General features: G+C 50.5%; 57 protein-coding genes, 1 tRNA gene and 1 rRNA gene (1 of these 59 running past the window's edge). 51 read left to right on the top strand and 8 right to left on the bottom strand.

The window, feature by feature from the left end; translation table 11 throughout:
* On the top strand, positions 1 to 23 hold the 3' portion of the coding sequence (locus tag ACNQKP_RS00295; protein ID WP_417862056.1) for a DUF1254 domain-containing protein. Its footprint begins 1,381 nt before the window's first position; 23 of the gene's 1,404 nt are visible here — the last part of the coding sequence; its start codon lies beyond the left edge, outside the window; it ends in the stop codon at positions 21 to 23.
* Positions 24 to 33: 10 nt separating this feature from the next.
* Here ACNQKP_RS00295 and ACNQKP_RS00290 read toward each other — a convergent pair whose 3' ends face one another.
* The 3 genes from ACNQKP_RS00290 to ACNQKP_RS00280 form a co-directional block, all read right to left on the bottom strand.
* The gene (locus tag ACNQKP_RS00290) at positions 34 to 159 is read right to left on the bottom strand and encodes a hypothetical protein (protein WP_417862055.1); all 126 of its coding nucleotides are present in this window, start codon (positions 157 to 159) and stop codon (positions 34 to 36) included.
* Positions 160 to 318: 159 nt separating this feature from the next.
* A complete protein-coding gene (locus ACNQKP_RS00285; RefSeq protein ID WP_417862053.1) occupies positions 319 to 1,365 on the bottom strand; it encodes a hypothetical protein in 1,047 nt (348 codons plus the stop codon).
* Between the two features lie 164 nt (positions 1,366 to 1,529).
* Positions 1,530 to 3,641 carry a PQQ-dependent sugar dehydrogenase gene (locus ACNQKP_RS00280; protein WP_417862051.1) on the bottom strand — a complete coding sequence of 704 codons (2,112 nt, stop codon included), beginning with the start codon at positions 3,639 to 3,641 and terminating at the stop codon, positions 1,530 to 1,532.
* A gap of 141 nt (positions 3,642 to 3,782) precedes the next feature.
* Between ACNQKP_RS00280 and ACNQKP_RS00275 the strand changes: the two genes are divergently transcribed.
* Positions 3,783 to 4,427 (top strand): hypothetical protein, encoded by a 645-nt coding sequence (locus tag ACNQKP_RS00275; protein ID WP_417862050.1) that lies wholly within the window; start codon positions 3,783 to 3,785, stop codon positions 4,425 to 4,427.
* Positions 4,428 to 4,430: 3 nt separating this feature from the next.
* Here the strand turns inward: ACNQKP_RS00275 and ACNQKP_RS00270 are convergent, their stop codons facing one another.
* Entirely contained in the window at positions 4,431 to 5,741 is a 1,311-nt protein-coding gene (locus ACNQKP_RS00270) for a D-alanyl-D-alanine carboxypeptidase (RefSeq protein WP_417862049.1), read from the bottom strand.
* A gap of 271 nt (positions 5,742 to 6,012) precedes the next feature.
* Here ACNQKP_RS00270 and ACNQKP_RS00265 point away from each other — a divergent pair, with 271 nt between their 5' ends.
* Genes ACNQKP_RS00265 through ACNQKP_RS00250 form a run of 4 tightly spaced genes read left to right on the top strand, consistent with a single transcriptional unit; the run spans position 6,013 to position 10,391 of the window.
* Entirely contained in the window at positions 6,013 to 6,696 is a 684-nt protein-coding gene (locus ACNQKP_RS00265; protein WP_417862048.1) for a DUF4956 domain-containing protein, read from the top strand.
* A gap of 1 nt (position 6,697) precedes the next feature.
* Positions 6,698 to 8,449 carry a DUF3616 domain-containing protein gene (locus ACNQKP_RS00260; protein ID WP_417862047.1) on the top strand — a complete coding sequence of 584 codons (1,752 nt, stop codon included), beginning with the start codon at positions 6,698 to 6,700 and terminating at the stop codon, positions 8,447 to 8,449.
* The gene (locus tag ACNQKP_RS00255; RefSeq protein ID WP_417862046.1) at positions 8,449 to 9,609 is read left to right on the top strand and encodes a hypothetical protein; all 1,161 of its coding nucleotides are present in this window, start codon (positions 8,449 to 8,451) and stop codon (positions 9,607 to 9,609) included. Before ACNQKP_RS00260 ends, ACNQKP_RS00255 begins: the two co-directional genes overlap by 1 nt.
* On the top strand, positions 9,606 to 10,391 hold the full coding sequence (locus tag ACNQKP_RS00250; protein ID WP_417862045.1) for a VTC domain-containing protein: 786 nt from the start codon (positions 9,606 to 9,608) through the stop codon (positions 10,389 to 10,391). Before ACNQKP_RS00255 ends, ACNQKP_RS00250 begins: the two co-directional genes overlap by 4 nt.
* A 240-nt stretch (positions 10,392 to 10,631) precedes the next feature.
* Here the strand turns inward: ACNQKP_RS00250 and ACNQKP_RS00245 are convergent, their stop codons facing one another.
* The 3 genes from ACNQKP_RS00245 to ACNQKP_RS00235 are packed head-to-tail and all read right to left on the bottom strand — an operon-like array spanning position 10,632 to position 12,900.
* A complete protein-coding gene (locus tag ACNQKP_RS00245; protein ID WP_417862044.1) occupies positions 10,632 to 11,372 on the bottom strand; it encodes an amino acid ABC transporter ATP-binding protein in 741 nt (246 codons plus the stop codon).
* Positions 11,369 to 12,112: an amino acid ABC transporter permease gene (locus ACNQKP_RS00240; RefSeq protein ID WP_417862042.1), complete on the bottom strand. Its 744-nt coding sequence runs from the start codon at positions 12,110 to 12,112 to the stop codon at positions 11,369 to 11,371. Before ACNQKP_RS00240 ends, ACNQKP_RS00245 begins: the two co-directional genes overlap by 4 nt.
* On the bottom strand, positions 12,112 to 12,900 hold the full coding sequence (locus tag ACNQKP_RS00235) for a basic amino acid ABC transporter substrate-binding protein (protein ID WP_417862040.1): 789 nt from the start codon (positions 12,898 to 12,900) through the stop codon (positions 12,112 to 12,114). The genes ACNQKP_RS00240 and ACNQKP_RS00235 overlap by 1 nt, the downstream gene beginning before the upstream one ends.
* Before the next feature lie 84 nt (positions 12,901 to 12,984).
* On the opposite strand from ACNQKP_RS00235, the gene ACNQKP_RS00230 reads away from it, so the two are divergent.
* From ACNQKP_RS00230 to ACNQKP_RS00025, 42 genes are all read left to right on the top strand, one after another.
* Positions 12,985 to 13,407 (top strand): hypothetical protein, encoded by a 423-nt coding sequence (locus tag ACNQKP_RS00230; protein ID WP_417862038.1) that lies wholly within the window; start codon positions 12,985 to 12,987, stop codon positions 13,405 to 13,407.
* 116 nt (positions 13,408 to 13,523) lie between these two features.
* Complete coding sequence (locus tag ACNQKP_RS00225; RefSeq protein ID WP_232468711.1) at positions 13,524 to 13,991, top strand: KdsC family phosphatase; 468 nt, start codon at positions 13,524 to 13,526, stop codon at positions 13,989 to 13,991.
* Between the two features lie 3 nt (positions 13,992 to 13,994).
* A complete protein-coding gene (locus ACNQKP_RS00220; RefSeq protein WP_015089971.1) occupies positions 13,995 to 14,717 on the top strand; it encodes an outer membrane beta-barrel domain-containing protein in 723 nt (240 codons plus the stop codon).
* A gap of 13 nt (positions 14,718 to 14,730) precedes the next feature.
* Positions 14,731 to 15,531 carry an outer membrane beta-barrel domain-containing protein gene (locus tag ACNQKP_RS00215; protein ID WP_015089972.1) on the top strand — a complete coding sequence of 267 codons (801 nt, stop codon included), beginning with the start codon at positions 14,731 to 14,733 and terminating at the stop codon, positions 15,529 to 15,531.
* Positions 15,528 to 17,117, top strand: coding sequence for a tetratricopeptide repeat protein (locus ACNQKP_RS00210; RefSeq protein ID WP_417862035.1), 1,590 nt, complete (start codon positions 15,528 to 15,530; stop codon positions 17,115 to 17,117). The genes ACNQKP_RS00215 and ACNQKP_RS00210 overlap by 4 nt, the downstream gene beginning before the upstream one ends.
* Positions 17,118 to 17,120: 3 nt before the next feature.
* Complete coding sequence (locus ACNQKP_RS00205) at positions 17,121 to 20,321, top strand: tetratricopeptide repeat protein (RefSeq protein WP_417862033.1); 3,201 nt, start codon at positions 17,121 to 17,123, stop codon at positions 20,319 to 20,321.
* Positions 20,321 to 21,166 (top strand): tetratricopeptide repeat protein, encoded by an 846-nt coding sequence (locus tag ACNQKP_RS00200; RefSeq protein ID WP_417862031.1) that lies wholly within the window; start codon positions 20,321 to 20,323, stop codon positions 21,164 to 21,166. The genes ACNQKP_RS00205 and ACNQKP_RS00200 overlap by 1 nt, the downstream gene beginning before the upstream one ends.
* Positions 21,167 to 21,209: 43 nt before the next feature.
* Complete coding sequence (locus ACNQKP_RS00195; RefSeq protein WP_050792897.1) at positions 21,210 to 21,497, top strand: hypothetical protein; 288 nt, start codon at positions 21,210 to 21,212, stop codon at positions 21,495 to 21,497.
* Positions 21,494 to 23,617: an AgmX/PglI C-terminal domain-containing protein gene (locus ACNQKP_RS00190; protein ID WP_417862029.1), complete on the top strand. Its 2,124-nt coding sequence runs from the start codon at positions 21,494 to 21,496 to the stop codon at positions 23,615 to 23,617. The genes ACNQKP_RS00195 and ACNQKP_RS00190 overlap by 4 nt, the downstream gene beginning before the upstream one ends.
* A gap of 28 nt (positions 23,618 to 23,645) precedes the next feature.
* Positions 23,646 to 24,311: a MotA/TolQ/ExbB proton channel family protein gene (locus ACNQKP_RS00185; protein ID WP_011163385.1), complete on the top strand. Its 666-nt coding sequence runs from the start codon at positions 23,646 to 23,648 to the stop codon at positions 24,309 to 24,311.
* Between the two features lie 12 nt (positions 24,312 to 24,323).
* Complete coding sequence (locus tag ACNQKP_RS00180) at positions 24,324 to 24,800, top strand: ExbD/TolR family protein (protein ID WP_417862028.1); 477 nt, start codon at positions 24,324 to 24,326, stop codon at positions 24,798 to 24,800.
* Positions 24,800 to 25,390 (top strand): ExbD/TolR family protein, encoded by a 591-nt coding sequence (locus ACNQKP_RS00175; protein ID WP_417862026.1) that lies wholly within the window; start codon positions 24,800 to 24,802, stop codon positions 25,388 to 25,390. Before ACNQKP_RS00180 ends, ACNQKP_RS00175 begins: the two co-directional genes overlap by 1 nt.
* A gap of 144 nt (positions 25,391 to 25,534) precedes the next feature.
* On the top strand, positions 25,535 to 26,524 hold the full coding sequence (lptC, locus tag ACNQKP_RS00170) for an LPS export ABC transporter periplasmic protein LptC (RefSeq protein ID WP_417862024.1): 990 nt from the start codon (positions 25,535 to 25,537) through the stop codon (positions 26,522 to 26,524).
* Positions 26,521 to 27,243 carry an LPS export ABC transporter ATP-binding protein gene (gene lptB, locus ACNQKP_RS00165; protein ID WP_011163389.1) on the top strand — a complete coding sequence of 241 codons (723 nt, stop codon included), beginning with the start codon at positions 26,521 to 26,523 and terminating at the stop codon, positions 27,241 to 27,243. Before lptC ends, lptB begins: the two co-directional genes overlap by 4 nt.
* A gap of 42 nt (positions 27,244 to 27,285) precedes the next feature.
* Complete coding sequence (gene rpoN, locus ACNQKP_RS00160; RefSeq protein WP_011163390.1) at positions 27,286 to 28,722, top strand: RNA polymerase factor sigma-54; 1,437 nt, start codon at positions 27,286 to 27,288, stop codon at positions 28,720 to 28,722.
* Positions 28,723 to 29,120: 398 nt separating this feature from the next.
* Positions 29,121 to 29,876, top strand: coding sequence for a substrate-binding periplasmic protein (locus ACNQKP_RS00155; RefSeq protein ID WP_417864076.1), 756 nt, complete (start codon positions 29,121 to 29,123; stop codon positions 29,874 to 29,876).
* Positions 29,877 to 29,938: 62 nt separating this feature from the next.
* Complete coding sequence (locus ACNQKP_RS00150) at positions 29,939 to 30,436, top strand: adenine phosphoribosyltransferase (RefSeq protein ID WP_417862023.1); 498 nt, start codon at positions 29,939 to 29,941, stop codon at positions 30,434 to 30,436.
* A 16-nt stretch (positions 30,437 to 30,452) separates the two neighbouring features.
* Positions 30,453 to 31,004, top strand: coding sequence for a 5'-nucleosidase (locus tag ACNQKP_RS00145; RefSeq protein WP_417864074.1), 552 nt, complete (start codon positions 30,453 to 30,455; stop codon positions 31,002 to 31,004).
* Positions 31,005 to 31,090: 86 nt separating this feature from the next.
* Positions 31,091 to 31,570 (top strand): hypothetical protein, encoded by a 480-nt coding sequence (locus tag ACNQKP_RS00140; RefSeq protein WP_417862021.1) that lies wholly within the window; start codon positions 31,091 to 31,093, stop codon positions 31,568 to 31,570.
* A 94-nt stretch (positions 31,571 to 31,664) separates the two neighbouring features.
* Positions 31,665 to 32,015, top strand: coding sequence for a ribosome hibernation-promoting factor, HPF/YfiA family (gene hpf, locus ACNQKP_RS00135; protein ID WP_417862020.1), 351 nt, complete (start codon positions 31,665 to 31,667; stop codon positions 32,013 to 32,015).
* Positions 32,016 to 32,080: 65 nt separating this feature from the next.
* Positions 32,081 to 32,698 (top strand): hypothetical protein, encoded by a 618-nt coding sequence (locus tag ACNQKP_RS00130; protein ID WP_417862018.1) that lies wholly within the window; start codon positions 32,081 to 32,083, stop codon positions 32,696 to 32,698.
* 125 nt (positions 32,699 to 32,823) lie between these two features.
* Positions 32,824 to 33,987 carry a methionine adenosyltransferase gene (gene metK / locus ACNQKP_RS00125; RefSeq protein WP_088566102.1) on the top strand — a complete coding sequence of 388 codons (1,164 nt, stop codon included), beginning with the start codon at positions 32,824 to 32,826 and terminating at the stop codon, positions 33,985 to 33,987.
* Positions 33,988 to 34,060: 73 nt separating this feature from the next.
* Complete coding sequence (lepA, locus tag ACNQKP_RS00120; protein ID WP_038451587.1) at positions 34,061 to 35,860, top strand: translation elongation factor 4; 1,800 nt, start codon at positions 34,061 to 34,063, stop codon at positions 35,858 to 35,860.
* 10 nt (positions 35,861 to 35,870) lie between these two features.
* Complete coding sequence (gene lepB, locus ACNQKP_RS00115; RefSeq protein ID WP_417862017.1) at positions 35,871 to 36,659, top strand: signal peptidase I; 789 nt, start codon at positions 35,871 to 35,873, stop codon at positions 36,657 to 36,659.
* Positions 36,660 to 37,367: a signal peptidase I gene (gene lepB / locus ACNQKP_RS00110; RefSeq protein WP_417862016.1), complete on the top strand. Its 708-nt coding sequence runs from the start codon at positions 36,660 to 36,662 to the stop codon at positions 37,365 to 37,367.
* A gap of 76 nt (positions 37,368 to 37,443) precedes the next feature.
* Positions 37,444 to 38,118 carry a signal peptidase I gene (gene lepB, locus ACNQKP_RS00105; RefSeq protein WP_417862015.1) on the top strand — a complete coding sequence of 225 codons (675 nt, stop codon included), beginning with the start codon at positions 37,444 to 37,446 and terminating at the stop codon, positions 38,116 to 38,118.
* A gap of 35 nt (positions 38,119 to 38,153) precedes the next feature.
* Entirely contained in the window at positions 38,154 to 39,056 is a 903-nt protein-coding gene (locus ACNQKP_RS00100) for an aspartate carbamoyltransferase catalytic subunit (protein WP_417862013.1), read from the top strand.
* Entirely contained in the window at positions 39,056 to 40,120 is a 1,065-nt protein-coding gene (gene carA / locus ACNQKP_RS00095) for a glutamine-hydrolyzing carbamoyl-phosphate synthase small subunit (RefSeq protein ID WP_417862011.1), read from the top strand. Before ACNQKP_RS00100 ends, carA begins: the two co-directional genes overlap by 1 nt.
* Positions 40,117 to 40,785 carry a hypothetical protein gene (locus ACNQKP_RS00090; protein WP_011163404.1) on the top strand — a complete coding sequence of 223 codons (669 nt, stop codon included), beginning with the start codon at positions 40,117 to 40,119 and terminating at the stop codon, positions 40,783 to 40,785. The genes carA and ACNQKP_RS00090 overlap by 4 nt, the downstream gene beginning before the upstream one ends.
* Positions 40,786 to 40,800: 15 nt before the next feature.
* Positions 40,801 to 43,995: a carbamoyl-phosphate synthase large subunit gene (carB, locus tag ACNQKP_RS00085; RefSeq protein WP_374027992.1), complete on the top strand. Its 3,195-nt coding sequence runs from the start codon at positions 40,801 to 40,803 to the stop codon at positions 43,993 to 43,995.
* A complete protein-coding gene (gene phnD, locus ACNQKP_RS00080; RefSeq protein WP_011163406.1) occupies positions 43,992 to 44,882 on the top strand; it encodes a phosphate/phosphite/phosphonate ABC transporter substrate-binding protein in 891 nt (296 codons plus the stop codon). The genes carB and phnD overlap by 4 nt, the downstream gene beginning before the upstream one ends.
* 6 nt (positions 44,883 to 44,888) lie before the next feature.
* Entirely contained in the window at positions 44,889 to 45,632 is a 744-nt protein-coding gene (locus ACNQKP_RS00075) for an ABC transporter ATP-binding protein (RefSeq protein ID WP_417862007.1), read from the top strand.
* A complete protein-coding gene (locus ACNQKP_RS00070; RefSeq protein WP_417862005.1) occupies positions 45,625 to 46,395 on the top strand; it encodes an ABC transporter permease in 771 nt (256 codons plus the stop codon). The genes ACNQKP_RS00075 and ACNQKP_RS00070 overlap by 8 nt, the downstream gene beginning before the upstream one ends.
* Entirely contained in the window at positions 46,388 to 47,176 is a 789-nt protein-coding gene (locus ACNQKP_RS00065) for a prepilin peptidase (protein WP_417862004.1), read from the top strand. Before ACNQKP_RS00070 ends, ACNQKP_RS00065 begins: the two co-directional genes overlap by 8 nt.
* A gap of 170 nt (positions 47,177 to 47,346) precedes the next feature.
* A complete protein-coding gene (gene pilM / locus ACNQKP_RS00060; RefSeq protein WP_088566091.1) occupies positions 47,347 to 48,402 on the top strand; it encodes a type IV pilus assembly protein PilM in 1,056 nt (351 codons plus the stop codon).
* Positions 48,399 to 49,010, top strand: a complete 612-nt coding sequence (locus ACNQKP_RS00055) for a PilN domain-containing protein (protein ID WP_088566090.1) — start codon at positions 48,399 to 48,401, stop codon at positions 49,008 to 49,010. Before pilM ends, ACNQKP_RS00055 begins: the two co-directional genes overlap by 4 nt.
* Entirely contained in the window at positions 49,003 to 49,596 is a 594-nt protein-coding gene (locus ACNQKP_RS00050) for a type 4a pilus biogenesis protein PilO (RefSeq protein ID WP_088566089.1), read from the top strand. The genes ACNQKP_RS00055 and ACNQKP_RS00050 overlap by 8 nt, the downstream gene beginning before the upstream one ends.
* Complete coding sequence (locus ACNQKP_RS00045; RefSeq protein WP_417862002.1) at positions 49,593 to 50,276, top strand: pilus assembly protein PilP; 684 nt, start codon at positions 49,593 to 49,595, stop codon at positions 50,274 to 50,276. The genes ACNQKP_RS00050 and ACNQKP_RS00045 overlap by 4 nt, the downstream gene beginning before the upstream one ends.
* 23 nt (positions 50,277 to 50,299) lie before the next feature.
* Positions 50,300 to 52,480, top strand: a complete 2,181-nt coding sequence (gene pilQ, locus ACNQKP_RS00040) for a type IV pilus secretin PilQ (RefSeq protein WP_417862000.1) — start codon at positions 50,300 to 50,302, stop codon at positions 52,478 to 52,480.
* 12 nt (positions 52,481 to 52,492) lie between these two features.
* Positions 52,493 to 53,098 (top strand): hypothetical protein, encoded by a 606-nt coding sequence (locus ACNQKP_RS00035; protein WP_417861999.1) that lies wholly within the window; start codon positions 52,493 to 52,495, stop codon positions 53,096 to 53,098.
* Positions 53,099 to 53,204: 106 nt separating this feature from the next.
* The gene (locus ACNQKP_RS00030; protein WP_417861998.1) at positions 53,205 to 53,444 is read left to right on the top strand and encodes a hypothetical protein; all 240 of its coding nucleotides are present in this window, start codon (positions 53,205 to 53,207) and stop codon (positions 53,442 to 53,444) included.
* A gap of 35 nt (positions 53,445 to 53,479) precedes the next feature.
* Positions 53,480 to 54,793: a replication-associated recombination protein A gene (locus ACNQKP_RS00025; RefSeq protein ID WP_417861997.1), complete on the top strand. Its 1,314-nt coding sequence runs from the start codon at positions 53,480 to 53,482 to the stop codon at positions 54,791 to 54,793.
* A gap of 129 nt (positions 54,794 to 54,922) precedes the next feature.
* Here ACNQKP_RS00025 and ACNQKP_RS00020 read toward each other — a convergent pair whose 3' ends face one another.
* The gene (locus ACNQKP_RS00020; RefSeq protein ID WP_417861995.1) at positions 54,923 to 55,228 is read right to left on the bottom strand and encodes a cupin domain-containing protein; all 306 of its coding nucleotides are present in this window, start codon (positions 55,226 to 55,228) and stop codon (positions 54,923 to 54,925) included.
* Positions 55,229 to 55,453: 225 nt separating this feature from the next.
* On the opposite strand from ACNQKP_RS00020, the gene ACNQKP_RS00015 reads away from it, so the two are divergent.
* The 3 genes from ACNQKP_RS00015 to ACNQKP_RS00005 all read left to right on the top strand — a co-directional run.
* The gene (locus ACNQKP_RS00015) at positions 55,454 to 55,969 is read left to right on the top strand and encodes a hypothetical protein (protein WP_015090011.1); all 516 of its coding nucleotides are present in this window, start codon (positions 55,454 to 55,456) and stop codon (positions 55,967 to 55,969) included.
* Between the two features lie 155 nt (positions 55,970 to 56,124).
* Positions 56,125 to 56,200 (top strand) — tRNA-Ala (locus tag ACNQKP_RS00010).
* Positions 56,201 to 56,470: 270 nt separating this feature from the next.
* Positions 56,471 to 56,579, top strand: a 16S ribosomal RNA gene (locus ACNQKP_RS00005); the annotation flags it as partial.

Here is a 56,579-nt window from a genome sequence, read left to right as displayed (position 1 = left end):
AATCCATGGCTTTGAATCAGTAAATAGGATCAACTAATGACGATTGCTAAGGGGCGCCTCGGGGGCCCCTTTTTTATTTTCAGAACTGCTGCCGGCCTTGGCCACCGAGAAGGCGATCAGAAGCATCATCGCAATGGAATAGAGTAAGTTGAGTTTCATTTGAAACCTCCGCAGCCCTATTGAGCCACCGCTGCTTGCGGGGTTTAATCATCGCGAGGTCCAGAGTGGTGAAAAACATCTGCTGTGGATGCAAAAGAAAAAGTCCGCATTCCGGCGGGCTTTTAATTCACAAATAGGATTGTGCTAAATGGCGGCTGTCTATTTGGTTACAACAGCGGCGCTGCGCACTTGCTGGATGTACGTGATGATCTGCCCTTCGGCAGCAGCGCGAACGTCAGCTTGTTTTTTGGCTTTTGCGATTTGACCGTTCATCAGCACTTTCTGAATTGTGTCGTCCACTTCGATGGCATGGCCGGCGTCTTTCAGGATTTTACGGGTATCCAGTACGGCTTTCAGATAACGGGTCATTTCGTTGACCTCAACGTCATTGTACTTGCTCAAATCCAAAGTCCACTTCATGCCCAATAGACCCAACTTCACTTTATTCTTCAGGCCCTTGTCGATATTGCTCGCTTTAGCCACCAGCATGGTCAGGATGAAGTTTTGTCGGGCTTGTAGGATCTGAATAAGTTTGCTTTCAAATGCCAGCAGGTCATAAGAAGACGCCTTCAGGTCGTTCAGGGAAATACGGCCTGCATCCAGATCGGCTTTTTGTTTCAAAGCACGCTCGATCAAAGACAGCATGGACATGTGTTCGATCCCTTTCGGGTCGACACGGTTTTTTTGTTTGTCATTCACTTCGTGCAGGGTTGTGACCAATGCCAGGAAGTTCATGTCGCGATTGTCGTCAGAAGTCGGCGAGATAAAGTCTTCTGTCGGGGCATATTCATGAATTTCACGGATGAATTCACGAGCGGCCGAAGACGCCAGCTCTTCACGGCGGTGATCGTTGTCCAGACCCTGCATGGACCACAATTGGAATTCATAAGCCCAGAAGTACTTTACACCCAGGCTTAGCTTTTTCGCCATTTCCTTGGATTCATTCAGCTGTTGCAGGAATTCTTTGCGCAGAAGAGCGGCGTTACCCTGTCTAAGGGCATCGTAAAGCTCGGCGGTTTTGTTATCCAAAGATTCTGATTTTTTATCCAGCTCGCCGGTTTTTTCTTCCATGCGCTTGGTGGTTTCATTCATTTCCACTGTGGACTTGTGCATGTCATCCAGATTCTTTTTCATTTCACAGGCAGTAGTCAGGCTTCCCACGCAGGCAAGCATCAGCAGGGCTTTCAAATGTGAATCGCGAAGCATAGTTCCTCCAGAACGGTCAGTATCCGGAGGGGAAGAGCATAAAGGATGCCATCAGAACTAGAGCTTGGAATCTAATACCGAGATTTATACGGCTTTGTCTTGAAAGCTTGTAATGCAAGAACTGTCTTCCTTTTTGACAGGAAGGCAGTTCTTACAAAACCGATTTAGCGAGAGATGTAGTACACACCGTCTTCCGGTGCCGGGCAGGCTTGTTTGTACAGACGGCTGTGGGAAGGCACCATATAGATGCGGCTCCATTTATAGCCGTCAGCAGATATCACCGTGGCCGGGCGAGGGTCCAAATACACGATGTCACCTTGAGCAACCTGCCCACACACGGTGGCGCTGGTAGATGGCTTGGCGCGGATGTTTCGTTTGTCGACCATCTTGAACTGGCTGTAGCGGCTGTCAATATCCGTCGGCAAAGAATTCACCCAAGACGCGATGATCTTGTTCACTCGTTCGCCTTCAGCAGTGCCAAAGATCTGCTCTTTGTCGGCCGGAGGCATCGGCGTGTAACCTTCCACGCGGGCAACGCTGCCATACAGTTTGCTGCGCTCAAGGTTCCCCGGCAGGATCCATTCATTTTTCACCAGGAAATCCAGATTGCTGAAGCGGTCCCTGCCGAAGTCCTGCGCCTGCATGTTGCCGTGACAACCCAGACAGTGTTTTTGAATCAGCTCGGTTTGAACTTTGCGATAGCCTTCTTCCAGCACAGGACTTTCTTTGATAGCGGATCTCCACGCCAGAAGCTGCACTTGCGGATCGTTGGCGGCAGCGGCGTTCTTATCACAGGGCTCCTGATGATTGGCGCTTGCGGATCTAGCCAGGCGCACAATACTGCGGGTTTCGCGGTCTTCGACAATCCACAGGGATCCATCCGAAGCTTCGGTGAAGGCCACAGGGGCTCCTTTAGGACGGATGCCTTGGACAGCGTCCCACTTGGAAATGATCTCGGTATAGGAACCGTGACGGGCCATTCCGCCATGAGGAGTAAAGGCCTTGCGCGTGCTGCAGGCACCTTTTTGATTGAATCCAAAAGTGGAGCTGGATTCTTTCGCCAGTGGCAGCCCGTTGCTGTCCACGCTGTAGGCGACAATACGATGCCCGGTGGGTTGATAGCCGTGCCACGTAACCAGCAACTTGTCGCCGAAAAGATCACCGAACATCTCGCCCTTATAGTAAGCCATGTGCAAAGGGGCCACGTGAGGCGGCATCAACAACCACGGCGCTTGATAGTCACCGATACCGGAAGGATTGGTTTGGGAGCAGTCCACGGGTTTCTTAAATTGTTTGTGCAAAGGAAGGCTTTTATTTTCAGGGAATAGCCACTCGGGTGAAGTCGCGTGGAAGTTATAGCAATAGGGCCAGCCATAGTGGCGACCGACGCCGTTATCCAGATCCACGACGTTGATTTCTTCGTAAGGTTCTTCCAGTTCGGCAAAGTCCCGGCTGTTTTCACCCTGAATCAGATATCCTCTGTCTGAAATCGCCATGGCCATCGAGTTGCGCAAACCCAGTGCGGTGATTTCATAGTTTTTGACTCCACCCGCAGGAAGGTTTTTCAGAAGTTGGGCTGGGATGCGATAGATGGCGCCATTGCCTTGAGCTTGATCTTCAGGGCAGGATTTGTAGACGCCAGTTCCCTGAACCACGCAGTGATCGCTGGGGGAGCCGGAGTTGATGTAAAGGTCCCCGTTGCGCGGATCAAACACGAACTGCGAAAGCGGGTGCATGTAGCCCTCTTTGCGTGCCAGATTTCCGACAACCATCGTCCAATCAGTGACCTGATTGTTTTTCAAATGAAATTTCGAAATGCGCGTGCGTTCACCGATATAGTAAAAACCATCCGGTCCCAGTGCCAGTCCATGCGGAGTTTCCAGATTCAATTTCAAAGTTTTGATTTCATAAGGGGCCGAACCCGAACGAGTCAGCAGGAACAGACGGCCGTTTTGCGGGCTCCATCCGCCCATGTCGACGACCAGAAAATCCTGGGTGCCGGCGATCTGCAAAATGGTGCGTGGTTTGATAAAGCTTTTGTCGTTGCTGCGATCCACGGCGCGATCCCGTGGCATCACCATCCCCAGGCAAGTACCAGGCATGGTTTCCACCTGCAGGCGCGGGAAACCGTCACAAGAGGTGTCTAATGGGTCGTAAAGATAGCCGCTTTTATCCAGCACCATGCGCGCAGCCGCTGTTTTGCGGTCCGCAGTTTTTTGCAGAGACGTACACTGAACCAAGGAAAAAGCCAGAACCAGCCAGAATAAAACGCGCATGATATCCCCATGAAGAAGTCCTTATTCAATTATGGGGGCTTTTATGCCCTTATCAAATGCAAATTTTCCATAATCATTCCTTTGTTGGGGTTGGTTTTCCCGATATGCCGGGGTCCGGTGTCATCATAATAGGGAGGCCTCATGGATGGAGCCAAACTTCTTGTCAGTCTTGTTACCTTGTTGATTGTGAACCCGACCCTGGCCAGCACGGATCGCATGGATTGGGGAACCGGCAGTTCCAGTTTAAAAATGCCCAGGGTGAAGGACCGGGAAAAACTCAGCTTGCTGCTGCCATCTTTCGTGGTTCACGGAATCAAGCCTACGATGACCGCGTCCGTGGAAATGCCCCGTAAACTGGACGGCAATGGAGCGGCGGTGATCACGCCGGGAGTTGGGTTGGAATATCAAACAGCCAGCGGCGTCACCTTTCTGGCGGCGATGGTGAAGGACTGTTACGACAATTTGGCTGGAACTTTTCAGATTGGTCGCAATTATGAACTGAGCGACAGGGTCAGTGCGGGATGGTCCATGGGAGTTTACGCCCGACAGACGCCGATGGCCTGCGAAGAAACGAGCTTCGGTCCGTATTCTTACCGGGAGTGCTATGAGCTGGACAGCTACAAATGGAAATTCATGGGCAGTGTGAACGGGCATTCCGTGGATGTGATCCCGATGCCATTTGCCCACCTGACGGCGGCTTTGTATAAAAGCCGCGATATGCAGGTGGATTTGAAAGTCATGAGCAATGTGTTTTTGAACGAAGTGGGGATTGGCATCCCCTTCTAGGGACTACTTCTTGGAAAGAGTCACAACCGGGGCGTTGGCTTCTGTCAGGTAAGAATTTTGATCAAACGGCAGCGCCAGAATTTCCGTGTACTGAATTTCTTTCGGTCCGGAACGTTTGTTGATCAACTGGCTGATTTTATTTTTGATCATTTGTGCGGCCACACCACGGTCAGAACTGCTATGATCCATATCTGTGTGCAACAGAATCGCAAAATAGAATTCACCCTCTTTGGTGGAAATAGAACCTGCCAATGTCTTGGCTTTGTTCACAGTTCCGGTCTTGGCGATCATCGCACCCGCGGCATTACCACCGAAATTATCCACGGTGGAGTCATTGTCTTTGTTGGCCACTGACAGCACATCACTCAGCTTGTAACCCTTGGCTTCCAGGGATTTGTTCAGCGTGTACAAAGTCTTGATCATGGTTTCGCAAGTCGCTTCATTGTAGATCGGTTTGGCGGTGGTGCCTTCGTTGTTGCCGGAACCGTTGTGGAATACGATTTGATTCTGATCGGCTTTCAATGTGGCAGCAGCAAAGGCGTTGAACGCAGCGGTGCCACCCAGATTCCAGTATAGATTGTCAGCGATATAGTTATTGGACTGATTGTTCATGCGCTTAAGGATCGTGCGCAATGGGGCCGACTGCAGAACCACGCTGCCAGTGTACTTGTCTTTTTTGTAGCTGACCTTAGGCAGGAAGGAGATATTGCGGACTTCCAAGGTTGGCTTTTCCAGCATAAAGACTTTGGCTTTGGTGGCTTTCTCACGCAGCTTGCTGTACATCGGACGGTTGATAGCGGTGGAGAAAGACTCTTTCAGATTCTTGATCACGGCCTCGGCCTGCTGTTCGATAGTTTCATAACGTGGAGTCACGCCGCCTATACGAGGGGACTCTTCCGCCAACCAGTCCAAAAGGAAGTTTTCATCGAAAGTCAGATTCTCAATTTTAGTGATCTTCATGCGGTTTAATTCAGAGATCAGGAAATAACTTAGATTACGGCCGAAGATAGGATCACGGCTGCCTTCAACATGCAGATCCATGGAACCATTGGCTGTCGGGGTCAGGTGCAGAACTGTTTTGTGGCGATAGTCCACGCCCAGTTTTTCAATCGCCCACAAGGTGGTGATCACCTTGGATATAGAAGCCAAAGGAAACTTCTTTTGCATGTCTCCTTCGCCTTCAACCTTGCCGGCGGCGGCGGCAGCTTTCATATGGCAAACGGAGTTGACATAAACCTTGGCAGAGGCCGTGGAGGCCATCAAAACGGGCGCAGCCAGGGCTGCCAGAATACCAAGTTTAAATGTTGAAGCCATACGTCCTCCTTTGTCGCATTTTCAGCGACCGACTGGCAGAGTTCATGTTCCGTGCCGGGGTCAATTTCAATGAGTCAGATCCGAGGGGCAGTTATAGGGCCTTTTACGTCTAAAGTGACGGAAATTGGCAGTCAATTTGTCAATTACCATAGCTGGGGATTGCGGTCCGGAAAGGGCAATTAAGTCTTCGTCATTCTGTTTTATTTTGGTTGTGATCAAGGGGTAAAGACTGACAATGATCGTCTCTTTAGACAGCTTCGGGGGGAAGAGTATGTTGGATTTTTCTGTTCTCAACTCATCATTCGCGAATCCGACGTGGATTTCAATTATCTATGCCTTTTTGCTCAGTTTCATTCTGGGGACGGCCTTGGCTGTGGCCTATGTTAGGACCTTCCGGGGACTTTCTTATTCATTGAACTTCCTGCATGGATTGGTGCTTTTGCCTATCGTTATTGCGATTGCGATGCAGGCCATTGGCGACAACGTGGCCCGCGGGATCGGCATGATCGGGGCGTTGTCCCTGCTTCGGTTCCGCACGAACGTCAAAGACCCTCGCGACATGTTTTTCATTTTTGCTTCGTTGGCAGTGGGACTGGCATCCGGGGTTCATGCCTATGGCATCGCCATCCTGGGAACGATTTGTTTTATTCTTGCTCTGACAGTTTTGCAGAAATCCCCCTTCGCTGCAGGCCCGCAGTTTGATGGTCTGTTGCGTTTGAATCTGGCCAGATCCGGCCAGGATCAGCGCGAAGTCGAAGGTGTGCTGGAAAAATCCTGCCGTCATTTTGCCTTGGCTACGATCCGCGAAATGGGGCAGGGCGAGCGTCTGGATTTTTCCTATCAGGTGCGTTTAAAACCCCGTCAGACTTCAGCAGAGCTTGTTGAAGAACTGGGGCGCATTTCTTCCGTACGTGGCCTGAACTTTATGAATCAAGAATCCGTGATCGAGGTGTAAGGTGAAACTAGCTGACGTCGTCGGGACCGAGAACCGATTTCTATTGGGCTGCTGGAGCGCGGCCGTGGTTCTGGTATTGATGCTGGGGCTGGTGCTGGGGTCTGATCCTGTCAGCATTCTTGGTGTCGCGGAATCCCGCGAATTTCAGGTCAACTTCGACAGCCCTGTAGAAATCAAACACATCTATGTGCTTCCCAGTCAGATTGTGCGTAAAGGGGATCTGCTGGCAGAATTGGGCCAGTCCGAGTGGGAATCCCAGCTGCGCGTTTTGAAAAGCCGCTATGACAAATTGAATGCCGAAATGCACCTGCGCCAGCAACTGGCAGGAGTCGTCAAAGATCTGGGGCATCTGGCTCCCTCTGCAGATCCGTTGTTGGTGGAACTGGAAGACGCCCGCCGGGAAATGGCTTTGATCGAAGGCCGCATGAAGAACCTTTTTGTTTTTGCCGAAGTTGACGGCGCCGTGGGGGCGGTGAATTTCAAAAACGGAGAAAAAGCGCCAGCCTTTGCCCCGCTGATCACCCTGGTTCCGCTGAATCCCACTTATGTGAATGGTTATATCAATGAAAACCTGTCATCTACGTTGTCCGTGGGGCAGGTGGTGGAAGTCAGTTCTGCCGGAGGCAAAGTCGTGCGGGGTTCGGTGGTCAGCATCGGTTCACGCATCGTGCAGATTCCGGAGCGTCTGTTAAGGATTCAAACCCTGCCAGCCTGGGGGCGTGAGGTTGTGATCAAGATTCCTCGTGCGAATGAATTCCTGCTGGGTGAAAAAGTCTTTGTTCAGAAAAAATGGAGTTTGTCTTTGCTAAGCCTGGCCAATGCCGACGAAGCGACCCTGGCTCAGGAAGCTCAACAACAAGATCCACGCGAAATGGACATTCCACTTAATATTGTAGAGACCTTCAAGCCCGAGATGTCGGGTGTGGTCTTTGTGCCGGAGCTTAAGCAGTTCGTTCTGGTTTCTGATGACTATCCCGAAGACCGCCCGGTGTTGTTCCTGATGAATGAGCAGGGGCAGATTCAACCCCATCAGATCCAGCTTTCTGGATTGCCAGCGATGGCGGATATCGAGTCGGTCTCTGTCCAGGGTGAGCATTTGTATTTGCTAAGTTCGATGTCAGCTACCAAAAAAGGAAAGCTGAAAGAAGAACGACAGATCTTCGCACAGATCAAGCGCAACGGCCTGCGCTACAGCGTGGAACATCATGTGGATCTGCGCAAACCCCTGTTACTGGCCCTGAAAGGCTCGCAAGATCCGGTGTTGAAGTCCATCTATGAAGCTGACTTGAAATTGACTAAAGAGGGCTTTGAGGTCGAAGGTCACGCCATTGAAAACAAAGATTTGTACCTGTCGCTGAAAGGCCCCGTACTTCATCGCAACGAGGGGTTGATTCTTAAGGTGTCGGACTTTGCTTCGGTTTTTGACGGTGCTTTAACGCCGGCGCAAGTGACCCTGGCGGCGCGATTTGAAATGAAGCTGCCGCATCAGGATGTCGAGATGGTGTTGACGGATCTGATCAAGCAGGGGGATGCCTTCTATCTGGCGTCATCTTGTCGCGGGACTTCGTGCAGTGCCATCTGGAAGATGACGGCGGGTCAGAATACAGCGGAGCTTTTATATGAATTCCGTATGCGTCATCTTGAGGGCTTGGCACTTCATCCGGACACGCACCAGATGTTTGCCGTCTTTGATAGCAAAAGCTCCAGTCAGTATGCTGTCGTCAGTCTTGTCGCCGATAAAAGGACCCCGTGATGCTTTTGTTTTGGATCTTTTTTGGGGGATTTTCTTCTTTTGCGGTGACGCCCGAGCAGGTATTAAAAACAGCCTGGTCCGACACGGCTTACACTTCGCAGGAAGAAATGCGACCAACCGATTCCCGCAATCCCTTGCGCAATGTTGAGGGCTTTGTCAGCGCGGAAAAAGAAGATGATAAAAATGAATACGAAGTCGGGCTGAAGTTTCAGTTCCGCTCGTGGCCGGAATGGAAGCTGGGGCCCAATTCAGAACCGCGCAAGAAAGTTTTGAAAGAGGCTTCTTTGGCGTGGGCTCTGCATGAACGCTATTTGAATCTGATCTCTTATGAAATCACGCAGCAGAAAATGGCGGTGTTGAACAGTTCCATGAAACTGTCCGAAGGTTATTTAAAGGCGCAAAGTCTTTCCTTGCGGGCGGGGCGCACATCGACCAAATCTTTCCTGGGGGCGCAAGGGGATATCTACAAACTGAAGCGCCTGGAAAGTGTGATTGCCCAGGAAAACAAACTGGCGGTCAAGAAACTAAGATCCTGGGTTCCCCAATGGGGGGAAAGCCCGCTGGAAGGCTTTGATCTGATCAGTGTGCAAGAGGTGCTTGATTCGTTGGGCAGTCAGCCGACACCGGAAGCTTCTTTGACGGCACGAATATCAGAGACCGAGTTTAAAGACATTTCCCGGGAACTGGAAATTCTGCGAGGACGTGAAGATCAGTGGGTGAAGGGCGTGGATGTTTCCCAAACCCGCAAGGAAGATGAAATCGGTTACAAGGTTGAACTGACTTTGCAGCTTCCGCATCTGGGGTCGGATGATCTGTCCCGGCAAAAGCAGAATGAATTGATTCTAAAAAAGGCTCTGAAACAAAAAGAAGCCGAAGACAGCAAAGACCGCCTGCTTAGTTTGAAGAATCAAATTCAGAGTCTGGCGGGGCTTTATAAGATGACCAGCCAGGGGCTGAAAGAAAGCCAGAAAGTGAAAGCTCAGGACACATTGTCCGTGCTTGAGGGCCGTCTGTTGCAGGAGCAGACCGAGCTGGATTTGCTCAGTCAGCAGCAGGAGATTCTGACTTTATTTGTCGAGTACCTGCTGGAAAGTGAAAGGCTGGTTGCCGAACCTGCCAAAAACCATCTTAGTAAAACCCAGAAAGTGGTGGCGCTGTGAGTGGACCGGTATCCCCGCTGGCGCTGGAGCGGTATGAATTGAAGTATCTGATTCCGGCAAGTCTGGTAGAACCTATTTCGCGCTTTGTGGAAACTTATTGCGAAATGGATTATTATTCCACCGTTTCACCGGACAAGCACTACACCATCAACAGTCTTTATCTGGACACGCCCAGCTTGTACCTGCTGCGGTTTAAAGAATCCGCCAATGCCTTTAACTTTAATATGCGGATCCGTTCCTATGGTGATAACCCCAAGCCACCTTATTTCTTTGAGATTAAATACAAGCTGCGTGAATTTGTGCGCAAGAAGCGCGCGCTGGTCCATGACGAAAACTGGGTGGATATTCTGGATTGGGGAGTCATCCCGGATCATATTCAAGGAAGTTCCCACGGAAATCTGGAAGAGTTTATCCGGATGAAGATGACCTATAACGTGGGGCCGGTGATTTTGACTCAGTACCGCCGCAAGGCTTATCTGTCGGTTGTGGACGACTATGCTCGCGTCACATTTGACCGGGACCTGCGCTTTCAGGAAATGAACGAATGGCGCGTGCGACCGGATAGTTACTTGTTAAGCCACTATGATCATCCGGATTCGTTTGAAGAGCCCGGATGCAATGTCATTCTGGAATTAAAGTGTGAAAAGAAGATCCCCTATTGGATGGTCGATCTGATTCGGTGTTTTGAGCTGGAAAGCGGCTCATTCTCGAAATTCGGAAACTCCATGATAACACTTTTGGGCGTCCCCGAGGTTTTAACCCCGGGCCCTTTGTATTTTTAAAAATAGATTTTCAACACCTGAAGACCAATGTCGGTTTTGTAGCTCGCATTCACATCTTATTGGTCCAGCAAACTTGTGCAATCGGAAGTGAAAAAGTTTAAAGCACGCTACGAACTTGTGCGGTACCCGCAACTTCCGCGTGGTACTGCATGGAGTTCTGTATCGCGGCGGCGTATTTGTATTCAGAGAATTTTTCTATGGCCCCGAAAAGGAAAGAAGCCTGATATGTCCTGAGACGTATTAAGGTGTTTCGTGGAACCGCAGGACCTTCCCAAGGAATGTCCTGGTTCTTTCGCTCTCGGCGTGGTTGAAGATCTTCTCCGGCGGCCCTTGCTCGACAACCTGGCCTTCATCCATAAATAGGATGCGATCACTGACTTGTCTTGCAAATCCCATCTCGTGGGTCACAATCACCATGGTCTTTCCACTGTGAGCCAGGGATTTGATGACATCCAAAACTTCTCCGACCATTTCCGGATCCAGAGCCGATGTCGGCTCGTCAAACAACATCACTTGCGGTTCCATAGCCAGCGCCCTTGCAATGGCGACACGCTGTTGCTGTCCGCCGGAAAGTTCGTGTGGGTAGCTGTCGGCCTTTTCGGCCAGGCCCACACGGGCCAGCAGCTCACGGGCCTTGGTTTCGGCAGCATCCTTTGAAAGATGTTTTACCTTCATGGGTGCCAGCATAATGTTCTGCAAAGCCGTTTTGTGCGGAAACAGATTGAAGCGCTGAAACACCATGCCCACGTGAGCACGCAGTTTGTTCAGATCCGTCTGGGGGTTGGTGACTTCAAAGCCGTCGACCCTGATGGTGCCGGCTTGGGCGATTTCAAGGGCATTGATGCATCTTAAAAACGTGCTTTTGCCGGATCCAGATGGGCCGATCACGCACACCACTTCGTTGTCCTTGATTTCGCAGGACACATTTTTCAGAACCTGGCGGCTGCCAAAGAATTTGTTCAAGGCTTGAATCTGAATCATGTGGATTGGTACCTTTTCTCAAGACGGTGAACCACAAAGGACATTCCCAGGGTGATGATCAGATAGATCAAAGAAATAAACAAATACGGTTCCCAATAGCGGGCATAGGCCCCAGCTGCCGTGCGGGCCGCGTAAGCCAGTTCTGCCAAGCCGATGGCCGACACCAAAGAAGAATCCTTCAGCAGGGTGATGGCTTCATTGCCCAGCGGAGGCAGCATACGACGAAACGCCTGCGGAATGATGATGGACTTCATGGTGTGGAAGTAACTCAGGCCCAGAGATCTTGCCGCTTCAAACTGACCGCGATCAATGGATTGAATTCCGGCGCGGAAGATTTCGGCGATATAAGCCGCTGAATTAAGACTCAATGCCAAAGCACCGGAAATAAGCGCGCCGTATTCCCGTTTCAGGTAAAGGGCCATGTCACCCGAGATCAGCAGCCCGTCTTCGGGATGAATCAGCAAGGGGACCAGCGCAAAATGAATCAAAAGGATTTGCACAAACAGCGGGGTGCCGCGGAAGAAGCCAATATAAATCTGTGAAGGCAGGCGGACGAACAGTTGAACCGGCCAGCGCCACGGGCCTCGTTCTATGCGGGCGACTTTTCCCAGTCCCAAAAACAGACCCAGAACAGTGCCGAAGAAGATTCCAATCAGGGTCAGTTGCAGGGTGGTGGCAAGCCCCTGCATAAAAAGGGCCCAGTATTCGATGATGATGTCATTGCGAAACCACGAAAACATCAGTTCTTCTTTTCTCCGAAGTATTTTTTGAAGATGCCGTCATAGGTGCCGTCTGCTTTGATGGCTGCCAGTCCGTCGTTGATCTTTTTCAACAGGTCTGCGTTACCCTTCTTCACCGCGATCCCATATTGCTCTTTTGAGAAGCTGGTGTCAGACAGGACTTTGAAGTCTTTCGGGTTGTTGGCAAAGAAGTTGTTGATGACGCCGTTGTCGGCAACAACAGCATCCACTCCGCCGTTGATCAGTTCTTGCAAAGCCAATGGCGTGCCTTCAAAGCGTTTGATGTTAGGGCTGGCTCGGCCCAGCAGACGGGTGACGACTTCATCGCCCGTGGTGCCGATCTGAACTCCCACCTTCAGCTTTTTCAGGTCATCGAATTTCGTGACTTTCGAGTTGTTGGGAACCGCGATCAACTGAACGGCATCAAAATAGGGCTCTGAAAAGTCCATGGATTTTTTTCGTTCATCATTGATGGTGATTGCGGAAATCAGAATGTCGCGGTCGCCGGATTCAAGCTGGCTGAACAGACCTTCCCAGGGAGTGTTCACAATATCCAGAGTCAGGTTTTGTTTGGCCGCGATCGCCTGGATGATTTCGATGTCGAAGCCGCTGATGCTTTTGTCGGCGTTTTCGATTTCAAATGGGGCGTAGGCAGCATCCGTTCCGACCGTGAGTTCTTTTTTTGCGGATGTTTTTGCCACAGTGTCGGCGGTTCCGGGCTCTTTTTTGGTGCAACCCAAGGTGAATAACAGAAGGCAACTGGTGATAAGAAGCGAAAGTCGTTTCATTATAATCCCCCGAATGTGTCTGCTGGACCCGTTCACTTGACCACCGCTTCTGTTTTGAGTCAAATGTCATTTCGGGAGTAATTCATGAAATCCGTTCTGGTCAAGGTTATTGGCTCGATTCTGCGCAGCCTGTTCATTTCCATCGTGATGTTTGTCATTGTTTTTTCTGTGATCACGCGTGAATTCCCGCCCAACTTTGGAAAGCTTCAGGGAAGCTGGCAGAACCTGCAGCAGATGGCGCAGCTCAGTCGCCAGATTCATGATCAGAACAAGATTTTGAAATCGCAGCAGGCTCAAGATGGTTTTGTCGAGGACGCAGATCTTGAAAAACTGCAGGAGCTGAACTTGAAACGCGCTGAACTTGGGGCCGGTCTTTTAAATGGTGAAGCGGTCGGTGTTTCGGCCTCTGCGGACACCGAGGCGCTTAAAGTCCGGGTCCAGGAACTTGAAAAGCAACTATTCCGTTTGCAGCAAAGAGTGAACGAACTCGAGTCAGCCCGACCTTAGTCGGTATATCCACACAACCCTAAGTCCTGTATCAGAGTGGGGCACTTGCTCCATTGTCTTTTATTTTTCACAATGATTCAGTGGCATTAGAAATATCAAAACTTAAAAATATCAAGATGTTGGTTCTCGACGTTGATGGCGTATTAACTGACACACGCGTGTGGTTTGATGGCACTGAATGGCGCCGCTTTTATTCCATCCGGGATGGCGTTGGCATCAAACGTCTTATGGAATCCGGTTACAAAATAGCAGTGATTACAGGCAGTAAGGCAGAGGACATTCGCGCGCGCGTGAAGGCTCTTGGTATTCAATATTTCTATGAGGGTGCTCTCGACAAAGAGCCCTCTTTCTTGCAGCTGCAGCAGGAATCCGGCCTGAAGCCTGAAGAGATGGCTTATGTTGGCGATGACATTTTTGATATTCCCATGATCGAGGCGGTGGCTTTTGGAGCAACGGTTCCAGAGGCTGTCGATGAAGTTATGGAAGTGGCTGATTATGTGACCCGCAGACCTGGTGGTTTGGGGGCTGTTCGTGAAGTTTGTGATTACATCTATAAATACGGTGCATTTTCATCGGGTAGGTAAGACATGCTAAAAAATGGTTTCAAGGCCGCTCTCATCATAGTTCTTGCGCTGATGCTGCATAAGGCGGCTTTTGCGGAAGTGGTGAATCTTCCGACAGAGGAACTGGCTCAGGAATCCGTGCTTCCTGTTTTCGATAAACCCGTCAGCGTGAAAAACCGCAACGTGGTGACCGCAGGCCGTTTTGAAGTCGATGGCTTTTATGGCTATGCGATGACAGAACCGATCGCCAACGTTTCAAAGCTGGGCCTGGGTATCTATTATAACACCAGCGAAGCCCATGCCTGGGGTCTTTTGATTGCCAAGAACTTTGCAGGTCTTTCCAGCTATGCTGATCAACTGGATCAGCAGTTCAGTCTGGATTTCAGCCGTGCGCCGTCGCCAGAGATGACGATCATGGGTGACTACAATCTGAAAGCCTTTTACGGAAAAATGAGTCTGACCAAATCCCTGGTGTTCAACACGCTTCTTTACGGATCCGCTTCTGTTGGGGCGGTGAAGTATGTGCACAAGACTTATCCGGCGGTGGCTGTGGGTATCGGTCAGAAATTCTATTTCACCAAACAATGGGCATTGCGCTTTGACCTGCGTCTTTATGCCAATCAGGCTCCGATCCCGTTCCTGAACGGCGCGCTGAAGCCCAGCGATCCGAAGCCTGACTACAGTGATTTCCAAGAGCGTCTAACCTACACTACAAACCTGGATGTGGGTTTGTCGTATCTGTTCTAAGAGGAGCTGACAGATGTTAAGCAGAAAACTCACTTCTCTGGTAATTGTTTTCCTGGCGCTGACGGCGCCGGGCCTGGGTTATGCCCAGTCTGAAGGTGACGAACTGGATGTGATCGAACTGGAACTTGAAAAAGAAGCTCCAAGACAACAGCCGTCCATCTCTGATTCCACGCCGTCCTATCAGGAGACTGCTCCGAAGGACAACACCCTGACGGACTTCTCGGGACTGGGCACATTGGCTCCTTTCCAGGAAATTTCCATAATTCAAAAACGCTTCCTGCCTAAAACCGGCCGCTTCCAGCTGTTCGGCGGTTTGACGACAGTGACGAATGATCCGTTCTTCCTGACATTCGGTGGGGTGGCGAAAGCCAGCTATTTTATGTCTGAAAGCTGGGGTCTTGAGCTGAACTATTTCGGTCTGACCACTTCCAATCGTCAGGCGACTGATGAGTTGCGCGAAATCAACGGCGTTTCCACCGAGAATCTGGTTTATCCAAAATCCTTTATCGGTGTGGATCTGATGTACGTCCCGGTTTACGGAAAAATGACCTGGTTCAATGAAACGATTGTTCCTTTTGACCTGTATCTGTCTGCCGGCTACGGCAACACCGAAACCCAGTCCGGTGAAAGCGCAGGGACTGTGCATCTGGCGGCAGGGCAGATTTTTGCCTTGAGCAAAGCCTATGCGGTTCGCTGGGATTTCAGCTGGAACTTCTTCAATGCCAAAGGCATCGACGGATCGACAAATTCTTTCAACAACCTCTTCCTTACCGTGGGTATGAGTTGGTTCTTCCCGGAGGCTAGTTACCGATGAAGAAATTATTACCTCTCCTGATTGCCGCAAGTATTGCAGTTCCGGTGGTGGGCGATGCCCAACAGCGTAAAACGCTGAAAAAGCAACCAGCTCCGGCACGTCGTGCAGCTCCGCTTGTATCGGGGAACACACGTGAAGCAACCCTTAGAAACCAACTTAGCAACGCCCTTCGTATGGCCCAAAGCGGGCAGTATGAATCCGCTGCCAATGCGCTGTTCTCGCTCAGCCGCCGTTCCGAACTGGCTTCGGAGCGTCCGCAGATCAAGTACATCCTGGGCACCATGCTGGTTGAGCTGAAACTTTATCAGACCGCCGCATTCCAGTTCGTGGATGTGATCCGCATGAAACATCCCAAGTATTCCAAAATGGCGATCGAAAAGCTTTCGATCGTGGCGGATTCCCTGGGTGATGACACTATTCTGAACTACGCAATTTCCCGTGTGGACCTGAATGATTTCCCGGCGAACCTGCGTGATATGATCAACTTCCGTTTGGGCGAAATCCGCCTGCGCAACCGCGAATTTGCCAAAGCCGCGGACCTGTTCAGCCGTGTTTCTCCAACCAGCAGCTATTATTTCCAGGCTTTGTATGCCAAGGGTCTGGCAGAGCTTGAAGCCAACCAGCCGTCCTTGGCTGTGGGCACCTTCAACAAAATGCTCGATGCCCGCCGTCGTGCTCCGGTGACGGACACGAACAAAGTGGCCGCTCAAATGGGTCTTGCCCGTGCACTTTATCAAAAGCAGGATTGGGATGCTTCCGTGGAAGCTTATTCCCAGGTTCCCCGCGATACTTTGATGTGGCATGACGCGGTCTTTGAGCAGAGCTGGGCGATGCTGCGTGCGGCGCGCTTCCGTTCTTCCTTGAGTAACTTCCAAACTCTCCACTCGGCATATTACGAAGACTTCTATATGCCGGAGAGCTTGCTTTTGCGCTCAATCGTATACCTGTACATCTGTAAATACGACGAGATGGAAAAGGTCCTAAGCCTGTTTGAAAAAACCTATGGCCCGGTCCGCTCCAAAATCGGTGACTTCCTGAAGTCCTCCAACGAAGCCGGAACCTTCTATGCAGAGGTTGAAAAAGCCCATCTGATGAAGACCACGGACAAGTCGGCGAACCTGCGCCTGCCATACATCGTTCTAAGAAACGTGCTGGATCAGGGGGATGTAAAACGTTCCATGCATTATCTGGAAAAGCTGAACCAGGAAAAAGCGCGTGTGGAATCCAATTCCGCGTTCCGTGCTTCTCCGCTGGGTCAGTATTCCCTGAAGATCCTTGCAAATCGCAGCAAGAACACCAAGTTCGCCGTTGGCGACATGGTCAAAGCACACTTGCTGAACATGCGCGTGGAATTGCGTGATCTTTACGAACAAGCCGGATTCATCCGTTACGAGATGATCACAGGCCGCAAGGAAAGCATCAAAAAGAAAATCGCGGGTAAAGACATCAGCGGTGATCAGATCGATGAAAACGTGAACCGCAAGTTCTACATCGAAAACGGTTATGAGTACTATCCATTCCAGGGTGAGTACTGGCTGGATGAAGTTGGAAACTACCACTACCTTGGAAAACAGAGCTGCGAGTAAAGTATGAAAATCAACAGGCATCAACTTCTTGTTTCCGGATTTATGAGTCTTGTTCTGGCGTCCACTGCGGGCGCTCAGACCAAAACTGTTAAGACCACCAAAACCGTCAAGAAAAAGACTGTCGGTGAACTGTTGTCCCAGGCCAACGATGGCAGTCGCGGCGGCAGAGTGCAGATGTCCAAAACGGACACTTCGCTGCCTTCGGCGAACATGGGTTTCAAACAGGATGTCCAGAATTACAATTTGGAATCCGTCAAACCTCCGCGTTCTTCTGAAATCATGCAAAGAGACAGCGGCAACGGTCAGGCCGAGTACGAAAGAGTTCTGGATCAGCAGATCCGCGAACTGTACAAACTGACACAGAAATTCAAAACCAGCCCGAACCGCGGTGAACTGTGGTTGCGTCTGGCCGAACTGTATGTCGAAAAAGCCAGCCTGATTGATTCCCGCAAACAGGATGAATACGACGCGAAACTGCGTGCGTTCCAGGCCGGCAAAACCAAATCCAAACCTCGTCTGGATACGGCGGAAGCCCGCGAATATAACAAAAAGGCCGTTCAGCTGTATGAATGGTTCCAGCGTGACTTCCCACGCGACGAGAAGATGAGCCAGGCGCTCTTCTTCCTGGGTTACAACTATTTCGAGCTGGGTGAAGTTAAAAAAGGCGCGGATTACTATGAAAAGCTAACCCGCGGTTATCCGAACTCCCAGTTTGTCGGCGAGGCGCACTTTGCCCTGGCTGAGTACTATTTTGAAAATGAAAAATGGGCGAATGCCTATAAAGAATATTCTTTCCTGATCAAGGAAAAGAAACACCGTTTGCACACCTTTGCCCTGTACAAGGGTTCATGGTGTTTGTTCCGTCTGGGCAAGGTTCAGCAGGCGATGACGTATCTTGAATACATCATCAAAGCCGGCAAGAACGAAACCGGGGACCAACTGGCAAGCCGTATGAAGGTGAACCGCACGCGTCTTGAGGGCGAAGCCCTGCGTGACATCGTGGTGTTCTATGCGGAAGGCGGCGATCCAAACAAGGCGGCGGATTACTTTAAGAATCTTGTGGGCAACAACTACAGCCCTTACCTCGAAAGACTGGCGTATCAGTATTCTGATCGCGGTAACAAAGATGCTTCCCGTGACGTGTTTAAACTTCTGATCTCCCAGAATCCGACAGCTCCAAAAGCTTTCGAGTACCAGTATCAGATCGTGCAAAACTACTTCTATGCGAAGAACACACAGCGCTTTAAAACCGAGCTTTACGGCTGGGTTAAGGACTATGACTCCACCGGAGCATGGTATGCCGCGAACAAAGGCAATAAAGAGCTGATTGAGAACTCGTACAAGCTGCGCGAAACCACGCTGCGTAACTATGTTTTGCAGCAGCACCAAACAGCGCAAAACTCCCGCGCCCAGTATTCACAGTCCCAGGCTTACGAAGGTTACCAGTTGTACCTGCGTGAGTTCCCGGATTCAGCGACGGTGGCGGACATGCACTTCTACTTCGGTGAATTGCTGTACGATATGGGTAAATACGATGAAGCATCCATGCAGTACAAGTGGGTCGTGGATAACGCGCCTCAAAGCAAGTTCTATGGCAAGTCTGCCCAGAACTTGATCTTGTCTGTTGAGCGCAGCATCCCTTCCGATCAGGAAATGCAAAAACGCGTGGGGAATTCCACCGATCCGGTTCCTTTGGAACCGAAAGTGGACCGCTTTATCAAGGCCGGTCAGTGGTATGTGGAAAAGTTCCCAACGGCTGAAAAAGCGGTGGAAATCAAATTCCGCATGGGCCGTCTGTACTATCAAAGCAATCACTTTGATCAGGCGACGACTCACTTCCGTGACATCGTGAAACAGCATCCGAACACCAAATATGCGGAATATTCAGCCAACTTGTTGCTGGATATTTACAATCTCAGAAAAGACTATGTGGGATTGGAAAAAACCGGGGCCGAGCTTCTGGCTGTTCCGGGCATTGCTTCCTCCAAAGCGGGCGCGGACATCCGTGGCGTGATGGAAAAGGCGTCCTTCAAGCGCGGTCAGGATCTGGAGCTTGAAAAGAAATACGCGGACAGTGCGCAGGTGTTTGAATCCTTTGCGAAACAGAATCCGAAGTCCAATCTGGCAGTTAATGCGAACTTCAATGCGGCCGTGAACTATGAGCGTGCAGGTATGAATGCACCGGCGATTGCGGCTTACCAGGGGGTTTTGGCCTCCAAGGATCCGGCAGCGGATAAATTGAAGCCCAAAGCCCGCCGTTTGCTGGCGAAGCTTTACCAGGATTCTGCCCAGTTCGAGGAAGCAGCGAAGCTTTACCGTCAGGCTGCTCAGGAAAATCCAACCGATTCCCTGGCTCCGAACCTGATGTTCAATGCGGCTGTATTGTATGAAGCCCTGGGTAAATCGGATGAAGCCATCCGTTCTTACACGGACTTCACTAAAATGAACAAAAAACACAGCGACAACGTTGAAGCGGTGTTCAGCATGGCCCAGATCCATCGCAAAGCCGGTCAGACCGGTGCGGCGATTGCCCGCTACACGGAATATGTGGAAGCCGGTGGTCGTGACCAAGAGCGTGTGGTTGAAAGTGCTTACTGGGTCAGCGAACTGTCGACTCGTCAAAGAGCGACAACAAGGGCTCAGGAATGGCGCCAGAAAACTTTGGCAATCCAGAAGCGCTTTGCGCCCAACAAGAAGGGCGTGGGTGCGACTTACGCCGCCCGTATCAAGCTGGCTGAAGCGGAAGACACTTTCAAAGAGATGAAATCCGTGACCTTCCCTAAGGATCCGGCCAAACAAAAGGCAGCAGCTGACAAAAAAGTCGCTTTGCTGACCAAATTGACCGGGGAACTTGCGGAAGTGATCAAGTTTGACAGCGCGGAAGAAATCGTAAGCTCGCTTTCGATTCTCGGCGACGCCAACTTGAACATGGCTCAGGCGATCATCAATGCGCCACTGCCTCCGGGGCTGAACGCAGAAGAAACGAAGCAGTACAAAGCGGGTGTGGAAAAGTTCGCAGAACCGTTCAACTCCAAGGCTCGTGAAAGTTACAAGGCCACGGTGGATCGCGGTCTGGAACTGGAAGTGTACAACGACGGCTTCAAGTCTGCTTATGAGTACATGAACAGCAAGGATCCGAAGGGTTATTACAACGGTGGCGAAGTGGGCTCTGACATTCGTCTGGTGAATTGGATAGGTCAATAATGAAAAGAATAATCACTTGTTTCAGTTTGCTGGCACTGGCGGCTTGTTCTTCCAGTCCAACCAAAGAAACCTCTGAAGAAACCAAAACGGCGGTGGCCGAAGCCCCGAGGGTTGAGGTTGATGAGTTCAAGGATCTGGAAAAGGTCGAGCCGGTTCGTCCGGTGACTCCACCAGCGCCCTCCCAATATGCGGCTTTGAATGAAGCGATCAAGTCCCAGTCTGATGAAAGAATCTATCAGGCTTCGACTCAGATTCTGACTCAGTCCCCGAATGATGCCCGCGCTCTGAATGCCCTGGCGATGTATCACTATAAACGCGGACGTTTTGATCTGTGCCGTTACCTGTTGGGGAAAGCCATCAGCTCAAGCCCCAAAACAGCAGAACTTTACTCGAATCTGGGTATCGTCCAGCTGGCGCAAAATGAGCGCCGTGATGCTGTGAAGTCCTTCCGCAAAGCTTTGGACATTAATAATGACGAAGCGGTGGCAGCGGCAAATCTGGGCGCGATCTATGTTCAGGAGCGTGACTTCGCGAAAGCCGGTGTTGTTCTGGAGACAGCCTATCGCAAGGGTGTGCGTGATCCTCGCGTTTTGAACAACTATGGAATTGCTCTGACGGCACAGGGGAAACTGGACCGTGCAGAAGAAATGTACAAAGCGGCTTTGAAAGACAGCGGTAACAACAAAGAGGTTCTGTTCAACTACGCCATTTTGCTGGTCGATCACATGCAGAAGTATCAGGATGGTTTGGAAGTCATTAACAGACTAAAGTTTGTAGGTGGACCTGCAGATAGCCGTAATCGCATTATTGCTTTGGAAAATAAGGCGAAAACTGGGATAAAATAGAGTGAAGGATCGGGTGAGGACTATGTTGCGATACGTAAGACACATGACAATTATGCTGGCCGCACTTTTCATTTTCGAAGTGAGCCATGCGCAGTCATCCTCTCGGTCCTCGACGACCACGACCACAACAACGACAACAACCACGAAGAAGAAAGCGACGCTGAACTTCGAGGACGAGTTGGTTGAGGGGTCGACGCAGAAGCCGGAACTGTTTTATCTCTTTCAGAAGAAAAACTTCAACTATAAGAGATTGATCAAGTTGAGAGAAAACTTTTTACCCGAGATGAGACGAACAACAGAGGATATCCAGCGGGTCCGGGGTGCTAATTGAGATCGCCGTTAATATTTAGAATTTTCAAAAACAATCAGCTCGTTGGTGTTAAACAGTTCGATCAGGATCAAATCGTGGTCGGACACAATGCTGAAGTGCATCTGGATCTGGATGCGGACGGTGTTTCGCCGATTCACTGTCTGATCGAACTTCGTGACAACGGATGGTATGTCTGTGATTTGGGTTCCTCTCAAGGGACTTTCAAAAACGGGCAGGCTGTTCTGGATGAAGCCATCGCTTCTGGCGATGAAATCGAAGTGGGTCCTTTCCGTATTGCCTTCTTTGTGGGTGTGCCGAAACCTAAAGTGGTTCCGGGCGCGTCAGCTTCTGAAGCTGTGGCTCCAGTGGCTGAAGTGCCAGCACCACCTCCGCCAAAGCCGGAGCCATCCATGCCGCCTGCGGCCGTGGTGAAGACCGAAGAAATCAAAGTCACTCCGGTTATTCCGGTGGCGACTCCGAGCATTCCGGTTGAAGCTCCGAAGGCTGAAGAAAAACCTGTTCTGACTGCGGTTCCGGTAAAACCTGAGATCCGCAAAGAGCGCACTTCTTACAAAAAAGCCAAAAAGAGCAAAACATTCGCTCCTCCAAGCGAGATTCAGAATCTGAAATCGCACCTGAAGCCTGGTAAAGGCACGACGGTCGAAGTTCTGGTCACGTGGAAAGAGCGCATCCTGACGACTTATCATTTCAAGGGCAACAAAACCATCCGCGTGAATGCGGGCGGGGACTTGTCTGTGGCTCTTCCTGACGGACTGGTGCCGCGCGGTTATCCGCTGCTGGACATGTCTGCAGGTCTGCGTGTGAACACCACCAACGAGATGGACACCGAGATGGTGATCTCTGGCGGCGTGACCCAGCACGTGGAAGACCTTGCCAAATCCGGCAAGGCGCAAAAGGGCGGCAACGGTTACAGCGTGCGTGTTGATCAGAATGAAATGCTGTGTGTGAATCTGCCGGGTGGAAACCTGTGCCTTTACATCCGCTTCGTTCCACAGGCGCCAACGGTGCCGATGCTACCAATGATGCTTTCCGGTTCTGAAATGACTGGTTTGGCAATGTCCCTGATTATCGTGGGACTGCTGGCTTTGTATATTTCCGCGACCATCCCGAAAGACTGGCAGGAAAACAAGCAGGAAGAAGTTCAGCGTATCGCCCAGGTGGTGTTCACAAATCCGCCGCCGGCGCCAACGCCGACCCCGACGCCTCCTCCGCCAGTGCCTCCGACTCCGCCGCCGCAGCCGGTGGCGACGCCGACTCCGCCTCCACCTAAGAAAGTGGTTGTGGCTGATGCGAACAAGGAAGCACAGAAAAAAGGAACGACTGGACAGCAGGCTCAGCGTGCCCAAGTGGCGGCAAGAGCCAGCGAAGTGGCTCCGAAGCCAAACGCGAAGGACCGTACCAAGAAGTTCACGTCCACTCGTCAGGGGGGCGCGATCAAAACGGGTAACACGGCCGGTGCGAATGCGCAGTCTTCCAACAAAGATCTTTCCAAAGTGGGTCTGTTCAGCGCCTTCGGTGGCGGTGGCAGTCGCGCCAACATCGACAAAGCGTACTCTGGCGCCGGCGAGGTTCTGGGTATGGCCGACAAGGCGACCGGAACGGCGGGCTTCAATGAAGACCGTGCCGGTGATGACCTGGGCTCCAAGTTCAAGGATGCCGGGGCTGGTGGAAAAGGGACTGCAACTCAGGGTATCGCCGGAATCGGTACCAAGGGTCGTGGGTCAGGTCAGGCTGCTTACGGTGCATCTGAGGGCTTCGGTTCGAAGACCACAGTGGCTATCGAAGGCGGTGGTGCCGAGGAATCCTTTGACGCTACCATTGATAAAGAAGCTATCCGTCGTGTGATCCGCTCTAAACTTAACGAGGTGAAAAGCTGCTACGAGCGTGCTTTGAACACTCTTGAGAAGGGCAAGAAGATGGAAGGTAAAGTGATTCTTGCTTGGGAGATCATCGAGCGAGGTCAGGCACGCAACGTGAAAGTTGTCGATTCCTCCCTGGGTAATCCAGGTGTGGAAGAATGTATCCGCCGTCGTCTGGCAAGCTGGGTGTTCCCAGAGCCACCGACCGGAATGACAGCTGAAGTACAGGCGTACCCGTTTGTTTTGAATCAGGCTAATTAATTAAAGTTTTTAAGAAGGAGAACTTCCCGTGAACCCAACAGTTACAGTAGACAACATGAATTTCATCCAGCGTGCTTTCGCTGAGGGTGGTTTCGTCATGTACGTGATCGCAGTTATCGCCATCCTGGCGCTTTTTGTGATCATTGAAAGAATGATGAAGCTTAAAAATCTTGCCGTGGACAAAAAAGAGTTCACTGACCAGATCTTCAGAATGGTTGTAGCCGGCGATCTGCGCCAGGCCATCAGCTATTGTGATGCTCGTCCGGCTCCTTTGACTAATACAGTAAAAGCGGGTCTTGTTCAGGCGATGAACAAGCGTCCTGATGAAGAAGTGCAAGTGGCAATGGATGCAGCAGTGATGCGCGAAATGCCAAAAGTGGAAGGTTGGACTTCCTTCCTGGCGGTCTTCGGTAACGTGGCCGTACTTGCGGGTCTTCTTGGAACGATCATCGGTATGATCGGTTCCTTCCGTGCGGTGGCGGCAGCCGATCCTGCAACCAAAGCTCTGGAACTTTCCAAAGGTATTTCTCACGCCCTGAATTGTACGGCGTTTGGTCTTTTGGTGGCGATTATCTCTATCGTGGCTTACGGTCTGTTCCAGCACCGCATCCAGAAAACAGAAAATGAAGTGGTTGAGACCAGCATGAGTCTGTTGAACCTGGTTGTTGCAAACAGAGAAAAAATCAAAGACTAACAGAGGTTTTCAATGGCTCACATAGATAGCGGCGATTCCGGCGGCAGAAAAAAGAATATCGAGCTGAACCTCGTGCCTTTCATCGACTTGATGAGCGTTCTTATCACGTTCCTGCTTATCACGGCCGTTTGGACTCAAGTGTCTATGATTCAAATTGGTAGTTCCCTCTATGGGAAGAAATCGGACACGCAACCCAATCCGACACCTCCACCGAACGCCGATGTGGTGCTGAAAGTGGATGTGAAGGAAATGGGTTATGTTTTAACTGTTGGGAAACAAGTGATCAGCCTTCCCATGGTGAACGAACAATTTGATGAAGCGGGTCTTGTGGCGCAACTGCAGCGTGTGAAACAACTGTATCCTGAAAAAGTGGATGCAATTGTTTCTGTTGCAGACGTCATCCCCTATGAACAACTCATCAAGGCAATGGATAACTGTCTGACCGCAGGGTTCTCGGCAATATCCGTTGCGACGGGAGGGCCGCAGTAATGGCCATCTTCAGACCTGGTGAACGTCATCGTTATCACAATATTTTAAGCAAGAAAAAAGGGAAGCGTGACGTTACGGCGTTGCTGTCACTGACAGCGATGGTCGACATGTTCACGGTTTTGGTTATCTTCCTGCTGCAGAACTACAATGCCACGGGTGAAATTCTTTACATCCCGAAGGATGTGGTTTTGCCAAAGGCCACCAGCGTGCGCGAGTTGAAACCAGCGCACGTTATCACGATCTCCAGCAACGAGATTTTGCTGGATAGAGACGTGGTGGCAACCTTTGACGACGTCAAAGGCACGGAAGAATGGCTGATTCCAAAGCTGAAGGACACTTTGGCTGAGGCTTTGGTGAAATCCCGTGCTGAACAGGAAGGCAAGCTTCAGAACAAGATCCGTGACGTGGTTGAAACCACCCGTGGTGAGACTGAGGATGATCCCAATGCCTGGAGCAAAGTCACAATTCAGGCCGATAAAGGCGTGGATTTCCTGACAGTCAAAAAGGTTCTGTTCACTGTGACAGAGGCCGGGGCTGGCGAGATCAACTTCGCGGTGACCAAGCTGCCGCAGGAAACAAATTCCAACTAAGAATAAAAATACATGAAAGCCCGGTGAAAACCGGGCTTTTTGTTTTTCACCCCGGTACAGCATCCGACGCGGAAGTTTTGACCGCGAGGCCCTGATGGTTTAAGATTCTTGTCATCTATGGGTAAATATAAGAATTATATTTTTATGGCTCTTCTCGTCGCTTTGTTCGTCGAGATTCTTATTATTTTCCCATCGCACCTGGAGCATGAGGACGAGGTCGCTTTGCGCCAGCGGGTTGAAAAGCGCGACAAAGAAGCCAAAGAACGCAAGAAAAAGGGCATCAAGGAAGATCCGGGTCCTTCCAGTCTGGCCGATCAGAAAATGGGCGGCGTGCACCTGGTGGAAAGCCAGTCCGGCAATCGTGACTGGGAGTTGTTCGCGGTGTCTGCCGAGGGCAGTCAGGCGGGTGGCAAGTGGGCATTACAGCAGGTTCGGGTGCTTTTCTATAATCAGGAAAAACTGGAATTCACCGTCACCGGTGATGAAGGCACTATCGACGACAAATCCAAGGATTTGAGTGTCATTGGCAACGTCGTAACCAAGTCCGAGAACGGCTACGTTTTCAAAACACCATCGATCTTCTATTCGTCAAAGACCCGTCAAATCGTCAGTCCTGAACAAGTTTTGATGGAAGGTCCAAGGGATTCTTCTGGCGGGGGCCTGTTCTTAAAGGGTGCCAGCATGAAAGTTCTGGTCGAACAATCCAAGATGCTGATTCAGAACAAAGTGACGGCGCAAAAGCCAATGAAGGACGGGAAAAAGTTTGAAATTTCCGCCGATGGCGCCGAATTCAGCGGTAAAAACCGCGAGGCCCGCTTCCTGGGGGCTGTTCGCATGAACTATGACAACATGAAGCTGGAAGGCCCTGAAGCCTCTTTCTTGTATGGAAAAGGCGCGGATATTCTGAGTTCTGTGGCAGTGAAGGGTGGCGTGCGCGTCAGTGATGTGGACAAATTCGCGACTTCCGAAAGTGTGAATCTGGACCTGCTGGCAAATCAGTACACGTTCAAGGGTCGTCCTAAGGTGATCCAGAATAACGATGAGCTGACCGGTGAGGAAATCGTCTTCCTTGAAGGCGGAAAAAAGGTTAAAGTTGAACGAGTACGTGCGAAGGTGGAGAATAAAGATCAATGAGCATGCTCACCATCAAAGATATTTCTAAGTCCTTTAAAAAGCGCAAGGTCGTTGATGGCGCCTCTTTTTCTGTGGAGTCCGGTCAGGTTGTAGGCCTGCTGGGTCCCAACGGGGCCGGTAAGACCACTTCGTTCTATATGGTGGTGGGTCTGGTTCAGCCGGATTCAGGCACGATCAATCTGGATGAAACCAATATCACCCAGGAACCCATGTATAAACGCGCTCGCGTGGGCCTGAGCTATCTGGCTCAGGAGCCAAGCATCTTTCGCAAGCTGACGGTGGCTGAAAACATCATCGTGGCGTTGGAAGCTCATGGTTATTCCGGAGCGTCCCGTTCTGAAAAGCTGGAACAGCTGATCGGGGACTTCCACGTCGGTCATATCCGCGACAGTTATGGCTATGCGCTGTCCGGGGGGGAACGTCGCCGGGTTGAGATCGCCCGCGCCCTGGCCGGGTCACCGAAGTTCATTCTTTTGGATGAACCGTTTGCGGGGATCGATCCAATTGCGGTCGCTGACATTCAGAATATCATCCGCGAACTTAAGGCCAAAGGTATAGGAGTTCTGATCACGGATCATAACGTGCGTGAGACTTTGGGCATTTGCGACTATGCTTATATATTGAAGGACGGGAAGATTCAGGTCAGCGGAAGTTCTGATGAAATCGCAAATTCCGAATTGGCACGTAAGTTCTATCTCGGCGAAAACTTTAAGCTGTAAAGCCATCCCGGCTGTTACGGTTCTTGGGAAAGGGAAATTTTAATGGCTCTTCGACAGACGATGAACCTGAGCCAGTCTCTGGTAATCACTCCACAGCTGCAACAGGCGATCAAGCTTTTGCAGATGTCGCGTATGGAGTTGGAGTCGGCTGTGCGCTCCGAGCTGGAAGAAAATCCTATTCTTGAAGAAGCCGAATCCGCGCTGAAAGAAGAAGACCTTCAAAGAACCAAAGAGGCTGCCAACGAAGTTGAGCATTCCGAAACCCCGGACCAGCAGAACATTCAGGATCCGCAAAAGCAGGATGAATTCGAGTGGGAATCCTACATCGAAGCCAACCAAAAGCCTCCACAGTCCGGCATGGCGGGTTCTGAAGAGATCATGAACTATGAGAACGTCATCACGGCGTCTCAAACCCTGCACGATCACCTTTACTGGCAAGTTAAAATGAACGGCTTCTCTGAAGAAGAGGAAAGAGCCGCGGACGCCCTGATCGGCGCCATTGATGATGACGGTTATATCAAAGTTCCTCTGGAGCAGATCGCTGAAGAGGAAAAAGTGGATCTGGCGCTGCTGGAAGACACTTTGACCCTGATTCATGAATTCGATCCTCCGGGTGTGGGTGCCCGCGATCTGCAGGAATGTCTGCTGATCCAGGCCAAGCACATGGAAGAAGACACCCACGATCTGGTCACGCTGATCAAAAATCACGTGAAGGATCTGGAAAAGAAAAACTATGAGGCCATCGCCAAAGCCCTGAATCGCGACGTTGAAGACATCGTGGAAATCTGCAAAATCATCTATGCGATGGATCCAAAGCCGGGTCGTGCGTTTGTCAGCAGTGACACGCACTATGTGACTCCGGATGTTTACGTTTACAAAGTCGGTGATGATTACGTGGTGTCTTTGAATGAAGACGGTTTGCCGCGTTTGAAAATCTCGAACTTCTATAAAAATATGCTTAAAGGTGGCAAAACCACCGGTGACAAGACCCAGGATTATATCCAGGAAAAACTTCGTTCTGCCGTTTGGTTGATCAAGTCCATCCACCAAAGACAGCGCACAATCTACAAGGTGACCGAGTCCATCGTAAAACACCAGCGCGAGTTCTTTGAAAAAGGCTCTGAGCACTTAAAACCGATGGTTCTGCGTGATATCGCCAATGATATCGGCATGCACGAATCCACGGTCAGTCGCGTGACCACGGCGAAGTATGTGCACACACCGCAGGGTATTTACGAACTGAAATACTTCTTCAACTCCGGCATCAGCTCTTCGGATGGTGATTCACTGGCTTCCGAGTCAGTTAAAATCAAAATCAAGGATCTGGTAGCCAAGGAAGATCCGAAAAATCCATTGTCCGATCAAAAGATCGTGGATTTGCTGAAGGTCGAAGGTATTCAGATCGCACGTCGAACGGTGGCCAAATACCGCGATGTTCTTAAGATTCTTCCTTCTTCTCAACGTAAGAAGTACTTCTAGTCTTTTGCGAAGAACGGCTTGGGATGAGCTATCCCGGGCCGTCTGCTTCGGACAGTCCTCGCTCGTTTTTCCCCTGCTTGTTTCACGTCGTTTTATTCCTCGCTGCGGAACTCGCAGTCGACCCGGGATAGCTCATCCCAAGCCTCATGCTAATGTTCGAAGTGTTCCTTTGTTTTCAAAGAAGGAAATTCTCTGCGTATGGTGTTGCTTTCGCGGGGGAAGGGTAATGGGCTTGTATGGAGCTTTGTTCCGGAAGTATCGGTGAGATTGTTTAGTTATTACTTAAGTGTAAGGTGTATTGAGGGTTCTTGGCTTGTTAAGTAGCAGGCATGAGTCGATTTGGTCTCTTGCTGGTAATTCTTGTTTGTTTTGACGCTTGGTCTGCTCCCGTGAAGTTGATGGTGGAGGATTCCTGGCCGCCGTTTGCTTTTCGTGAGAAAGGACGTGCTGTGGGCATGTCGGTGGATATTGTGCGGGCGGCATTCAAGAATGTGGGGGAAGAGATTGAGCTGGTTCAGGTTCCTTATCCGCGCTGTCTGGCGCAGACGCTGAGTGGGAAGTTTCCGGCCTGTTTTAATTCTGCGCACAGCAAGGATATGGATGCAGATTTTCTTTTTCCAAAAGAGCCGCTTTTTAAAAGCAAGGGTTTGATTGTTTCTTTGCGCACGGGAACCCCGGTCAAGGTGCAGAAGGTAAAAGATCTTGAGGGCCGCACAGTGGCCCTGCCGAACGGGTTTCCTTTTGGTGCCGAGTTTGATGAAAACTCCAAGATCAACAAGGTGTTCACAGCCAATGATCTGACCAGTCTGATGATGCTGAACTCCCGCCGAGTTGGCTTCGTCGCCATTGATGAATACGTGTTTTATTACTATCTGAAAAACAAACCGGAGTTCCGCGATCGCTTTAAAATCATGGTTGAGATGAGCGAAGAGCCCATCTACGTGCACTTTTCCAAAAAACACCCTGAGACAAAGAATCTGATTAAAAAATTTGAGTTGGGTCTTTCTATGCTCAAAGCATCCGCAGGATACAAGAGCATTCTGGAAAACTGGGTTGGACCCGAAGGTCAGCGCAGTGTGAACGTGACATCGGTGGTGTTTTCTCCGGCTCAGTACCGCACGCCTCTTTATTTTCCGGACTTGATCGTGGAATAGATTTCCTTTACTCAAAGCGGGGTTTCCCTTAAAAATAAGGAAGCAACTGCGAGGAGTGTCCCATGGATTTAAAGAGCCTGATTCGTGATGTTCCTGATTTTCCAAAGCCAGGGATTGTTTTTCGCGACATGTCGCCGCTGCTTCAGAATGCTGAGGCCCTCAGTTTTGTTTCCCATAATCTTTTGAAACACGTCGATCTGACACATGTGGATTATTTTGCGGGCATTGAATCCCGCGGATTCATCCTTGCGGCCCACATGGCGGCCACCCACAAAAAGGGTTTTTTGCCGATTCGTAAAGCCGGCAAGCTGCCTCCACCAACGCGCAAAGTTTCCTATGCCTTGGAATATGGCACGGCGGAAATTGAGCTGCCTCCGGGCAGGGGCCGTGTGGTGATCGTGGACGACGTTTTGGCTACGGGTGGCACTTTGCAGGCAGCGATTGACCTCTGTCTGCTGGCCGGGTACTCCGTGGAGTCAGTGGCAGTTCTGGTCAATCTGACGTTCCTTAACAAGATGACCTACAACGATCAAAAGGTGGCTTCGCTTGTTCAATATTAATGACGTGGCTTTGGTGATGGCGCTTCCGGGCGAATCCCAGGGCTTCTTTGAAAAAGAAAACATTCCTGTGGTTTACACTGGCATTGGCAAGGTGAATGCCGCGCTGGTGGCGATGGATGTGATTCATAAAACCAAGTGCAAAGTCATGATCAACCTCGGTACTGCAGGCAGCTCTCGTTTTAAAACCCATGACCTTGTCGAGGTTTCAAGCTTCGTACAAAGAGACATGGACATTTCGCCTTTAGGGTTCAAGGTCGGTGAAACACCATTTGACCCGCTTCCGGGCGCGATTGATCTGATTCCGTTTTTCCCGGAGCTGTCTCACGGGGTTTGCGGCACCGGGGACAGTTTTGAAACGGGCACTCCGAAAGTGGCTTGCGAACTTGTGGACATGGAAGGTTATGCTCTGGCCAAGGTTTGTCGCAAAATGAACGTGCAGTTGATTTCACTTAAGTACATCACTGACGGAGCGGATCACAATGCCCACAATGATTGGGAGGCCAATCTGGTTCACGGGGCTAAAAAGCTTCTGGAATTCTATAAAAAAATGGTGACCATCCCCGGTTAGAATTTAGTGGGCTCCGAAAGGGGCCCGTCTCTTTTTGGAACATGGAAAATCCTCATCTTTGGTCGGGGATTGCCGATAAGTTTCCCATGATCAAGCCAGCAAACATCGCCATGTACGCCGTGGCCCTGACGGGTCTGACCCTCGGGCTGATTGCCAACCCCTTTGGCTCCAAAAAACACAAAATGGATCCTGCCGAAATCGAAGCTCTGCACGAAAAGGCAAAAGTCTATTTCGAGGCCGGTAACTATGAAGGGGCGCTGGATACATCCCGCAAGATCCCGTCTCATGTGCCCAAGTATTCCGACATCCGGGAGTTGCGCCGCAAGTCTGAAAATGCACTTCGTGAACACAAACGTAAAATAGAAAACGGAGAGGCTGAGCCCCGAACCGTGGACCGCTTGCCTGCGGCGTTGCGTGATTCTTATTTCGACGCAAAGCTTGAGTTCAGCCGTGGTCAGTGCAAAGAGGCCTTTGCCGCCATGAGCCCGGTTGCCAAATATCTCAACAATAAACAGGACGATGAAATTTTTAAGGCCTGTCTATTAACCCAAAGAAAAACCAAATGAGTCTCAAAATAGGGCTCATCTTTAGTCCGGCTGGACCGATAAGAAGTCCAGGTAAGCAATCAAAGGCCTTGAAAGGGGCTGAGAAGGAGAAAACATGAAACTCAACTATACCTTTAAGCATCTGGATCACTCCGATTCCCTGGAAAAGTACACCGAAGAAAGAATGTCCGAGGTGGGACGTTTCCTGCTTAAAGAAGGTTACGGCAACGTGTATTTCAGTAAGGTCAAAAATGAATTCTGCGTTGAGATCTCTGTGAACACTCGCGAGAAGTATTTCAAAGCCACAGCCTACGGACCGGATATTTATGGTGCAGTGGACGCATGTGCCGAAAAAATGGAGAAACAGTTCCTTAAGACAAACAAACAATACAAAGACCACAAAAAACCGGAACTTACAAAGGGTGCCCGTCAGGAGACGTTCTCACGTTGGAAAAAGGCGGCGTGATTTTGGTGCAAATTTCCTGAGCTGCATTTATACTAAGGAGGTGGAATTATCCACCTCTTGTATTTTTGGAACGTCACTTGGAACAGGAAGAACAGACTCTTTGGGGGACCACCCTTTTTTCTCTCGATGTAAAAGAAGACAAGCATGTTCGTCATTATAAATGGCGCCTTTTGGTCCTGATCACCCTTTTGACCGGTCTGCTGATGTGGACCTATAGCTTTATCTCTTTATTTTTCGTTGATAATCCGACTCTGGCTCAAATCGGCTTTACCTGCTCGATTGTGCATGCCTTTTCTCCGTTGATTTACCGCTGGAGCCGTTCGATGTCTCTGGCCGCGTATTCCATGGTGACTTCCGGCATGATCTTTCAGTTTTCATTCTCTTATTTCACGGGGGGCTTCTTTTCTCCGACTCTCATCTGGTTTGCGGTGTTACCGCTGATTGTGGGGCTGTTGACCCGCCGGGTGCACGCGGTGCTTTGGACCTTCCTTTCCGTGGGGGCTTACATGCTGATGTTCCTGCTTCAAAGCAAGGGACTGGTGCCGGAATCCTCCATCAGCGAGCTGGGGCGCACCCTTGCTCAGTTTATGATTGGCTTGGGGCTGATCGGTCTGGTTGGAGGCTTTACAGTGTTTTTCCTTGAGCTTGCCTATTTTTACCACCACAAACCCAAGGACTCTTGACCCCCAGAACTCGTTTTGGTAGCTTGGCCGTTCGCTAAATTCCAGCTCAATTTTGACTGTTTTTTAGGATGGTCCCAGTGGGGGCCGAGCTCATTAACACCATTCCCTAATGAGGAACGAACGCAGTGAAAAACTACCTGTTTACGAGTGAATCTGTATCCGAAGGTCACCCCGATAAAATGGCCGATCAAATCTCTGACGGTATTCTGGATGCCATCCTGGCCCAGGATCCGAAGGGCCGTGTTGCCTGTGAAACCCTGTTGACGACCGGTTTGGTGGTTGTTGGCGGCGAGATCACGACTTCTGCAAAAGTGAATTTCTCTGAAGTGGCCCGTGAAGTTGTAAAACGCATTGGTTACGATCACTCTGACAAGGGCTTCGACTACAAAACTTGCGGCGTGATGATCGCTGTGGGTCAGCAGTCCCCGGATATCGCTGTGGGAGTTAAAGAGACTCTTTCCGACGATCAGGGTGCGGGCGACCAGGGTCTGATGTTCGGTTATGCTGTAAATGAAACTCCAGAGCTGATGCCTTTGAGCATTGCGATGTCTCACAAACTGGTGAAAGACCTGGCGGCTCTTCGTAAAGCAAACAAAGTGGACTGGTTGCGCCCGGATGCAAAATCCCAGGTGACAGTTCAGTACGAAAACGGCATTGCAAAACGCATCGATGCAGTGGTTATTTCCACTCAGCACGCAGACAGCGTTTCCAATGCTACGATCAAAGAATTCATCACTGAAGAACTGATCAAAAAATCCATCCCGGGCAACTGGATCGATGCAAAAACCAAATTCTTCATCAATCCAACGGGCCGTTTCGTAACGGGTGGTCCAATGGGTGACGCTGGTTTGACCGGCCGTAAAATCATCGTGGACACTTACGGTGGTCACGGTGCTCACGGTGGTGGCGCGTTCTCTGGCAAAGATCCTTCCAAAGTGGACCGCTCTGCCGCTTACGCATCACGTCATATCGCTAAGAACATCGTGGGTGCAGGTCTTGCGGAACGCTGCCTGGTTCAGGTGGCTTACGCGATCGGTGTGGCTGAGCCTGTCAGCATCACCGTAAATGACTACGGCACAAGCAAAGTAGGCCCTGAAGTGCTTGAAAAAGCAGTTCGCCAGGTCTTCGATTTGCGCCCAGCTCGCATTACGAAGGATTTGGACCTGCTAAGACCGATTTACAGCCAGACAGCGGCTTACGGCCACTTTGGTCGTAACGAAGAGTCCTTCACTTGGGAGCGCCTGAACAAGGTTGACCAGCTGAAAGACGCTGTAAAGACTTTGGCTTAAATTTTTATAAAACCTTAATCATTGCGCCGAGTTGTCACTAGCAACTCGGCGCTTCTTATTTATACTACCGCCCATGGATCCTAAATACATACGCAATTTCTCTATCATCGCTCACATCGACCACGGCAAATCTACTTTGGCTGACGGTCTTCTTTCCGCCACCGGCTCATTGTCGGATCGTGAGAAAAAGGATCAGTTCCTCGACAACATGGAACTTGAGCGCGAACGCGGCATCACCATCAAAGCTCAAACAGTCTGTCTGGATTTCAAATCCAAAGACGGTAACATGTATCAGATCAACTTGATCGATACCCCGGGGCACGTGGACTTCTCTTACGAAGTGTCCCGTTCTTTGGCCGCTTGTGAAGGCGCGATTCTTGTCGTTGACGCCGCTCAAGGGGTGGAAGCACAAACCCTGGCGAACGTTTACCTGGCCATGGAAAATAATCTTGAGATCATTCCTGTTCTGAACAAGATCGATCTTCCTTCCGCGGATCCAGAAGGTGTTGCGAAACAGATCGAAGACACTGTCGGATTGGATTGCACAGGGATCATTCACGCGTCCGCGAAAGAAAAGATCGGTATCACCGATATTCTGGAAGCGATCGTTGAAAAAGTTCCGCCACCAAAAGCGGACCGCAGCCTGACACCAAGAGCTCTTATCTTCGACTCATGGTTTGATGCTTATCAGGGCGTTGTTGTCCTGGTTCGTATGGTCGACGGCGTGATCAAAAAAGGTGACAAGATCAAGTTCATGGCCACTGATCGTGACTATGAAGTTCTGCGCATGGGTAAGTACAAACCATTCCCGTTAATGCAGGATGTTCTTGAGGCGGGTGAAGTGGGCTTCATCGTCTGCGGTATCAAAGATATCCGTGACGTTCAGGTCGGTGACACCGTCACTTCCGCAAAACACCCGGCGACCCAGCCTTTGGCAGGTTTCCAGCGTATCAAGCCGATGGTTTTTGCCGGTATCTTCCCGGTCGTGGCTTCCGAGTACGAAAACCTGAAGGACGCTTTGGACAAACTTTGTCTGAATGACTCGTCTTTGACATTTGAGGTGGAAAAATCCGCGGCACTTGGTTTCGGTTACCGTTGTGGTTTCCTGGGCCTGTTGCATATGGAAATCGTTCAAGAGCGTCTCGAGCGTGAATTCAATCTGGATCTGATCACCACGGCTCCGACAGTTGTGTATCGAATTACAAAAACTGACGGCACTGAAATGATGCTGGAAAACCCATCCGGTATGCCGGTGGAAACCCAGATTGCCAAGTTTGAAGAGCCTTACGTAAAAGTGACTCTGCACACGCCAACCGATTATATCGGCGGCATTCTGAAGCTGTGCGAGGACAAGCGTGGCATCCAGCAGAAGATGGAATACGTCACCGACAAAAAAGTCATCATCGAGTACAAGTTGCCGATGAATGAAATGGTGATGGACTTCTACGATCGTTTGAAATCCATCTCCAAAGGTTATGCCTCTTTGGAATATGAATTCGTCGGTTTTGAGGAATCAGACCTGGTGAAGCTGGATATTCTGATTAACGGTGAGGCTATCGATGCCCTGTCTTTGATCGTTCACCGGTCCAAGGCGCAAAACCGTGGCCGCTTGCTGGCTGAAAAAATGAAAGAATTGATTCCTCGTCAGATGTATCAGGTGGCGATCCAGGCAGCTATCGGCGCCAAGATCATCGCGCGTGAGACTCTGGGGGCAATCAGAAAAGACGTGACCGCCAAGTGTTATGGTGGTGATATTTCCCGTAAGCGTAAGCTTCTGGAAAAGCAAAAAGAGGGTAAGAAGCGCATGAAGGCCATCGGCCATGTCGAAGTCCCTCAAGAAGCCTTCCTCGCGATCCTGAAAGTCGAAGACTAGGAGAATCAACATGAGCGACAAACAACCAAAAAGCTGGGACTTTAGAACGAAACACTTCTGGACAGAGGGTTGGGGCTCTTTGTTCCTGGCGGTGTTCATCGCTTTGTTCATTCGCTGGGGCTTCATCGAAGCTTATGTGATTCCATCGGGCTCGATGTTGCCGTCACTTTTGATTCATGACCATATCTTCGTGAACAAACTGACTTACGGTCTGCGTGTTCCTTTCAGCGAAAAGTGGCTGGTGAAATTCAACGAACCCGAGCGTGGGGAAGTGATCGTCTTTAAATATCCTAAAGACATGAGCACTTTCTTCATCAAACGTATCGTGGGCGAGCCGGGCGACAAGGTTTACTACGAAAACGGCACTCTTTATATCAACGACAAACCGGTTGAAAAAAAGGTTCCAGCCAACATGGATGACTTTGCATGGCTTCGCGATGCGGATTTCCAGCGTGATGGCAACATCAACGACAGCAAAGAAAACTATGTCGAGTTCACTGAAGTCCTGCCTGCGGGCAAGGCTGCCAAAGAAGGTAAAGAGCATGCCATCCTTCTTCGCAAGGGTGATATCTATGAAACCTTTGGCCCAGTGACCATTCCGGATGACCATCTGTTTGTCATGGGTGACAACCGCATGAATTCTTCAGACAGCCGTGTGTGGGGTTTCCTGCCAAAACAAAACATCCTGGGTCGTGCGATGTTCGTATGGCTAAGTTGCGAAGAAACGGTGCCAATGCTTCCGTTCCTGTGCAACCCGCTGACCATCCGCTGGGGACGTTTCTTCCACTCTGTGAACTAGATGTCTGAACCCAAGGCCACTCCCAATCTGAAAGGAACATGGAATCAGGCGATCCTGACTTTCCTGTTTCCGATTCTGCTGGTGATGGGAGTGCGCTGGGCCTTGTTTGAGCCCTTCGTGATCCCGTCCGGGAGCATGATTCCGAATCTTCTGATCCATGACCACATTCTGGTAAAAAAATTCGCTTACGGTCTGCACATCCCTTTCAGTGACAAGTGGCTGGTGCAATGGTCAGCGCCTGAGCGCGGGGATATCGTGGTTTTCAAGTACCCTGAAAATCCGGATGTCTATTATATCAAGCGATTGATTGGTCTGCCCGGGGATCAGATTGAAGTCCGCGCCGGTCGCATCACAGTCAATGGCAAGGCTTTTGAGATGGCTCCTTACGAGGGCCCCTTGGTGAACAATAAAGAGTTTTATTATTTCACTGAAAACAACACTCAGAAATCCTATGTGGTGCGCTTCCTCAGTGAAGAAAATTCGTCTGATGTGCAGGTCTACCAAGTGCCGCCGGGGCAATTCTTTTTTATGGGTGACAACCGGGACCAATCCAGTGACTCACGTTTCTGGGGTTTTGTGAAAAACGACTATCTGGTCGGAAAAGCGTCGGTCATCTGGCTATCTTGTAACAGCACTTTGCCGACAATGACGTTTGTGTGTGACCCCTCACAAATCCGCTTCAACCGTTTATTTAAGACCTTGGATTAATAGGTCGCCTAAGAAATAATTGAAAGCCCTCAGAATTGCTTTGAAGGTGTCGCCCAAGTCCGTTTAGGATTTAGGGATGAATCGTTGGCGGGAATATCTAACAACTTTGGTTTTGGCAGTGGTGTGCGCACTTTTTGTGCGTCACTTTCTGGTCACCGCTTATAAAGTCCCGACAGGTTCCATGCAACCGGCTCTAAAGCCCGGTGATTTCATCTTTGCCTCACGTGTGTCTTACGGTGTGCAGATTCCGTTTGCTTCCAAGCGCTGGAATCTGACTTTGCCGGCTCGCGGGGATATCGTGGTGTTCAGCTATCCCAATCAGCCGTCAGTCACTTACGTCAAACGTGTGGTGGGTTTGCCGGGGGATCGGGTGCAGATCGTAAAAGGCCGCCTCGTTCTGAATGACGAACCGGTGTCTTATGAAAAATTGGATGCGGCTTCCGATAATCCCAATGCGGAACTCTTTGATATCTTCAAAGAGACTTCCGGTGCCGACTCCTGGCGGGTGATCTTCCAGAAAACTCCAGACGACAAAGATTTCGGCCCGCTGGTTGTGCCTCCAGGAGAGGTTTTCCTGTTGGGGGATAATCGTGATGCCAGTGACGACTCGCGCTATTGGGGCACGGTTCCTATGACCCAGGTGGTGGGCCGCGTGGCTTTAATTTGGCTTTCGCTGGATTGGCAGCGCAAATGGGGCGGTGATCGCTATCCTTCAGTGCGTTGGGACCGAGTTTTTTCTACGGTTCATTGACAAGGTCTGCCCAAGTACCTAGTCTTGGGTTCTAGATGTCGTCTAGGAAAAATTTCTCCATTCTTGATCTTCGTTCGCTTGAAAAAACAAAAATCGATTTCCTATTCTCTATTGCCGACTCTGTTGCGGCATCAAAATCGGCTCCTGTTCAGGGCTTCGGAAAAACCGGAGCCCTTTTGTTTTTTGAAGCCAGCACTCGCACCCGCATGAGCTTTGAAACGGCCTGCGCACGTTTGGGAATCCATCCGTTGCGTCTGGATGGCGGCGCGGGCAGCAGTCTTGAAAAAGGCGAAACCCTGGAAGACACCGTTTTGAATGTCGAGGCCATGAAGCCAGCATTTTTGGTGATCCGCTGTGGGGATGATCTGGATCTGAAAGATCTTTCCGAAAAAATCAGCACCCCGATTCTGAATGCCGGCTGGGGAAAGAAGGGGCATCCGACGCAGGCGTTGCTGGATGCTTACACTCTTCGCAAGCATCTGGGCACGTGTTCAGGCCAAAAGCTTTTGATCGTGGGCGATGTTCGCCACAGCCGGGTTGCGGCCTCTCACTTTGAGCTGGCAGAAAAGCTGGGTTACGAAGTGGCTCTGTGTGGTCCAAAAGAATTTCTTCCGGCCCAGCCACCATGTCGTGTGTTTGCCACTTTGAAGGAAGGTCTTCAGTGGTCCACAGCGGCGATGGCGTTGCGAGTGCAGTTGGAGCGTCACGAGAATAAATATTCTTTGGCGGACTATCGTGATCAGTATGGTTTCACCGCCAAAAATCTGCAGTCCCTTTCGGGCCAGGCCTTGATCATGCATCCGGGGCCGATCAATCAAGGGACTGAGCTTGATTCCGACGTTCTGAAGGATCCGCGCTGCAAGGTGCTGGATCAGGTTTCCAATGGTGTTTTGATTCGTCAAAGTCTGATTCAAATGACGTTGAAAGAGGGGGAGTGATGCGCGGCTATCTGGTGCTTGAAGGTGGGGAAGTCTACACCGGTCAATGGCAGGGTGGTGAAGATCGCGCCGGCGAGGTTGTGTTCAACACCTCCCACTCCGGTTACGAAGAAATTGCCACCGATCCGTCTTATTTTTCTCAAATTGTGGTGATGACTGCCCCCATGCAGGGGAATTATGGGGTTGAAGATGCTGTCTGGGAATCGCGGAAGCTCTGGATCGAGGGCTTCATCTGTCTGGAAGTTCAGGACAGCGAACGCGACCATGCCTGGAAAAAACGACTGACTGATAATAAAATTCCGATGCTCACCGAGCTGGACACGCGGGCTTTGGCTTTGCGATTGCGTCAGGGCGGAACTCCGTGGGGAGCACTGGTTCAGGCCGGCTCCGAGGCTGAAGCTTTGAAAAAGGCAGACAGCCTGATAGCCGCAAAAAAGACCGTGGATAAAGACTGGGTGTACATCACTTCCCGCAAAGAAGCAGAAACCCGCCGCGGTGAAAACATGGTGGGCCCGAAGGTGGCGGTTCTGGATTTTGGCAGCAAAGAAAACATCCTGCGTGAACTGCAAAACCGCTGCTCTGAAATCAAGATTTTCAACAGCCGCTCCTCGGTTCAGGAGATTCTGGCTTACAATCCGGACGGGATCATGCTGACCAACGGCCCGGGCGATCCTGCGGACGTAAAAGTGGCCATCGGCACAGTTCGCGAACTTTTGGGTGTAAAACCGATCTTTGGTATCTGCATGGGTCACCAGATTCTGGGGCTGGCCCTGGGGGCAAAGACCTACAAGTTAAAATTCGGCCATCGTGGGTCCAATCATCCGATTCGCGACACCCTGCTTAATCAGATTTATATGACCAGCCAGAACCACGGATACGCCGTGGAAGAGGCTTCTTTGCCTTCTGACGTGAAGGTCACCCATGTGAACCTCAATGACGGCACTGTGGCAGGTTTTTATAGTGAAAAACGCAAGTGTTTAGGAATACAATATCACCCGGAAAGTTGTCCTGGGCCGCATGAGGCTTCAGGGCTGTTTAGCTACTTTGTAGAGCGGATGATATGAACGAATACGAAAAACTGATCGAAAAAATTCTTAACCACTTTGTCAGCGACGCCTTCAAGGACGAATTGGCCATGGCCAAAAAAGAGTTCTTTGAAAACGCCGGTACTCTGGATGAAAACTCCGAGCACTATGAGTCTCGCATGGCGCAGTTCTACGACTGGTATTTTTTCACCCGTGAACTGAAGGGTTTCGGTCAGACGCCGCTGGAGGCCTGCCTTCTGGTGCGTGAACTTCGTTTCTCTGAGGAAGAGCTGAAAACTCTGGAAGTGCTGAAGCAGCACCGCCATTCCATTTTCGAGTTTGTGAAAATCAAGGATGGCGACGTCTATATCAAGGATATTCTGCAGAACAAAAAAGGCTTCTTCTCTTCCAACGTGATGGTGGTGAAGGCGTCTCCGTTTGTTTTCGGCTTTGACCAGGATGAGTTGTTTGAAGTGCGTTTGATCCCTCAGGGTGATTCCTATGTCTTCACCCGCGGCTTCTGCTTCCATCCTGAAAGTGCGAAGAAGTTCATTCTGAGCGAGGCCAAGCGCCATCGCAAAGATCCGGATCTGGATCCGGATCTGCTGATGCTTCGCCTGATTAAAATGCGTTATAAATTTGAACAGTATAAACATGTGAAGCCTGAGCTCATTTACTCCAATGAGGGGAAGCTCGGGATCTAGTTCGAGGAGGAAAGAGTGCCGCGCAAGTCCAGTATTAAGAGAGTTCTTATTATCGGATCTGGACCCATCGTTATTGGACAAGCCTGTGAGTTTGATTACTCCGGCACTCAAGCCTGTAAGGCCCTGATGAAAGAGGGCCTCGAAGTCATCCTGGTGAATTCAAATCCCGCCACGATCATGACTGATCCAGAGATCGCCACCCGCGTTTATGTTGAACCTTTGAAGGTCGACTATCTGGAAAAAATCATCGCCAAAGAAATGCCCGATGCAGTGATTCCCACTCTGGGCGGCCAGACGGCTCTGAACCTGGCTTTGGATCTGCATGCCAAGGGCATCCTGCAAAAATATAAAGTTCAGCTGCTGGGCGCGACACCTCAGGTGATCAAAGCCGGTGAAGACCGCGAAATTTTCCGCGGTTTGCTGGATAAGATCGGTGCGAAATACCCAAAAAGCCACCTCATCCGCACCTACGAACACGGTCTGCAAATCGCCGATGAACTGGGTTATCCGATGATCCTGCGCCCGAACTACACTCTGGGCGGGGGCGGCGGTGGTATCGCTTACTCTCCGGAAGAATACAAAAAAATGCTGGTGACAGCTCTGCATGAAAGCCCGACATCCGAAGTTCTGGTGGAAGAAAGCATCCTGGGCTGGAAAGAATATGAACTTGAGGTCATGCGTGACCACAAGGGCACGTTCGTAGTCGTGTGCAGTATTGAAAACCTGGATCCTTGCGGCGTTCACACTGGTGACAGCATCACGGTGGCGCCTCAGCAGACTTTAAGTGATCGTGAATATCAGTCCATGCGTGATGAGGCCTGCAAGATCATCAATGAAGTGGGTATTGAAACAGGCGGGGCCAACATTCAGTTTGCCGTTCACCCAACGACAAAAGAACGTGTGGTGATTGAGATGAATCCACGGGTCAGCCGCTCTTCGGCGCTGGCAAGTAAGGCGACGGGGTTCCCGATTGCCAAGATCGCGGCTTTGCTGGCGATTGGTTATTCTCTGGATGAACTTCAAAATGACATCACCAAAGTAACGCCTTCTTGTTACGAACCGGCTTTGGACTACATCGTTACCAAGATCCCGCGTTTCGCCTTTGAAAAGTTCGCGGGCTCAAAGGACTCCCTGACCACCCAGATGAAAAGCGTCGGCGAAGTCATGGGAATCGGGCGCACGCTGCAGGAGTCCTTGATGAAGGCTTTGGCCAGTCTTGAAAAAGACCCTCAGGCCATTCCAGAGGTGGAACTAGAGACCGGCAAGATCTCTTATCCAAACAGCCGTCGCATCTATCATCTGTTCCAGGCCTTCCGTGATGGCAAAACCGTGGCGGAAATCGAGGAACTGACGCGCATCAATCCTTATTTCCTGGAGCACATTGAGGCCCTGATCAAATTCGAAAGAATGTTCAAGGCGGATTTCACTGAAAACAATGTCGATCTTCTTTTGAAGGCCAAACGCAAGGGTTTCACGGATGCCCGTTTGGCAGCTTTGATTGGCAAGAAGGAAGCTGACATCCGCGCTTTGCGCGAAAAGCATCAGATGTTCCCGCGCTATCAGCAGGTGGACACTTGTGCCGGTGAATTTGAATCCTCCACGCCGTATTTCTATTCGTCTTACTGGCCAATGGCTTCGGCCAAAGTTGACGCGCCGGATGCTGTCGTGGTGATCGGCAGTGGTCCGAATCGCATCGGGCAGGGGATCGAATTTGATTACAGCTGTGTGCGCGGGGTGAAGGGTTTCCAGAAAAACGGTCGCAAGGTGATTATGGTGAATTCCAATCCCGAAACCGTTTCCACTGACTATGACACTTCAGACGTGTTGTTCTTTGAACCTTTGACGGTGGAAAGTCTCTCGGAAATCATGCGCTTTATGAAGCCCTATGGTTTTGTGGCTCAGCTGGGTGGGCAGACTCCGATTGGGGTGGCTCCGGATCTGGTGAAAGCCGGTTACCGTCTGCTGGGCTCTTCGCTTGAAACCATCGATCTGGCGGAAGACCGCGGATTGTTCTCTAAAATTTGTCGTGAACTGAATTTTGAAATTCCAAACTCCGGCATGGCCGGTTCTTTGGAAGAAGCCCTTCGCATTGAAAAAAATGTCGGTTACCCGATGATCTGCCGTCCAAGTTATGTTCTGGGCGGCCGCCGCATGGAAGTGATCGAAAACACTGAGGAGCTTCTGTCTTATTTCCAGCGCCATAAAGACTACATCTCTCCTGAAAAGCCGTGCCTGATGGATCAGTTCCTTGCTGGTGCTTTGGAAGTCGACGTCGATCTGGTGCGCGGGGAGGACTGGGTTGTGGTCGGCGGAATTGTCGAGCATATCGAGGCCGCCGGGGTTCATTCGGGGGATTCCATGGGGGTGTTGCCTCCGCACCGTTTGAAACCGGAAACTTGCGAGCGCATCGAGGACCTCAGTAAACAACTGGCCAACCGTATCGGTGTGATCGGCCACTTGAATCTGCAATTGGCCGTGAAGAATGATGTGGTGTACATGCTTGAAGCCAATCCGCGCAGTTCCCGCTCGGTGCCGTTCGTTGCCAAGGCTACGGGCATTCCGCTGATTGATCTGGGTGTGGCAGCGATGCTGGGTAAAAAGAAGAAAGACCTGAAGCTTGAAAACCTCAACTGGAGAAAAACCGAATCCGTGTCCGTAAAGGGTGTGGTATTCCCATTCAAGAAATTCCCGGAATCTGACTCCATTCTGGGGCCGGAAATGAAATCCACCGGTGAAAGCATGGGCCGTGGAAAGAACTATTCCGAAGCTCTGGCGAAGGCCTTCCTTTCAAGTAACATAAGACTTCCAAAAATCGGTCAGGTGTTCTTCTCTTTGCGTGATAAAGACAAAGAAGTCATGCTGCCGTTGGCGCGTGAACTTCAGCGCATGGGTTACGGGGTGTCGGCGACAACCGGAACCGCGAATTTCTTCAACGAAAAAGGTGTGAACTGCCTTTCGCTTAGAAAAGTCGATGAAGGCCGCCCTCACTGTGTGGACAAGATCCGTTCGGGTGATGTGGCCTTTGTGATCAACACCACCTCAGGCCGCCGTGCGATTGAGGCCAGCTTCGACATTCGTCGAGCTTGTACTGACTATAATATTCCATGCCTCACCGAAAGTGACGCTGCTGAAGCCTTCATTCTTGCTTTGAAAAACGAAAGAAATGAGTCATCATCAGTCGAGGCCCTGGGGGCCATGGAGGAATTTTGAAACGACTTATTCTCGGACTGCTGACACTTCTTTCGATCTCCACAGCTTTTGCGGCGGAGGGCACCTCTGAAGCAGTCCCTCCCAGTATCACGATTGGCGTGATCCCTGGAGGCAATCCCGAGAATCTGCGTGAACAGGGCCTGGCTCTGGCAAAAGAGCTTCAGGCCAAACTCAACATTCCGGTCAATATCTACGTTTCCAAGAACTATGTCGGCTTGATCGAGGCCATGAAGACCAAGAAGGTGGATTTTGCCTTCTTCAGTTCTTCAACATATGTTTTTGCTGAACAGCAGGCTCAAGCCAAGGTCCTTCTAAAGAAGGTATGGCACGAGCCGTACTACTATTCCATGATCATCACGCCGCAAAGATCCGGGATCAAAAGTCTGAAAGCTTTGAAAGGCAAAAAAGTGGCCTTCGTTGATGACAAGTCCTCTTCTGGATATTTGTATCCTCAGGTGGCCCTGCGCAAAGAGGGTTTGAGTGATACGGACTTCAAAGAAGTTGTATTCACCGGCAATCACCAGGCATCCATTCAGTTCCTGGAAGCCAAGAAAGTCGATGCTGCCGCCGTCTTCAGTGATGATGAAAAAGGCACGCAAGGGGCTTGGGAAAAGTTCGGCACCGATAAAAAAGCGAAATACCGTATTTTGTGGAAAAGCGCTCCGATCCCGAATGATCCATTCTGCGTTCGTCAGGATTTCTATGATGCTTATCCCAAGACAACCCACACTTTGATGTTCGCGTTGATTGATGCTCTGGAACAGAACCGCAATAAAGACACATACTCTGAAATTTTGGGTTCTCGCGACTTGATGCCAGCCACCTCCAAACAGTATGATCCTGTCAGGGAGATGGTGAAAGCTTTGAATATCGAGCTGAAGCCATAGTTTTTCATGGCTGTATTATCAATTGAAAAGCTGAATAAGACATTTAAAGGCGGTCTTTTTGAAAAGGACCGTCATGTCTTGTGTGACGTGACCTTCTCTTTGCCTGAAGGCCAAACTTCCGGCTTTGTCGGCAGCAATGGGGCGGGTAAAACCACCACCATCAAATGTCTTTTTGATTTCATTCGCCCGGACAGTGGTCAGATCAACTTTTTTGGATCCCCTCTGACCAGCGAAAGCAAAACCCGCATAGGGTACCTTCCCGAGCGCCCCTATCTTTATGAATTCCTGACGGGCATGGAATTCCTGCGTCTGCACTGGAATCTTTGTTATGGTTCCGCGATGAAGGACTTTCATGAAAGAGCTCACGAAGCGCTGAAAAAAGTCGACCTTTTCGAAGCCCGAGACCGCCGTCTTAGAACTTACTCCAAAGGTATGTTGCAAAGAATCGGGATTGCCCAGGCCATTCTGACTCGCCCGGATTTGTTGATTTTGGATGAACCGATGTCAGGCCTTGATCCTGATGGGCGGGCTATGGTGAAAGACATCCTTCGTGAAGAACAAAAGCGCGGTGTCAGTTTGTTCTTCAGCAGCCATCTTTTGCAGGATATGGAAGAGCTTTGCACCCATCTGGTGGTGATCAATCGCGGTCAGATTCTGTACGACGGGGTATTAAGCTCCTTCATGGCTGAATTCCAAAGCCTGGAAAAAGCCTTCTCTGTTCTGAAAGGAAAGGAGGAGGGCCGTGTATAAGGTTTTGACTTTGGCGCGCACCACTTTGCGCGAAATGTTGCGTGAACGTGTTTTTATGGTGGCCGTGTTGATTGCCATCGCTTTGTTGGGTCTGAGCTTCTTGTTGGGGGCATTATCGTTTGCTGAGCAACGCAAAATTCTGACGGACTTCGGTTTCCTGGCGATTCAGATTTCGGGTTTGGGAATTTCTCTGTTTTCCGGGGCGTACCTGTTGGCCAAGGAAATTGAAAAGCAAACCTGTTTGCTGATTCTGTCCCGTCCGGTGTCCCGTGCCCAGTTTATCGTCGGAAAACTTTTGGGGGTTCTGGCGTTGAACAGTCTTTTGATGGGATCTTTGACCATTTTGCTGTGGATTCTGCTGGGTCTGTGGAAAGAACCTCAATTCCTGCTGTCGTTCCTTGAGATCGCTCTCAGTCTGTGGTGTGAAAGCGCCGTGATTCTGTGTCTGGTGATTTTCTTCAGTCTGGTGGTGCGCCCGGTGCTGGCTTTGGGTGCGGGCTTTATGGTGCTCCTGCTGGGGCATTGGCTGGGGGATCTGGCTTTCTTCGCGGAAAAAAGTCGTGAAGACCTGTTTGTGCAGGCAGTGAAAGTGCTGCACTGGTTGACCCCGAATTTCTATCGTATGAACTGGAAATCAGCGTACTTCCTTGAAAAGGGGATTCCGGCTGAAAATATTCTGTGGATGCTGGCGCACATGACGGGCTGGGCTTTGTTGGCGGTGCTGGCGACGAACTTCTTCTTCAGGAGAAAAGACATTGTTTGATCTGGATACGGGCTTTTACGTCCTTTTCTTTGTTTTGGGTGCGATTTTTGGAAGTTTCGGCAATGTCGTGATCTATCGCCTGCCACGCGAGGAAAGTGTCGTCAAACCTCGCAGCTACTGCTACAGCTGCAAAACCCAGATCAAATGGTATGACAATATCCCTATCCTGAGCTGGTTCATTCTTCGTGGCAAATGCCGCAAATGTCAGGCCAAGTTCTCTTTCCGCTACCCTCTGGTGGAAATCATCATGGCAGTGCTGTTTGCGCTTTCTTACCACTATGCGGGTCTGACGTGGACGCTGCTTGAATACTTGATCTTTATTTTTGGACTTGTTGTCTGCACGTTCATCGACCTGGATCACATGATCCTGCCGGACGAATTTACTCTGTCCGGGATTGTCATTGGACTTATTGGTGCGGCCCTGAACCCTCAGCGTGAGTTCCTGGATGCGCTGTTTGGCGTTTTGATGGGTGGGGGCTTTCTGTGGGGGATGGCTTACGTCTATTATATGTTCACTAAAAACGAAGGCATGGGTGGGGGCGATATCAAGCTTCTGGCCTGGATCGGAGCCATCGTCGGCTGGAAGGCCATTCCGTTTGTGATCATGACTTCGGCGATTGTGGGCAGTGTGATCGGTTTGATCGCTGCCAGAAAGCAGAAGGCTGGACTAAAGACGGTGATTCCGTTCGGTCCTTATCTGGCTTTGGGGGCGGTGATTTACCTGTTTGGTGGTGAAGCCATCGCGCTTTGGTACCTCGGTTTGTTCCTTCCTGCTGTCTGATTTGACGGCAAGACCTTCGCCTCGGGGCTGGACCTTTTGTTTTCAGCCTCGACCCTTGTTTGACATTCCCCACCCAAGCAGAAATAATTTTAGTATATCAGACTTGGGTCCTAAAGACGTAAGTCTTTGAAAAGACATCTGAGTGGTACAACTGGGGAAGCAGCGTAAGCATGTTTTTTAAATCGAAAAAGGTCATAGGACTCGACATTGGATCGAGCTCCATCAAGCTTGCTGAAATGGACGTCAGTGGCAAGGGCGCCCAACTTCTCTCTTTTGGTTTTGCACCAACGCCTCCCAATGCCGTGTCCGGTGGGGAGATCGTGGATATCGCCTCTGTCGGTATCGCCATTCAGCAGCTGATCAACGAAGTAAAAACCAAGCGTAAATCCATTGCCACTGCCATGTGGGGAACCGCCGTGATCGTGAAAAAGATCACCATTCCCAAGATGGATCGCAAGCTTATCAAAGATCAGATTCGCTTCGAGGCCGAGCAGTACATCCCGTTTGATATCAACAATATCAGTCTGGCCCACCATATTCTGAATTCCAGTGCATCTCCTGATGCCATGGACATTCTTCTGATTGCTGCGCAGAACGAACTTGTGACCCAGTACACTCAAGTGATTGAGGTCAGTGGCCTGACTTGCGGCGTATTGGACGTTTCTGGCTTTGCATTGGCCAATGCGTTTGAACTCAATTACGGAAAAATCCCGGGCGAAGTGATCGGTATCCTGAATTTCGGTGCCTCTATCACCAACTTCGTGGTTCTGCAAAACGGCGAAGTGATTTTCTGCCGTGACATCCCGGTGGGCGGCGCCAACTACACCAATGAAATCCACAAAGCGATGGGTGTGACCGTGGCGGAAGCCGAAGCGTTGAAGCTCAGTGCAATTTCCCGCCGTGAAGTCCCGGACGAAGTTCACAGCATCATCAGTGCCACCAACGAGGCGGTAACGGAAGAAATCCGCAGCAGCCTGGATTTCTTAAGTGCCACGACAAACGGTCTGGTTCTAAGCCGTTGTTTCTACACGGGTGGAAGCTCTGCGACCTCCGGGCTGGTTGAGACGGTTTCCCGCGTGACAGGCATTTTGATGGAACCATTCAATCCGTTCCTGCGTGTGAAGGCCAATCCGAAAAAGTTCTCTCCTGAATATCTTGATCAGATCAGCTCCTTTGCCGGGGTCGTGACGGGTCTTGCCCTGCGTGAACAGGGGGATGCGACATGATCAAGATCAATCTGGCATCACAAGCTTCTACCTCGGGCGGCGGCTCCATCGGGGCGTCACTGGGGATTTCATCAGACTCCTTTATGGGGGCCGATGAGATCCGCAAAGAGGCATTGAAGCGTCTGGTGCTTTTGTTGATCGGACCTCTGGCATTGTACATTTATGAAAACCAGAACGTTCCGGGCAAGGTGGCAGAACTGAACTCCAAAAACCAGATTCTGGCGGAGCTTCAGACCTACAATGCCAAAGCTGCGGATTCCGTGGCCGAGATCAAAAAGTTTAAAGAGGACGAGGCCCTGATGGAGGCTCGTATCTCGGCTTTGGAGAAAATCTCCAAGGACCGCCAGCGTGAGATCCGTGTATTGGATCTGCTGCAGACAGTGATTCCGGAAAAAGCCTGGTTGACCCGCGTGCAGGTAAACCCAACGCGCGTGAACATCCAGGGGCTTGCTTTGAGTGACTTCGAGGTCTCTCAGTTCCTGGAAGCTTTGACCAAGAGTGTGTTCCTGATGGACGTAAACCTTGTCAGTTCCAGTGAAACGGTGACCGACGGGGTCAGTTTGAAAAAGTTTGAAATCAGTTGTTTGTTGGAGAGAGCAAATGAATAAGCTATTTGATCTGCTCGCAGTCCAGACAATTGGAAAAATCCTGGTGATCGGCCTGGGTCTGACCGCCATGTACTGGAACTTCATGTACGATGACGGCTCTGCCGTCGATGCACAAATCGTGACTGTGAACCAGCAGCTGCAGGAAGAAGAAAACAAAAAGAAAGACACCGATGCAACTCTGAAACAAGTTCAGGAGATGCAGGAAAAAGTCGGTCAGCTCAGCCAGAAGTATCAGGAGATCTCCCGTCGTTTGCCGGCGGTATTGTTCTCTATTGATATCAATAAGGCGATCGATGATTTCGCCCGTAATGCCGGCGTCAGTGTGAAGTCGAAAAAACCGGGCGAAAACATCAAAAAAGAAGTCGTGGAAGAGGTTCCTGTCGAAGTGTCCCTTGAGGGCAGTTACGCGGAACTTGCCCAGTTCACTTTCCTGGTGTCCACGGCCGAGCGTATGGCGCGCGTTCAGAATGTTGTTATTTCTGAAAGCGAACCGGGCTCCCGTAAATTGAAGTTTGAAGGTCAGGTGGTTGGTTACAAACTGGCCCCTGAAGAGAAGAAGCCTGCCACAACGGAGAACCCGCAGTGAAGTCTGTAAGATGGATTGTATCTTACATTTTAGTGGCCTCTCTGGGACTTTGGCTGGCCTTTGCGGTCAGCATGAAGTTCATGGCGCCGGCGCATTCTCAGGATGCTCCGTCCAACGGTGATCTTCCCGCAGAATTTCTGAAAGAGGTTGAAAACACCCAGGTTCCACCTGCGGGCAGCCCGCCTCCAGCAGGAACTCCGGCAGGAACGCCTCCAGCGGCACAAACTCCGCCACCAGTGGATGTGCCTGCACAGATTCCTCCGCCTCCGGCCAATGAAATGCCGGTAGGGGATCAGATGACGGCACCGCCTCCGCAGCAGATTTTGTCCAGTGATGGATATATTTATGATCCGACCGGGAAAAGAGATCCGTTTAAGATCTTTAAAACGGTTCGCCCAACGGGTCCGGAAGCGGCTCGTCCAAACGAGATTCTCGAGCCTTTGCAACGCTGGGAAGTTGATCGTTTACAGGTCGTGGGTATTTTGTGGGATGTTAGAACACCTCGTGCGATGATCAAAGATCCGGACGGGGCTGTATTTGTAGTGACTAAGAACTCCAAGATCGGCCGAAGCGAAGGATTCGTGGCGGCGATCCGTGAAGGGGAGGTTGTTGTCGTGGAAACAAAATACGACGACGGCAAAGCCTTTAAAGAGTCACGCATTATGGAGTTGAAAAAATAGTTATCTTTTAAGAGGAGGAACTAATGAACGGATTCATTAGATTAGTAATCCTGAGCGCAATGATTGCCTCTCTGACTTCCTGTGCAAGCCGTCCGGTTGAAGACGATCTGTCTTTGGATGGCATGGATTCCTCTGCGGATGTGACATCTGCAGACGAAAGCGCTCCAGCGGCTGAATCAGCCTCTGATGACTTTGCAGAATTCGATGAAATCGACAATCAACAGCCAGCTCAAGCTGAATCTCAGGCTGCTCCTGCCGGTGACCAGGATCTGGCCATCGAAGAGGAAGTGAACGAGGCGGGTGGACAGGAACAGGTGGCCGATACGCCAGCTCCTGCTCCTGAAGAAACCAGCCCGACGGAAGATCCGTTTGCCGACAGTTCTGTTGCGGATGTTCCTGCTCAAACTCCAGAGCCGACGGTGACTGAAACCACGCCAGATCCATTTGCGGATCAGCCGCCGGTTTCCGAGCCGGCTCCGGCACCAGTGACTGAAACGATTGCCGCTGTTCCATCCGGAGCTCCGGCAAATATCACGGATCTTAAATTCCGCGCCAATGAAACGGGTGGAACTGTGATCGTGCAGGGGGATCGTCCTTTGACGTACACCACCCGCACAAATCCTGATCTGCGCCAGTTCATCATTGAAGTGGACAATGCCAACCTGCCAGACCGTCTGAAACGCTCTTTGAACACCAAAGACATCAAAGGCAGCGTGGGGGCGATTGATGCTTATCAAAACCCAGGTTCTGCAACAGCGCGCTTTGTGATTCAGATGCGTGAAGGCGTTGGTGAGCCGATGGTTCAGCAGGAAGGCAACAGCCTTCTGATCGTGGCCAGCGGATCTGCTCCGGCAGAGGCGATGGAAGTGACAGACGTCAGCACGGCGATGGAAGACAACAACATCCTGCCAAGCCAGAATCTGACGGAGTTCCTTGCCGGCAACACCAAATTCTACGGTAAAAAGATCTCTATCGAGACCAGCAACATGGACATCCGTGACGCTTTGAACTTCATCACGGAAGAGTCCGGCGTGAACATGGTGATCTCTGAAGACGTTAAAGGTGCAGTCAGTCTGAAGCTGCGTCAGGTTCCCTGGGACCAGGCGCTGGTTGTGATCATGAAAGCGAAAAAGCTGGGTTACACCCGTCAGGGCAACGTATTGCGTATCGCTCCACTTCAGGATCTGAAAGCGGAAGAAGATGATGCAACGAAACTGGCTCAGGCCAGAAAGAACCTGGAGCCTTTGAAGGTTCGCATGTTCCCGGTCAGCTACGCGAAAGTGGACGAACTTGAAAAGAAGATCAAAGACTTCCTGGGCGACCGTGGCCGTGTGGTCGGTGACGTTCGTACAAATGCTTTGGTTGTGACTGATATCGAAGAAAATCTGGAAAGAGCAGCTCGTCTGATCGCCAGCCTCGATACGCAGCCAGCTCAAGTGTCCATCGAGGGTAAAATCGTCGAGGCGAAAGAAAGCTTCACCCGCAATATCGGTGTAAACTGGAGTGCGACAGGTGCACCAATCAAGCTGGGTTCCACGGCTCGTGGTCCGGTGAACATGAATCCATCCTTCAACGTGAATCAGAGCGCGGCGGGTTCTTCCGGTGCTTTGAACTTCAACCTGAACGTGGGTACTTTGGATATCTTTGGTACTTTGTCAGCGGCCCTGGCCCTGAACGAAAGCGAAGAGCAGGTTAAAATCATCTCCGCTCCGCGTATCATGACCCTTTCCAATGAAAAAGCGGACATCAATCAGACGACGGAAGTTCCGGTTCGTCAGGTGACTCAGAACGGGACAGCCACTCAGGAAACGTTCCAGTTCAAGCCATTGACGCTGAAACTTGAGGTGACTCCACAGGTAACGGCGGATGGATCTGTTATCATGAAAGTACTGGTTAACAGACAATTCCGTGGTGCCGACGTGTCCAGTGCCGGTCAGGGCGCATTTGCGGTGAACAGCCGTGAAGCCAACACCCGTGTTCTGGTGAAAAACGGTCAGACTGCGGTTATTGGTGGTATCTATCAAAGTGATGCCACAGACGGTGAAGTGGGTGTTCCTTGGTTCCGCGAATTGCCATTCGTAAGTTATCTGTTTAAGACCAAGAACATCTCCAAGGAAAAGTCTGAGTTGTTGATCTTCCTGACCCCAAGAATCATGGGTCAGATCGACAGCAACGCGGGCAATCCGACAACCACCGACTTCTAACGAGGAGGACCCATGCGACACTGGAAATTTTTATTGGTGGCATTGGTGGCAGTAACCCTGCCAAACTGCTCGCAGGAAGCCAGTCAGCTTTCAGCGACAGTGTCGCCATCGCGCACCTATGTGATCAATGCCTCGGCAAAAAGCTGTATCACCAAAGAAACGGAAGATCAGAGTAACCCTTCACCAAACGATGTGGGGGCAGCGTTCTTCCAGGTGCAGTATCTGACCATTGCTTGGCCAAACACTCAAAAGACTTTGATTGTGGCTTCTGTACGCTTGAAGTTCCAAGGGCCGCAATTCTCCGGCGGCGCCTATACATGTGAGTTCGCTGGAGATAATTTACTGGCGTTAAACTCCACCTGGTGGGCAAAGGGTGAGGCTGCCGTTGGCGGTCCAGAAATTCCAAGTTACAAAGCCCCGACAGACACGACGCAAAGATATACTCCGGCTCAAAGTATCTCTATGACCTGCCCGATTGTTTGCGGCGGTTTGAGTGCTTCCACGGCATTCCAGGCATCAGGAACAGTGGATATCATTGGATTCTCCCGGGACGCCAATGGCGAGCTGACTCCAGAAAGAACCACCGGCTTTATCTCCATCGAAAGCCTTGGCGATTAAGTCATCTGACAAAAGTGGAATATGTAAAAAGGGCGGTCAAACCGCCCTTTTTTATTATGATTTGACCCATCTACGCAGTCCTCGCTTAACTTGAAGTGAGGTGAATATGAAAACCACTTTACTTGTCGTAATGTCTTTGGCGATAGGAATTGGAATTTCTTGGGCGGGTATGAAGCCCTTTGCCGTCAGTCAATTTACAGATGGAACAACGGTAGAAACACTCCTGGTAAGGCCCGAAGCCACTGAGACGGCGATCTATCAGATCAAGCAGCCCGACGGGGTTGTCTGCTACGCTATTAGTGGTGCTCGTAACACAAATACACCCACGATCAGCTGCATTAAATAGTGGATTCTAGGGGAGGGATGGTTTATGACCCTCCCATGGATCTTTTCTCTGCATCTCAAGCCTCCCATGGAACTTCACCACTGTCAGAAATCCTGCGTCCCAAGACGCTGGATGATATCTTTGGACAGCAAAAGACCCTGGGGCCTCAGGCCAAACTAGGACAGATGCTTCGTAAGGGCTATTTGCCCAGTCTGATTATTTGGGGGCCTCCGGGCACCGGGAAGACGACCTTTGCTCTGGCATTGTCCCAGCACTTCAATGCGCACTATGTGCACCTGAACGCCGTGGACTCTGGCGCCAAGGCACTTCGAGAAGTGGGTGAAGCGGGCAAAGACCGTCGCCTTCAGTACCAGCAAAAGACCATTCTCTTCGTGGATGAAATTCATCGCTTTAATAAAGCCCAACAGGACGTGCTTTTGCCTTTCGTGGAAAAAGGCGACTTGGTGCTGGTGGGTGCGACCACGGAAAATCCCAGCTATGAACTGAACCGCGCCTTGCTTAGCCGCTGTCGAGTGGTGATTTTCGAGCGTCTGTCTGAAGACGATCTGAACAAGATCGTAAAGCGTGCTGAAACCCACTACGCAAAACCCTTGGATAAAATCCTGACCGAGGACGCACGCAAGAATCTGCTGGAATACTCCGACGGCGATGCCCGTCGTCTGATCAACAGCCTTGAGATTCTGTACACATTCACCAAAGACGAAGTGGAAGGCCCGCTGCTGGATGTGAACGACATGCGCGAACTGCTGCAGCAGAATCCTCTGGGTTATGACAAGAACTCTGAAATGCACTACGACACCATTTCGGCGTTTATCAAAAGCATCCGCGGCAGTGATCCGGATGCAGCTATGTACTATCTCGCAAGAATGCTTGATGGCGGGGAAGACCCGGTGTTTATCGCGCGCCGCCTGATTATTCTGGCGTCAGAAGACATTGGAAACGCGGATCCACGCGCTATTTCCGTAGCGATCGCGGGCCTGCAGGCAGTGGAGGCCATTGGTCTTCCTGAAGGAGCCATCACTCTTTCTCAAGTAACGACGTATCTGGCGTCTTGCCCGAAATCCAATGCCTCTTACATGGCTTTGCATAAAGCCCGTGAATTGGTGGAAAAAACCCGCACGCTGCCGGTGCCTCTGCATTTGCGATCCGCAAAGACAGCGCTGGCGAAGGATCTGGGGTACGGCCGTGATTATAAATACCCGCATAACTATCCCACGGGCTGGGTGGAGCAATCCTATCTGCCGGAAGAAGTTGAAAAGACCGCGATCTATGAACCAACCACCAGAGGCTTTGAAAAGAACATCCGCGATTACCTCAGCTGGATGAAGCTGAAAAAGGACAAGGAATAGTTCTATATAGAATGCGGGTTCCGTCTGGAGCTTCAGGCAAGCTTGATATGAAGACTGACAGTTAGAAATAAAAAAAAAGCCCCCGTCTGTGAAGAAGGGGGCTTTTTAGTTTTTAATCTCGGTTAAAACTTAGATCGCTCTTTGTGCGCAAACAGTCACACAAGGCTCTCCGCCTTGAGCCACGTAAGAAAAGCGGGTGTTTCCTGGAATCTCAACACGGTCTCCAGGGCGCAGGACAAATTGATTTCCGGATACGTTGAAAATCATTTCTCCGCTGATGATAACTCGCACCTCAGCAAAGGGTTTGCGGTGATCGCCGACTTTCTTTGCGGGTTCCAGAACTTGTTCATAGGGCTCCATGCCCTCTGATTCCAGAATCATAAGAACTTGCTGTTTGCTTGGGATGATCGGAGCTTGCCAACGTGTGATGATCATATGTGTGCCTCTTTCAGGCCAGTTTATCTCAAATCGGAACGCCCGGTACAAGGCGCGCCGCCGACGAATCCCGGCTTGAAACAGTATCACGAAATTTTATTCAAATTGCGACAGGATAAGAGGCTGGATTCTCATCTTTTTTTGTTTTCTTGTTAAGTCCTTCAAGGGATTGTCGATATCTCTAATGTAAGTTAGAGACGCCCTATAATATTAGGGGAGGGTAATTTGAGCAGTTCTAAAACGAAATCGACGCACGCTGAGCTAGATCACATCTTGAATTTTGTCGATGCCTCCAAGGGTCTTCGTGCGAAGATCAATGAGTCAGGTCGAGTGCAAATTCGCCAGGATCTAGACGGGAAATTATTCTCCTTCAACACTCAGGACGTGAATGAAGTCCTTCACCGCGCAGACTCTGAAGGCAAGCCCTTCATTCAGGTGAACTTCAAGAATGGCACAAAGGTGCTGCTGACAGAGACGCTGGTAGGATTCAAGCCATTGGAAACCCTGGGTTTGGATATGTCCCGCATCCCTAAAGTGGTGACTACGCCGGATCTATTGAGTGTGTACGAGGCTATTGAAGAGTCCATGGGAGCCGACAACGGCCTGGATCACGAGGTTGAAATCCTCAAAAAGGTCTATACAGCCATCGTATCCGGGGGCGAAAAGGTCGGGTTCGACCTTAGTTTTGAAAGAAAGTGGCTCAACAGACTGCTTGCGTCAAAATTCAAGGCTAGCGCCTAATATCCTGTAAATTCAAATACTTATCTATGTTTTTTGCAATAACCGAGGCCCCCGCCTCGGTTATTTATTGAGCAACTTCAGGTGAGTTATTAAATTTTCGAAAAAAAGCTATTGACCTTTTTCGGCCCTTACGAGAAAACAGCTCCACTTCGTTCGGGGGCATAGCTCAGCTGGGAGAGCATCTGATTTGCATTCAGAAGGTCGCAGGTTCGATCCCTGTTGCCTCCACCAACTTTTCTTCTTCAATAACTAAGACTTAGGTCGAAAGTTAAGAAAAAGAAAAAAGATAGTTGACGGGGACAAAATCTTTGATAAGATTGGTTCCTCGCGATTCGGAATAAAACGAAGTCACGATAAAATGTTCGCTCTTTGAAAACTGAATAGCTAGATAAAATAGATTTTTGGGCTCTTTGAATACCGAGTAATTGGTATTCACAATTTCAAAAAATATTCGAACAAACAATAGCGTAAAAGCTAGCTGTTTGCTTCTAAACAGAATTTAAACTGGAGAGTTTGATTCTGGCTCAGAACAAACGCTGGCGGCGTGCCTAATACATGCAAGTCGAACGGGGAAAGCTTTCGGGTGAGTACTAGTGGCGCACGGGTGAGG

Source organism: Bdellovibrio bacteriovorus (assembly GCF_048286975.1).
GTDB lineage: Bacteria > Bdellovibrionota > Bdellovibrionia > Bdellovibrionales > Bdellovibrionaceae > Bdellovibrio > Bdellovibrio bacteriovorus_H.
This window is presented reverse-complemented; position numbering and strand designations above follow the sequence as displayed.

What these genes read in the sequence shown, in the direction of transcription:
- ACNQKP_RS00200 (WP_417862031.1), top strand. Translation starts at nt 20,321, where the DNA reads ATGAAAAGAATAATCACTTGTTTCAGTTTGCTGGCACTGGCGGCTTGT.
- ACNQKP_RS00035 (WP_417861999.1), top strand. Translation starts at nt 52,493, where the DNA reads ATGCGACACTGGAAATTTTTATTGGTGGCATTGGTGGCAGTAACCCTG.
- ACNQKP_RS00150 (WP_417862023.1), top strand. Translation starts at nt 29,939, where the DNA reads ATGGATTTAAAGAGCCTGATTCGTGATGTTCCTGATTTTCCAAAGCCA.
- ACNQKP_RS00050 (WP_088566089.1), top strand. Translation starts at nt 49,003, where the DNA reads ATGAATAAGCTATTTGATCTGCTCGCAGTCCAGACAATTGGAAAAATC.
- pilQ (WP_417862000.1), top strand. Translation starts at nt 50,300, where the DNA reads ATGAACGGATTCATTAGATTAGTAATCCTGAGCGCAATGATTGCCTCT.
- ACNQKP_RS00180 (WP_417862028.1), top strand. Translation starts at nt 24,324, where the DNA reads ATGGCTCACATAGATAGCGGCGATTCCGGCGGCAGAAAAAAGAATATC.
- pilM (WP_088566091.1), top strand. Translation starts at nt 47,347, where the DNA reads ATGTTTTTTAAATCGAAAAAGGTCATAGGACTCGACATTGGATCGAGC.
- lptB (WP_011163389.1), top strand. Translation starts at nt 26,521, where the DNA reads ATGAGCATGCTCACCATCAAAGATATTTCTAAGTCCTTTAAAAAGCGC.
- ACNQKP_RS00275 (WP_417862050.1), top strand. Translation starts at nt 3,783, where the DNA reads ATGGATGGAGCCAAACTTCTTGTCAGTCTTGTTACCTTGTTGATTGTG.
- rpoN (WP_011163390.1), top strand. Translation starts at nt 27,286, where the DNA reads ATGGCTCTTCGACAGACGATGAACCTGAGCCAGTCTCTGGTAATCACT.
- lepB (WP_417862016.1), top strand. Translation starts at nt 36,660, where the DNA reads ATGTCTGAACCCAAGGCCACTCCCAATCTGAAAGGAACATGGAATCAG.
- ACNQKP_RS00255 (WP_417862046.1), top strand. Translation starts at nt 8,449, where the DNA reads ATGCTTTTGTTTTGGATCTTTTTTGGGGGATTTTCTTCTTTTGCGGTG.
- ACNQKP_RS00075 (WP_417862007.1), top strand. Translation starts at nt 44,889, where the DNA reads ATGGCTGTATTATCAATTGAAAAGCTGAATAAGACATTTAAAGGCGGT.
- ACNQKP_RS00055 (WP_088566090.1), top strand. Translation starts at nt 48,399, where the DNA reads ATGATCAAGATCAATCTGGCATCACAAGCTTCTACCTCGGGCGGCGGC.
- lepB (WP_417862015.1), top strand. Translation starts at nt 37,444, where the DNA reads ATGAATCGTTGGCGGGAATATCTAACAACTTTGGTTTTGGCAGTGGTG.
- ACNQKP_RS00205 (WP_417862033.1), top strand. Translation starts at nt 17,121, where the DNA reads ATGAAAATCAACAGGCATCAACTTCTTGTTTCCGGATTTATGAGTCTT.
- ACNQKP_RS00245 (WP_417862044.1), bottom strand. Translation starts at nt 11,372, where the DNA reads ATGATTCAGATTCAAGCCTTGAACAAATTCTTTGGCAGCCGCCAGGTT.
- ACNQKP_RS00215 (WP_015089972.1), top strand. Translation starts at nt 14,731, where the DNA reads ATGTTAAGCAGAAAACTCACTTCTCTGGTAATTGTTTTCCTGGCGCTG.
- ACNQKP_RS00235 (WP_417862040.1), bottom strand. Translation starts at nt 12,900, where the DNA reads ATGAAACGACTTTCGCTTCTTATCACCAGTTGCCTTCTGTTATTCACC.
- ACNQKP_RS00270 (WP_417862049.1), bottom strand. Translation starts at nt 5,741, where the DNA reads ATGGCTTCAACATTTAAACTTGGTATTCTGGCAGCCCTGGCTGCGCCC.
- carA (WP_417862011.1), top strand. Translation starts at nt 39,056, where the DNA reads ATGCGCGGCTATCTGGTGCTTGAAGGTGGGGAAGTCTACACCGGTCAA.
- ACNQKP_RS00020 (WP_417861995.1), bottom strand. Translation starts at nt 55,228, where the DNA reads ATGATCATCACACGTTGGCAAGCTCCGATCATCCCAAGCAAACAGCAA.
- ACNQKP_RS00265 (WP_417862048.1), top strand. Translation starts at nt 6,013, where the DNA reads ATGTTGGATTTTTCTGTTCTCAACTCATCATTCGCGAATCCGACGTGG.
- ACNQKP_RS00025 (WP_417861997.1), top strand. Translation starts at nt 53,480, where the DNA reads ATGGATCTTTTCTCTGCATCTCAAGCCTCCCATGGAACTTCACCACTG.
- ACNQKP_RS00280 (WP_417862051.1), bottom strand. Translation starts at nt 3,641, where the DNA reads ATGCGCGTTTTATTCTGGCTGGTTCTGGCTTTTTCCTTGGTTCAGTGT.
- ACNQKP_RS00285 (WP_417862053.1), bottom strand. Translation starts at nt 1,365, where the DNA reads ATGCTTCGCGATTCACATTTGAAAGCCCTGCTGATGCTTGCCTGCGTG.
- ACNQKP_RS00220 (WP_015089971.1), top strand. Translation starts at nt 13,995, where the DNA reads ATGCTAAAAAATGGTTTCAAGGCCGCTCTCATCATAGTTCTTGCGCTG.
- ACNQKP_RS00100 (WP_417862013.1), top strand. Translation starts at nt 38,154, where the DNA reads ATGTCGTCTAGGAAAAATTTCTCCATTCTTGATCTTCGTTCGCTTGAA.
- lptC (WP_417862024.1), top strand. Translation starts at nt 25,535, where the DNA reads ATGGCTCTTCTCGTCGCTTTGTTCGTCGAGATTCTTATTATTTTCCCA.
- ACNQKP_RS00195 (WP_050792897.1), top strand. Translation starts at nt 21,210, where the DNA reads ATGACAATTATGCTGGCCGCACTTTTCATTTTCGAAGTGAGCCATGCG.
- ACNQKP_RS00225 (WP_232468711.1), top strand. Translation starts at nt 13,524, where the DNA reads ATGTTGGTTCTCGACGTTGATGGCGTATTAACTGACACACGCGTGTGG.
- ACNQKP_RS00145 (WP_417864074.1), top strand. Translation starts at nt 30,453, where the DNA reads ATGGCGCTTCCGGGCGAATCCCAGGGCTTCTTTGAAAAAGAAAACATT.
- lepA (WP_038451587.1), top strand. Translation starts at nt 34,061, where the DNA reads ATGGATCCTAAATACATACGCAATTTCTCTATCATCGCTCACATCGAC.
- ACNQKP_RS00090 (WP_011163404.1), top strand. Translation starts at nt 40,117, where the DNA reads ATGAACGAATACGAAAAACTGATCGAAAAAATTCTTAACCACTTTGTC.
- ACNQKP_RS00290 (WP_417862055.1), bottom strand. Translation starts at nt 159, where the DNA reads ATGAAACTCAACTTACTCTATTCCATTGCGATGATGCTTCTGATCGCC.
- lepB (WP_417862017.1), top strand. Translation starts at nt 35,871, where the DNA reads ATGAGCGACAAACAACCAAAAAGCTGGGACTTTAGAACGAAACACTTC.
- hpf (WP_417862020.1), top strand. Translation starts at nt 31,665, where the DNA reads ATGAAACTCAACTATACCTTTAAGCATCTGGATCACTCCGATTCCCTG.
- ACNQKP_RS00230 (WP_417862038.1), top strand. Translation starts at nt 12,985, where the DNA reads ATGAAATCCGTTCTGGTCAAGGTTATTGGCTCGATTCTGCGCAGCCTG.
- ACNQKP_RS00030 (WP_417861998.1), top strand. Translation starts at nt 53,205, where the DNA reads ATGAAAACCACTTTACTTGTCGTAATGTCTTTGGCGATAGGAATTGGA.
- ACNQKP_RS00240 (WP_417862042.1), bottom strand. Translation starts at nt 12,112, where the DNA reads ATGTTTTCGTGGTTTCGCAATGACATCATCATCGAATACTGGGCCCTT.
- ACNQKP_RS00175 (WP_417862026.1), top strand. Translation starts at nt 24,800, where the DNA reads ATGGCCATCTTCAGACCTGGTGAACGTCATCGTTATCACAATATTTTA.
- ACNQKP_RS00140 (WP_417862021.1), top strand. Translation starts at nt 31,091, where the DNA reads ATGATCAAGCCAGCAAACATCGCCATGTACGCCGTGGCCCTGACGGGT.
- ACNQKP_RS00155 (WP_417864076.1), top strand. Translation starts at nt 29,121, where the DNA reads ATGGTGGAGGATTCCTGGCCGCCGTTTGCTTTTCGTGAGAAAGGACGT.
- ACNQKP_RS00210 (WP_417862035.1), top strand. Translation starts at nt 15,528, where the DNA reads ATGAAGAAATTATTACCTCTCCTGATTGCCGCAAGTATTGCAGTTCCG.